This is a genomic window from Streptomyces thermoalcalitolerans (assembly GCF_039525155.1).
Taxonomy (GTDB): Bacteria; Actinomycetota; Actinomycetes; order Streptomycetales; family Streptomycetaceae; genus Streptomyces; species Streptomyces thermovulgaris.
On sequence record NZ_BAAAHG010000001.1, the window covers coordinates 1 to 57,671 of the forward strand.

The 57,671-nt window shown below is 71.5% G+C and carries 48 protein-coding genes and 1 pseudogene; 29 read left to right on the top strand and 20 right to left on the bottom strand.

The window, feature by feature from the left end; all coding sequences use genetic code 11:
* Positions 1–318: DUF6597 domain-containing transcriptional factor (locus ABD224_RS00005; protein ID WP_344045246.1), on the bottom strand; the 318-nt coding region annotated here is incomplete at its 3' end.
* A gap of 117 nt (positions 319–435) precedes the next feature.
* The gene (locus tag ABD224_RS00010; protein ID WP_344045248.1) at positions 436–1,605 is read right to left on the bottom strand and encodes a YihY/virulence factor BrkB family protein; all 1,170 of its coding nucleotides are present in this window, start codon (positions 1,603–1,605) and stop codon (positions 436–438) included.
* 145 nt (positions 1,606–1,750) lie between these two features.
* Between ABD224_RS00010 and ABD224_RS00015 the strand changes: the two genes are divergently transcribed.
* From ABD224_RS00015 to ABD224_RS00080, 14 genes are all read left to right on the top strand, one after another.
* A complete protein-coding gene (locus tag ABD224_RS00015; RefSeq protein ID WP_344045251.1) occupies positions 1,751–3,385 on the top strand; it encodes an acyl-CoA dehydrogenase family protein in 1,635 nt (544 codons plus the stop codon).
* A 273-nt stretch (positions 3,386–3,658) separates the two neighbouring features.
* The gene (locus tag ABD224_RS00020; protein WP_425580896.1) at positions 3,659–4,927 is read left to right on the top strand and encodes a helix-turn-helix domain-containing protein; all 1,269 of its coding nucleotides are present in this window, start codon (positions 3,659–3,661) and stop codon (positions 4,925–4,927) included.
* 358 nt (positions 4,928–5,285) lie between these two features.
* The gene (locus ABD224_RS00025) at positions 5,286–6,635 is read left to right on the top strand and encodes a hypothetical protein (RefSeq protein WP_344045255.1); all 1,350 of its coding nucleotides are present in this window, start codon (positions 5,286–5,288) and stop codon (positions 6,633–6,635) included.
* Positions 6,636–6,774: 139 nt separating this feature from the next.
* On the top strand, positions 6,775–7,347 hold the full coding sequence (locus ABD224_RS00030; protein ID WP_344045257.1) for a GNAT family N-acetyltransferase: 573 nt from the start codon (positions 6,775–6,777) through the stop codon (positions 7,345–7,347).
* A gap of 390 nt (positions 7,348–7,737) precedes the next feature.
* Positions 7,738–9,429, top strand: a complete 1,692-nt coding sequence (locus tag ABD224_RS00035) for a nitrite/sulfite reductase (protein ID WP_344045259.1) — start codon at positions 7,738–7,740, stop codon at positions 9,427–9,429.
* Positions 9,426–9,608 (top strand): hypothetical protein, encoded by a 183-nt coding sequence (locus tag ABD224_RS00040; RefSeq protein ID WP_344045261.1) that lies wholly within the window; start codon positions 9,426–9,428, stop codon positions 9,606–9,608. Before ABD224_RS00035 ends, ABD224_RS00040 begins: the two co-directional genes overlap by 4 nt.
* Positions 9,605–10,315 carry a phosphoadenylyl-sulfate reductase gene (locus tag ABD224_RS00045; protein WP_344045263.1) on the top strand — a complete coding sequence of 237 codons (711 nt, stop codon included), beginning with the start codon at positions 9,605–9,607 and terminating at the stop codon, positions 10,313–10,315. The genes ABD224_RS00040 and ABD224_RS00045 overlap by 4 nt, the downstream gene beginning before the upstream one ends.
* A gap of 38 nt (positions 10,316–10,353) precedes the next feature.
* Positions 10,354–10,890, top strand: a complete 537-nt coding sequence (cysC, locus tag ABD224_RS00050) for an adenylyl-sulfate kinase (protein ID WP_425580893.1) — start codon at positions 10,354–10,356, stop codon at positions 10,888–10,890.
* Positions 10,887–11,831, top strand: coding sequence for a sulfate adenylyltransferase subunit CysD (gene cysD, locus ABD224_RS00055; protein ID WP_344045267.1), 945 nt, complete (start codon positions 10,887–10,889; stop codon positions 11,829–11,831). The genes cysC and cysD overlap by 4 nt, the downstream gene beginning before the upstream one ends.
* Positions 11,832–11,833: 2 nt before the next feature.
* Positions 11,834–13,168 carry a sulfate adenylyltransferase subunit 1 gene (locus ABD224_RS00060; RefSeq protein WP_344045269.1) on the top strand — a complete coding sequence of 445 codons (1,335 nt, stop codon included), beginning with the start codon at positions 11,834–11,836 and terminating at the stop codon, positions 13,166–13,168.
* A 235-nt stretch (positions 13,169–13,403) separates the two neighbouring features.
* A complete protein-coding gene (locus ABD224_RS00065) occupies positions 13,404–14,519 on the top strand; it encodes an aliphatic sulfonate ABC transporter substrate-binding protein (protein WP_344045271.1) in 1,116 nt (371 codons plus the stop codon).
* A 27-nt stretch (positions 14,520–14,546) separates the two neighbouring features.
* Positions 14,547–15,335 carry an ABC transporter ATP-binding protein gene (locus tag ABD224_RS00070; protein ID WP_344045273.1) on the top strand — a complete coding sequence of 263 codons (789 nt, stop codon included), beginning with the start codon at positions 14,547–14,549 and terminating at the stop codon, positions 15,333–15,335.
* Complete coding sequence (locus ABD224_RS00075) at positions 15,322–16,212, top strand: ABC transporter permease (RefSeq protein WP_344045275.1); 891 nt, start codon at positions 15,322–15,324, stop codon at positions 16,210–16,212. The genes ABD224_RS00070 and ABD224_RS00075 overlap by 14 nt, the downstream gene beginning before the upstream one ends.
* Before the next feature lie 3 nt (positions 16,213–16,215).
* Complete coding sequence (locus tag ABD224_RS00080) at positions 16,216–16,980, top strand: sirohydrochlorin chelatase (RefSeq protein WP_344045277.1); 765 nt, start codon at positions 16,216–16,218, stop codon at positions 16,978–16,980.
* A 535-nt stretch (positions 16,981–17,515) separates the two neighbouring features.
* Here ABD224_RS00080 and ABD224_RS00085 read toward each other — a convergent pair.
* The 3 genes from ABD224_RS00085 to ABD224_RS00095 all read right to left on the bottom strand — a co-directional run bounded on the left by ABD224_RS00085 (position 17,516) and on the right by ABD224_RS00095 (position 19,100).
* A complete protein-coding gene (locus ABD224_RS00085) occupies positions 17,516–17,737 on the bottom strand; it encodes a helix-turn-helix domain-containing protein (protein WP_344045279.1) in 222 nt (73 codons plus the stop codon).
* Entirely contained in the window at positions 17,737–18,222 is a 486-nt protein-coding gene (locus ABD224_RS00090; protein WP_344045281.1) for a DUF2975 domain-containing protein, read from the bottom strand. Before ABD224_RS00090 ends, ABD224_RS00085 begins: the two co-directional genes overlap by 1 nt.
* 326 nt (positions 18,223–18,548) lie before the next feature.
* A complete protein-coding gene (locus ABD224_RS00095) occupies positions 18,549–19,100 on the bottom strand; it encodes a DUF1697 domain-containing protein (protein WP_344045283.1) in 552 nt (183 codons plus the stop codon).
* A gap of 425 nt (positions 19,101–19,525) precedes the next feature.
* Between ABD224_RS00095 and ABD224_RS00100 the strand changes: the two genes are divergently transcribed.
* Complete coding sequence (locus tag ABD224_RS00100; RefSeq protein WP_344045285.1) at positions 19,526–21,769, top strand: MMPL family transporter; 2,244 nt, start codon at positions 19,526–19,528, stop codon at positions 21,767–21,769.
* 97 nt (positions 21,770–21,866) lie between these two features.
* Here the strand turns inward: ABD224_RS00100 and mgt are convergent.
* Positions 21,867–23,106 (bottom strand): annotated as a pseudogene (gene mgt, locus ABD224_RS00105) (macrolide-inactivating glycosyltransferase).
* Positions 23,107–23,265: 159 nt separating this feature from the next.
* On the opposite strand from mgt, the gene ABD224_RS00110 reads away from it, so the two are divergent.
* The gene (locus ABD224_RS00110) at positions 23,266–24,129 is read left to right on the top strand and encodes a phosphotransferase enzyme family protein (RefSeq protein WP_344045287.1); all 864 of its coding nucleotides are present in this window, start codon (positions 23,266–23,268) and stop codon (positions 24,127–24,129) included.
* Between the two features lie 98 nt (positions 24,130–24,227).
* On the opposite strand, the gene ABD224_RS00115 is transcribed toward ABD224_RS00110, so the two are convergent.
* The gene (locus ABD224_RS00115) at positions 24,228–25,598 is read right to left on the bottom strand and encodes a helix-turn-helix transcriptional regulator (protein ID WP_344045289.1); all 1,371 of its coding nucleotides are present in this window, start codon (positions 25,596–25,598) and stop codon (positions 24,228–24,230) included.
* 1,035 nt (positions 25,599–26,633) lie between these two features.
* Between ABD224_RS00115 and ABD224_RS00120 the strand changes: the two genes are divergently transcribed.
* Positions 26,634–27,215, top strand: a complete 582-nt coding sequence (locus ABD224_RS00120; RefSeq protein ID WP_344045291.1) for a S1 RNA-binding domain-containing protein — start codon at positions 26,634–26,636, stop codon at positions 27,213–27,215.
* Between the two features lie 10 nt (positions 27,216–27,225).
* Here ABD224_RS00120 and ABD224_RS00125 read toward each other — a convergent pair whose 3' ends face one another.
* Both ABD224_RS00125 and ABD224_RS00130 read right to left on the bottom strand, forming a co-directional pair.
* The gene (locus tag ABD224_RS00125; RefSeq protein WP_344045293.1) at positions 27,226–27,939 is read right to left on the bottom strand and encodes a 3'-5' exonuclease; all 714 of its coding nucleotides are present in this window, start codon (positions 27,937–27,939) and stop codon (positions 27,226–27,228) included.
* Between the two features lie 106 nt (positions 27,940–28,045).
* Positions 28,046–29,284: an SAV2148 family HEPN domain-containing protein gene (locus ABD224_RS00130; protein ID WP_344045295.1), complete on the bottom strand. Its 1,239-nt coding sequence runs from the start codon at positions 29,282–29,284 to the stop codon at positions 28,046–28,048.
* 346 nt (positions 29,285–29,630) lie between these two features.
* Here ABD224_RS00130 and glgX point away from each other — a divergent pair, with 346 nt between their 5' ends.
* From glgX to ABD224_RS00145, 3 genes are all read left to right on the top strand, one after another.
* Positions 29,631–31,748, top strand: a complete 2,118-nt coding sequence (glgX, locus tag ABD224_RS00135; RefSeq protein ID WP_344045297.1) for a glycogen debranching protein GlgX — start codon at positions 29,631–29,633, stop codon at positions 31,746–31,748.
* A 293-nt stretch (positions 31,749–32,041) separates the two neighbouring features.
* A complete protein-coding gene (gene treY, locus ABD224_RS00140; RefSeq protein ID WP_344045299.1) occupies positions 32,042–34,504 on the top strand; it encodes a malto-oligosyltrehalose synthase in 2,463 nt (820 codons plus the stop codon).
* Between the two features lie 86 nt (positions 34,505–34,590).
* Positions 34,591–35,832: a M14 family zinc carboxypeptidase gene (locus tag ABD224_RS00145; protein WP_344045301.1), complete on the top strand. Its 1,242-nt coding sequence runs from the start codon at positions 34,591–34,593 to the stop codon at positions 35,830–35,832.
* 290 nt (positions 35,833–36,122) lie between these two features.
* Here ABD224_RS00145 and ABD224_RS00150 read toward each other — a convergent pair whose 3' ends face one another.
* Complete coding sequence (locus ABD224_RS00150) at positions 36,123–36,716, bottom strand: DUF1707 and FHA domain-containing protein (protein ID WP_344045303.1); 594 nt, start codon at positions 36,714–36,716, stop codon at positions 36,123–36,125.
* Positions 36,717–36,903: 187 nt separating this feature from the next.
* Between ABD224_RS00150 and treZ the strand changes: the two genes are divergently transcribed.
* On the top strand, positions 36,904–38,658 hold the full coding sequence (treZ, locus tag ABD224_RS00155; protein WP_344045305.1) for a malto-oligosyltrehalose trehalohydrolase: 1,755 nt from the start codon (positions 36,904–36,906) through the stop codon (positions 38,656–38,658).
* A gap of 119 nt (positions 38,659–38,777) precedes the next feature.
* On the opposite strand, the gene ABD224_RS00160 is transcribed toward treZ, so the two are convergent.
* The 6 genes from ABD224_RS00160 to ABD224_RS00185 all read right to left on the bottom strand — a co-directional run bounded on the left by ABD224_RS00160 (position 38,778) and on the right by ABD224_RS00185 (position 46,304).
* Positions 38,778–39,728 carry an aminoglycoside phosphotransferase family protein gene (locus ABD224_RS00160; protein ID WP_344045307.1) on the bottom strand — a complete coding sequence of 317 codons (951 nt, stop codon included), beginning with the start codon at positions 39,726–39,728 and terminating at the stop codon, positions 38,778–38,780.
* Positions 39,729–39,776: 48 nt separating this feature from the next.
* Positions 39,777–40,904: an aminopeptidase P family protein gene (locus tag ABD224_RS00165; protein WP_344045309.1), complete on the bottom strand. Its 1,128-nt coding sequence runs from the start codon at positions 40,902–40,904 to the stop codon at positions 39,777–39,779.
* A gap of 196 nt (positions 40,905–41,100) precedes the next feature.
* Entirely contained in the window at positions 41,101–43,314 is a 2,214-nt protein-coding gene (gene cyc2, locus ABD224_RS00170) for a germacradienol/geosmin synthase Cyc2 (RefSeq protein ID WP_344045311.1), read from the bottom strand.
* 102 nt (positions 43,315–43,416) lie between these two features.
* Positions 43,417–44,604, bottom strand: coding sequence for a damage-control phosphatase ARMT1 family protein (locus ABD224_RS00175; protein WP_344045313.1), 1,188 nt, complete (start codon positions 44,602–44,604; stop codon positions 43,417–43,419).
* A gap of 30 nt (positions 44,605–44,634) precedes the next feature.
* Positions 44,635–45,282: a ScbR family autoregulator-binding transcription factor gene (locus ABD224_RS00180; protein WP_344045315.1), complete on the bottom strand. Its 648-nt coding sequence runs from the start codon at positions 45,280–45,282 to the stop codon at positions 44,635–44,637.
* A 368-nt stretch (positions 45,283–45,650) separates the two neighbouring features.
* Positions 45,651–46,304, bottom strand: a complete 654-nt coding sequence (locus ABD224_RS00185) for a Tat pathway signal sequence domain protein (RefSeq protein ID WP_344045317.1) — start codon at positions 46,302–46,304, stop codon at positions 45,651–45,653.
* Positions 46,305–46,803: 499 nt separating this feature from the next.
* Between ABD224_RS00185 and ABD224_RS00190 the strand changes: the two genes are divergently transcribed.
* The 8 genes from ABD224_RS00190 to ABD224_RS00225 all read left to right on the top strand — a co-directional run bounded on the left by ABD224_RS00190 (position 46,804) and on the right by ABD224_RS00225 (position 53,915).
* Positions 46,804–47,472: a DUF6230 family protein gene (locus ABD224_RS00190; protein ID WP_344045319.1), complete on the top strand. Its 669-nt coding sequence runs from the start codon at positions 46,804–46,806 to the stop codon at positions 47,470–47,472.
* A 4-nt stretch (positions 47,473–47,476) separates the two neighbouring features.
* Positions 47,477–47,929, top strand: a complete 453-nt coding sequence (locus tag ABD224_RS00195) for a DUF6114 domain-containing protein (protein WP_344045321.1) — start codon at positions 47,477–47,479, stop codon at positions 47,927–47,929.
* Positions 47,930–48,218: 289 nt separating this feature from the next.
* Positions 48,219–48,674 (top strand): tellurite resistance TerB family protein, encoded by a 456-nt coding sequence (locus tag ABD224_RS00200; protein ID WP_344045323.1) that lies wholly within the window; start codon positions 48,219–48,221, stop codon positions 48,672–48,674.
* Positions 48,675–49,035: 361 nt separating this feature from the next.
* The gene (locus ABD224_RS00205) at positions 49,036–50,031 is read left to right on the top strand and encodes a sugar ABC transporter substrate-binding protein (RefSeq protein WP_344045325.1); all 996 of its coding nucleotides are present in this window, start codon (positions 49,036–49,038) and stop codon (positions 50,029–50,031) included.
* A gap of 96 nt (positions 50,032–50,127) precedes the next feature.
* Positions 50,128–52,530 (top strand): sensor histidine kinase, encoded by a 2,403-nt coding sequence (locus ABD224_RS00210; RefSeq protein ID WP_344045327.1) that lies wholly within the window; start codon positions 50,128–50,130, stop codon positions 52,528–52,530.
* Between the two features lie 15 nt (positions 52,531–52,545).
* The gene (locus ABD224_RS00215; protein WP_344045329.1) at positions 52,546–52,974 is read left to right on the top strand and encodes a roadblock/LC7 domain-containing protein; all 429 of its coding nucleotides are present in this window, start codon (positions 52,546–52,548) and stop codon (positions 52,972–52,974) included.
* Between the two features lies 1 nt (position 52,975).
* Positions 52,976–53,332: a DUF742 domain-containing protein gene (locus ABD224_RS00220; RefSeq protein WP_344045331.1), complete on the top strand. Its 357-nt coding sequence runs from the start codon at positions 52,976–52,978 to the stop codon at positions 53,330–53,332.
* Positions 53,319–53,915, top strand: coding sequence for a GTP-binding protein (locus ABD224_RS00225; RefSeq protein ID WP_344045333.1), 597 nt, complete (start codon positions 53,319–53,321; stop codon positions 53,913–53,915). The genes ABD224_RS00220 and ABD224_RS00225 overlap by 14 nt, the downstream gene beginning before the upstream one ends.
* A 67-nt stretch (positions 53,916–53,982) precedes the next feature.
* Here ABD224_RS00225 and ABD224_RS00230 read toward each other — a convergent pair whose 3' ends face one another.
* The 4 genes from ABD224_RS00230 to ABD224_RS00245 all read right to left on the bottom strand — a co-directional run bounded on the left by ABD224_RS00230 (position 53,983) and on the right by ABD224_RS00245 (position 57,626).
* Positions 53,983–54,936, bottom strand: a complete 954-nt coding sequence (locus ABD224_RS00230; RefSeq protein ID WP_344045335.1) for an ABC transporter substrate-binding protein — start codon at positions 54,934–54,936, stop codon at positions 53,983–53,985.
* A gap of 169 nt (positions 54,937–55,105) precedes the next feature.
* The gene (locus ABD224_RS00235) at positions 55,106–55,774 is read right to left on the bottom strand and encodes an ABC transporter permease (RefSeq protein ID WP_344045337.1); all 669 of its coding nucleotides are present in this window, start codon (positions 55,772–55,774) and stop codon (positions 55,106–55,108) included.
* Positions 55,771–56,487 (bottom strand): ABC transporter permease, encoded by a 717-nt coding sequence (locus tag ABD224_RS00240; RefSeq protein ID WP_344045339.1) that lies wholly within the window; start codon positions 56,485–56,487, stop codon positions 55,771–55,773. Before ABD224_RS00240 ends, ABD224_RS00235 begins: the two co-directional genes overlap by 4 nt.
* Positions 56,484–57,626 carry an ABC transporter ATP-binding protein gene (locus ABD224_RS00245; protein ID WP_344045341.1) on the bottom strand — a complete coding sequence of 381 codons (1,143 nt, stop codon included), beginning with the start codon at positions 57,624–57,626 and terminating at the stop codon, positions 56,484–56,486. Before ABD224_RS00245 ends, ABD224_RS00240 begins: the two co-directional genes overlap by 4 nt.
* Between the last annotated feature and the right edge of the window lie 45 nt (positions 57,627–57,671).

A 57,671-nucleotide genomic window follows, 5' to 3' on the forward strand; every position in this document is an offset into this window, starting at 1 on the left:
CTCGAGCCGGCCGCGCAGCCGCCCGACCACCGCGGCCGGCCACAGGCCGGCGAGGTCGACACGCCGGTCGCGCAGCTCGTGCGCGGGCACGCCCAGATAGGTGGGCGCCGTACCGGGAAGGAAACGCACCCCGGCCCAGAGCGCGGGCGGCCCGAGAGGGGCGTATGCGCGTGTGTCCGCACCGGCGACGAGCAGTCGCCCCTCGCTCCACAGCAGGTCCATGCAGCCGTCGGGCAGCACGGGGCGTGCCCCGGAGGGGGCCGGGATGCTGCGCCACACGACCGCGCCGGGCAGGCGGGAGGGGCGTTCCTGGTACACGCGGACAGGCTACCCGCGCCCTGCCGGGCCCCCGTCCCGTCGCTTTCCCGTCACCTTCCGCGTCACTTCCGCGTCACTTCTGCATCGCTTCCGCGTCACTTCTGCATCGCTTCCGCGTCACTTCTGCGTCGACGAACCGTTCCGGTCGTTCTTGTGCGGACTGCGCACACGCGCGCTCTTCACATGGGCCCGCAGCCGTGCCGTCACGTCCTCCGGGGGCAGGAAACGCGACCAGCGCTCGGGGAACTCCGACGGCATGTCCGAGTCGTCCGGGTCGTCGGGGGAACCCTTGCGGAGCGCGGCGGCGCGGGCCACGTACTCGGCGATCTGTGCCTGGCGCACCCGCTCGTTGGCGGCGCGGGCCGCGGCGGTGGCGGCGGTCGGCCAGACATGGTCGATGGCGGCGTTGACCGCGGCCCCGACGAGCACGGCGAACGCGGACACCCCGATCCACAGCAGCACGGCGACCGGCGCGGCCAGGGAGCCGTAGATGGTCGGGCCCTCGACGGTGTTGGTGAGGTAGATCCGCAGCAGGAAGCTGCCCACCACCCACATGGCCAGGGCCACCAGGGCACCGGGCACGTCCTCGATCCACGGGGAGCGCACCGGCACGGACACGTGGTACAGCGTGGTCAGGAAGACGACGGACAGCACGATGACGACGGGCCAGTACAGGATCTGGACGAGCGTCGTCGACCAGGGCAGGATCCGCACCACCGCGTCCGGTCCCGCCACCATCAGCGGCAGCGCGACCGAGCCGATCAGCAGGGCCACGATGAACAGCCCGAAGGCCAGCAGCCGGGTCTTGACGATGCCGCGTACGCCGTCGAGGCCGTACATGACGGTGATGGTGTCGATGAAGACGTTCACCGCGCGCGAGCCGGACCACACGGCGAGCACGAAGCCGAGGGAGATCACATCGGGTCTGCCGCCCTTGGTCACGTCCCGCAGGATCGGCTCCGCGATGTCCCTCACGCCCTGGTCGGACAGGACCGTGCGGGAGGCGTCGAGGATGTTGCGCTGCACGCCGGCGATGGTGTCGGCGCCGGTCCAGGCGTCGACGTAGCCGAGCAGCCCGATCAGGCTGAGCAGCAGCGGCGGCACCGACAGCAGGGAGAAGAACGCCGCCTCGGCCGCGAGGCCCAGGATCCGGTACTCCATGCACGAATTGACGGTGTCCTTGAGCAGCAGCCAGGCCATCCTCCGTTTGGATACGTTCCGGTAGAGGGCTCGGGCCCGGTGGAGGCGGCCGGACGGCCTGTCGGGGGACTCACTGGCGGACTGCACGTCCTAAAGGTATATCCCTGCCGGGGGCCGTCCCACTCGTCGACCGGGGCGTTCACCAGGCAGGACACCGCCGCCGGTACCCGGTCGGCCGGGTCCGGCACGGCCGTGTGGTGGCCGACGGCACACCACGGGTAGGTTGCGTGCCATGGCAGCCAGCACCCATACCGTGACCAACCAGGTGCCCCCGCTGACCGGCTACGACGTCTTCGCCACCGACCGCGCCCTGGTCGAGGCGGTCGAGCGGTATGTCGAGGCCGGGCTGCTCGAGGAGGTGCGCGAGGAGCTGTCGTCGCTCGGACGGTCCGCCGGCTCGGCCCAGGTGCAGGAGTGGGCCGCGCAGGCCAACAGCCATCCGCCGCGGCTGCGCACGCACGACCGCTACGGGCACCGCATCGACGAGGTCGAGTTCCACCCGGCCTGGCACCGGCTGCTCGGCAAGGGCGTCTCGGCCGGGCTGACCGCGGCCTGGAACCGTCCGGCGGGTCATGTGCGGCGCGCGGCCGGGTTCCTGGTGTGGACGCAGGCCGAGGCCGGCAACGGCTGTCCGCTGTCGATGACCCACGCGGCCGTGCCCGCGCTGCGCGCCGACCCGGATCTGGCGGCCGAGTGGGAGCCGCGGCTGACGTCCACGGTCTACGACCGCGAGCTGCGGCCCGCCCGGCTGAAGGCCGGGGTCCTGTTCGGGATGGGCATGACCGAGAAACAGGGCGGCAGCGACGTCCGGGCGAACACCACCTCGGCACGGCCCCTCGCCGAGGACGGCGCCTACGAGCTGACCGGGCACAAGTGGTTCTGCTCGGCGCCGATGTCGGACGGGTTCCTGGTGCTGGCGCAGGCGCCGGGAGGGCTCACCTGCTTCCTGGTGCCGCGGGTGCTGCCGGACGGCACCTGGAACGTGTTCCTGATCCAGCGGCTGAAGGACAAGCTGGGCAACCGGTCGAACGCCTCCGCCGAGGTGGAGTTCGACGGGACCTGGGCGCGCCGGGTCGGCGAGGAGGGGCGCGGGGTGCGCACCATCATCGGGATGGTGGCGGCGACCCGGCTGGACTGCGTGCTCGGTTCGGCGGGGCTGATGCGGCAGGCGGTGGCGCAGGCGGTGCACCACTGCACCCACCGTTCGGCCTTCGGCGGGCCGCTCGTCGACAAGCCGCTGATGCGCAATGTGCTGGCCGACCTCGCGCTGGAGTCGGAGGCGGCGACGGCGCTCGCGCTGCGGCTCGCGGCCGCCTGTGACGACGGCGGCGAACAGGAGCGGGCCTTTCTGCGTCTGGCGGTGCCGGCCGCCAAGTACTGGGTGACCAAGCGGTGCGCGCCGGTCGCGGTGGAGGCCGCCGAGTGCCTGGGGGGCAACGGGTACGTGGAGGAGTCCGGGCTGCCCCGCCTGGTGCGGGAGTCGCCGCTCAACTCCATCTGGGAGGGCGCGGGGAACATCCAGGCGCTGGACGTGCTGCGTGCGCTGCGGCGGGAGCAGGGGGCGCTCGACGCGTATCTGCGGGAGGTGGGCCGGGCGCGCGGCGCCGATCACCGGCTGGACGCGGCGATCAAGGACCTGCTGACCGAGCTGGCCGACCTGGAGGGGGTGGAGGCCCGGGCCCGGCGGCTGGCCGAACGGATGGCGCTGGTGCTCCAGGGGGCACTGCTGGTGCGGCACGCGCCGCCGGAGGTCGCCGACGCGTTCTGCGCCTCGCGGCTGGGCGGCGAGTGGGGTGCGGCCTTCGGCACGCTGCCGCACACCCTGAACCTGGCGGCGGTGGTGGACCGGGCGCGCCCGGCGCACTGAGGGGCGCACCGGCGGCGGGCGCGGCGCGGGGGTGGTGCTGCGCCGACACGGCACCACCCCCGCTGTCACCGGCCTCGCGCGGGCCGGGGGCGTCGCACGGGGCGACGTGTCACGAGTCTCGACCGGCGCACGCTCGTCCACCAGGGTTGCAAGGGGTTGCATCCTGCCGGCCCTCGTGCCCGGACTGCGCCCTTCCGCGTTCTCCGGACGGCACCATGAATCAGGCGTGCCCCCCTTTCCGGAAGGACACCAGTGGCGAAGACGCCGAAGAACATGACGCAGCTCACCGCCGTCGACACGGCGCAGGCGGCGCGGACGCTGAGCGAGACGCGCTCCGCGACGCTCGCCGGACGGCGTGCGCGGGTGGCACCGCGCCCGGTGATCGGGCAGTCCTGGGAGCGGTTGCTGCGCCGCGGCCTCGACCCCGACCAGGGAGCCTGGGTCCGTCCGCTGTCCCCCGAGGAGGTGGCACGGCGGCGGGAGACGTCCCCGCTGCGGCATGTGCTGCCGGTGCTGCGCGAGGGACTGCTGCCGGCCTCAAACGCCGTCCGCCACATCATGGTGGTCGCCGACGAGGACGGCCGGGTGCTGTGGCGCGAGGGCAGCCCGTCGGTGCTGCGCAAGGCCGACCGGCTCGGTTTCGCGCCCGGCGCCGACTGGCGGGAGGAGACCGTCGGCACCAACGGGGTGGGCACCGCCGCGGTGGTGCGCCGGCCCGTCCAGGTCTTCGCCTCGGAGCACTTCGTGCGCTCGCACGCCTCGTGGACCTGCGCGGGCGCCCCCGTCACCGACCCCCGCAACGGCCGACTCCTCGGTGTGGTGGACGTCAGCGGGCCGCTGGAGACCATGCACCCGGCCACGGCGGCCTGGGTCGGCTCGGTGGCCAAACTGGCCGAGGCGCGGTTACGGGAGCTGCACCAGGCCTCGCTGGAGCGGCTGCGGGCGGTGGGTGCGCCGGTGCTGGCCCGGCTGGGCGGCCGGGCGGCGGTGGTGGACGGGGACGGCTGGACGGCGGCGGTGACCCGGATGCCGTACACCGAGCGGATCGCGCTGCCCAAGTCCCCCACGCCGGGCCGCCGGTGGCTGCCGTCGATCGGTCTGTGCTCCCTGGAGCCGCTGGGGGACGGCTGGTTGGTGCGGGCGGGCGAGGAACCGGTCCCGCAGGACGGCGTCCGGATCGTACTGGACCTGACCCGGCCGCACCGCTGGTCGGTGACGGTCCTCGGCGGCGTGGGCTCCTGGAGCCAGGAACTGAGCCCCCGGCACGCCGAACTGCTCTATCTGCTCGCCGAGCACCGCTCCGGGCGCAGCGCGGCGGAACTGGCCGAGGACCTCTACGGCGACCCGGCCCGCACCGTGACCGTGCGGGCGGAGATGTCCCGGGTGCGGCGGTATCTGGGCGCGTTCCTGGAGCACCGCCCCTACCGCTTCCGTGAGGACATCGAGGTCGAGGTGCTGCTTCCGGACGACCCGACCGCCCTGCTGCCGCACTCGGCGGCACCGGCGGTACGGCTCGGACGGGCGTCCTCGCACGGCTCCTGAGACGCGGGCACGGCTCCTGAGAGGCGTACACGACTCCCGAGAGGCGGGCACGGCTCCCGAGAGGCGTACACGACTCCTGGGACACGCAAGAGCGACCCGAACGTTTCCGCCAACGGCCCGGGCGATCCGCGGGGCGCCCCGAGCGGCCCCGAAGGCGGCTCGGGTGGTCCCGGGGTGGCATCTTCCGTGCATTTGCCGGGTCTTCGTCCTCCAGCGGCCCGGACTGCCGTAGCATCGCCTGTGGTCGCCCCGTCTGCTTCTCGGCCAATGCTCGAACCGGCCGGAGCAGTTGGGCCCGCCGCGGAGAGGACCCAGGGGGCGCCCGGAGGCGGACCGAGCCCTGAAAAGGGAGCTCTGTATGAGGCAGCGCGGCAGACATCGCAGGCGCAGACGGGGCAGGGTGCTGCGTGCGGCCCTGGCCGGGACCGGCCTTGCGCTGACCGCGGCGGCCACCCTGATCAGCACCTCGCAGGCCACGATCGCCGTCGATCCCGGCGCCCTGAAACCGCTCACCTCCTCCACCGAACTCGACCGGCTGCGGCTGACCGAACAGCCCGTGCCGCAGCGCTCCCTGGACCGGCTCGCCGCGGCGATGGGCCAACCGGTCGGCGTCACCGAGGTACTGGACAGCGCCGACCGCCGACTGCGCACCGAGGACCAGTGCAGCGCCGAGGAGAAGAAGGCCCTGCCGATCGAACCGGCGGCCACCCGCGCGTACTGCTGGGACACCGCCGACGCCACCACCCGCCACTGGCAGCCGAAGTCGGTGACCACCTCCGGGGACGCCGACACCGACGGCCGGTGGGGCGCCCACCGGGTGATCCTCTCCGGCTGGTCGTACGACGCCGGCGACGGCCGAGGCCTGGCCCGGGTGGCGTTCGTCAACGCCGACGACCCGGACAACCTCACCTACACCTGGGCGCTGCTCGTCGTCCCGGTCGACGGCGGGCGGGACTACCGGGGGCTGGTCTCCCGGGTGTCGGGCATGGTCTGGTACCGGAACAAGCTGCTGGTCACCACCTCCGGCGCCGAGCGCGACGCGCTGTACGTCTACGACCTGCACCGCATCCAGCGCGCCACGGTCGACAGCAAGGCGGTGGGCCGTGTGCCCGGCGGCTGGTCCGCGCACGGCTACCGGTGGGTGCTGCCCGCGGTCGCCTCCTACCGCCCGGCCGACGGCGACTGCGTCGAGCCGTCCGGGCGGGGCGGGGCGGAGCGCTCCGCCCCGCCCTGCCCGGACGGCCTCTCCCTGGACCGCAGTTCCGCACCGGAGACCCTGGTCGCCAGCCGGGCGGCGCCCGCGGCGGACGGCAACGGCCGCACGCTTCTGTGGCGCTACTCCCTCAGCCGGGACCCCGCCCGCCCCGGTCTGCTGGCCACCGACTCCTCCGGGACGGCGGCCGCGCACGAGGCGTACGAGTCGAGGGCGAGCGGCGTCCGGGGTGTGCTCTCCCACCGGACGCATCCCCTCTCGCCCCCCGACTGGTACCTGGGCCGCCCCGCGGACGAGGGCACCCGCGGCATCCTGCTGCGGCAGGACCGCCGGGGCGCGAAGACGATCGCGTGCGGCCCCGAGGGCACCCACCACTGCTGGGGCGACGGCACCGGTTCCCTGTCCTACTGGCAGGAGACCGGCGAGATCTGGTCCCTGTCGGGCCGCATGCTGTTCGCGCTGCCACTGTCCTCGGTCGACCGGGAGATGCGGTAGGACACCGTCCCTGGCGACGCCTGCGGAGACGCGGTGGAGCGCCGTTCCCCGGGTGGAGCGCCGCTTGCCAGGACACCTGCGGGTGAGACGGGACACCCTCGATCGACAACGGCCCGCGGCGGATGATTCCCTGACCGGCATGACGAGCATTGCCGTGACCACCTGGTCCCTGGAACAGACCTCCCCCAGCGACCTCCTGCCGGCCGCCGCACCCGAGGGAGAGGTGCGGATCGTCCGGTCCGAGGTGCCCTCCCCCGAGTTCAGCCGGTTTCTGTACGCCTCGGTCGGCGCCGACATCCGGTGGACGGACCGGCTGGGGTGGACGTACGCCCAGTGGCAGGAGTACCTGGAGCGTCCGGGTGTCGAGACATGGGTGGCGTACGAGCGTGGCACACCGGCGGGTTACGTCGAACTGGAGGCCCAGGACGAGGGCGTCGTGGAGATCGTCTACTTCGGTCTGATCCGGTCCTTCCGCGGCCGCGGCATCGGCGGGCACCTGCTGTCGTACGGCACCGCCCGCGCCTGGGACCTGGCCGACCGCTGGCCGGGACGGCCGCCGACGAAGCGGGTGTGGCTGCACACCTGCAGCAAGGACGGCGAGTACGCGATGGACAACTACCTGCGCCGCGGCTTCAAGCTCTTCGACACCAAGGTCGAGATGGAGCCGGACATTCCGACCCCGGGCCCCTGGCCGGGGGCCTACCGCACCTGAGCCGCGGGGACACCGGCACACGCGGCCACTGTGACCTGCACCATTCTCCTCTCGCACCCTGAGACATGGATGTCCGTATTACGGACGATGCTGGACGCTGTCCAGATCTCCGTGCCACGCTTCCGCCATGTCTGGAACCGGGATCGCCTTGGTGAGCCGACGGCACGTCGACCACGGCCACATGTCCAGCGCCATCTGTTCGGCCTGTTGACCTCGCCCGTAGTGGCCTGACACCACGGGCCCGGCACCACCGGTTCCTCCCCCGTTCTCCCGCTCTTCCGCCTGCGCAATGAGGCGCGGGTGTGTCCGTCTGCCCGCTCACCTGCGCAGATCCGCCGATCCGCAGGTCCACACGCCGCATCCCCCGCTGTCCCGAAGGACGTATCGACCATGGCTGCCTCCTCGCAGAAGTCTGTCGCGCCCCGCCGCAAGGTGACCCGTCACCGTGGCGAGGGGCAGTGGGCCGTGGGGCATCTGACCCCGCTCAACAGCAACGAGCAGTTCAAGAAGGACGACGACGGTCTCAATGTGCGGACACGCATTGAGACGATCTACTCCAAGCGCGGCTTCGACTCCATCGACCCCACCGACCTGCGGGGGCGCATGCGCTGGTGGGGCCTGTACACCCAGCGCAGGCCCGGTATCGACGGCGGCAGGACCGGGGTCCTGGAGCCGGAGGAGCTGGACGACCGCTACTTCATGATGCGCGTGCGCATCGACGGCGGCCGGCTGACCACCCGGCAGCTGCGTGTCATCGGTGAGATCTCCCAGGAGTTCGCGCGCGGCACCGCCGACATCACCGACCGGCAGAACATCCAGTACCACTGGGTCCAAATCGAGGACGTGCCCGAGATCTGGAACCGGCTGGAGGCGGTCGGCCTGTCCACGGTCACCGCCTGCGGCGACACCCCGCGCGTGATGATCGGCTCGCCGGTCGCCGGCATCGCCGCCGACGAGATCATCGACGCCACTCCGGCCCTGGAGGAGATGAAGCGCCGCGTCCTGGGCAACAAGGCCTATTCGAACCTCCCCCGGAAGTTCAAGACGGCCATCTCCGGCTCCCCCCTGCTGGACGTGGTGCACGAGATCAACGACGTCGCGTTCGTCGGCGTGCGCCACCCCGAGCACGGGCCGGGCTTCGACCTGTGGGTGGGAGGCGGTCTGTCCACCAACCCCAAGCTGGGGGTGCGGCTGGGCGCCTGGGTGCCGCTGGAGGAGGTCCCGGACGTCTACGAGGGCGTTCTGTCGATCTTCCGCGACTACGGCTACCGCCGGCTGCGCAACCGCGCCCGGCTGAAGTTCCTCGTCGCCGACTGGGGTCCGGAGAAGTTCCGTCAGGTGCTGGAGGACGAGTACCTCAAGCGCAAGCTCGTCGACGGGCCCGCCCCCGAGCAGCCCGTCCAGCAGTGGCGCGACCACATCGGTGTGCACCGGCAGAAGGACGGCCGTTTCTACGTCGGCTTCGCCCCGCGTGTCGGCCGGGTCGACGGCGCCACGCTGACCAAGATCGCCGATCTGGCCGAGGCCCACGGCTCCGAGCGGATCCGCACCACCGTCGAACAGAAGATGATCATCCTCGATGTCGAGGAGGACCGGGTCGACTCGCTGCTCGAGGGCCTGGAGGCGCTGGACCTGACCGCCCGGCCGTCCTCGTTCCGGCGCGGCACCATGGCCTGCACCGGCATCGAGTTCTGCAAGCTCGCCATCGTCGAGACCAAGGAGCGCGGCGCCCGGCTGATCGACGAACTCGAGCGCCGGCTGCCGGAGTTCGACGAGCCGATCACCATCAACCTCAACGGCTGCCCGAACGCCTGCGCCCGCATCCAGGTCGCGGACATCGGTCTGAAGGGCCAGCTGGTCCTGAACGACAAGGGCGAGCAGGTCGAGGGCTACCAGGTGCACCTGGGCGGCGCACTCGGCCTGGAGCCCGGCTTCGGCCGCAAGGTGCGCGGTCTGAAGGTCACGGCGGACGAACTGCCCGACTACATCGAGCGGGTGCTCAGGCGCTACCTGAAGGAGCGCGAGGACGGCGAACGCTTCGCCGCCTGGGCCGCCCGTGCCTCCGAGGAGGCACTGTCGTGAGCGAGCGGGCGGCACCGTTCTACTGCCCGTACTGCGGCGACGAGGACCTGCGTCCCGGCGAGCAGGGCCATGGCACCTGGGAATGCGCGGCGTGCAACCGGGGGTTCCGGCTGACGTTCCTCGGGCTGCTGGCCCGGGGCGTCAAGCGGGCCGACCACAGAGGGGACCAGGGGATATGACGACGACTCAGGAAGAGCTCGACGCCGAGGAGTTGAAGGAGCTGGCCGAGCGGGCCGGCCGTGACCTGGAGGACGCCTCCGCGCTGGAGATCCTCCAGTGGGCGGCCGACACCTTCGGCAAGCGGTTCTGCGTGACCTCCTCGATGGAGGACGCGGTGGTCGCCCACCTCGCCTCCCGCGTCCTGCCCGGCGTGGACGTGGTGTTCCTCGACACCGGTTACCACTTCCCGGAGACCATCGGCACCCGCGACGCGGTCGAGGCCGTGATGGACGTCAACGTCGTCACCCTCACCCCCCGGCAGACGGTCGCCGAACAGGACGCCGAGTACGGCCCGAGGCTGTACGAGCGCGACCCCGATCTGTGCTGCCGGCTGCGCAAGGTGCAGCCGCTGGCGGAGGGCCTCAAGGGCTATCTGGCGTGGGCGACCGGGCTGCGCCGCGACGAGTCCCCGACCCGGGCGAACACCCCGGTGGTCGGCTGGGACGCCAGGCGGCAGAAGGTCAAGATCTCCCCGATCGCCCGCTGGACCCAGGACGACGTGGACGCCTACATCGCCGAACACGGCGTGCTCACCAATCCGCTGCTGATGGACGGCTACGGCTCCATCGGCTGCGCGCCCTGCACCCGGCGGCTGCGGGAGGGCGAGGACGCGCGGGCCGGCCGCTGGGCGGGCACCGCCAAGACCGAGTGCGGACTGCACACATGACGGCACACATGACGACTTCTCGGACTCAGGAGAATCACGTGACGACCGGAGCCACCGTCTGGCTCACGGGTCTGCCGAGCGCCGGCAAGACCACCATCGCGCGGGAGCTGGCCGGGCGGCTGCGCGCGGAGGGCCGCCGCGTCGAGGTGCTCGACGGCGACGAGATCCGTGAGTTCCTCTCCGCGGGCCTCGGCTTCAGCCGCGAGGACCGGCACACCAATGTGCAGCGCATCGGCTTCGTCGCCGAACTGCTCGCCCGCAACGGCGTGCTGGCCCTGGTCCCGGTGATCGCGCCGTACGCGGACAGCCGGGACGCGGTGCGCAAGCGGCACGAGAAGAACGGGACCACGTACCTCGAGGTGCACGTGGCCGCTCCGGTCGAGGTGTGCTCCGCCCGCGATGTCAAGGGCCTGTACGCCAAGCAGGCCGCCGGCGAGCTGACCGGCCTGACCGGTGTCGACGACCCGTACGAGGAGCCCGTCGCGCCGGATCTGCGCATCGAGTCGCAGCACCAGACCGTCCAGGAGTCCGCGGCGTCCGTGTACGCCCTGCTCAGCGAAAGGGGACTGGTATGACGACCGTCGCCGAGGTCACGGGGGGCGGCAGGGGCACGGACAGCCCGTACTCCCTCTCCCACCTGGACGCCCTCGAGTCCGAGGCGGTGCACATCTTCCGCGAGGTGGCGGGCGAGTTCGAGAACCCGGTGCTGCTGTTCTCCGGCGGCAAGGACTCGATCGTGATGCTGCACCTGGCGCTGAAGGCGTTCGCCCCGGCCGCCGTCCCCTTCCCGCTGCTGCACGTGGACACCGGGCACAACTTCCCCGAGGTCCTCGCCTACCGGGACCGCACGGTGGCCCGGCACAACCTGCGTCTGCACATCGCCTCCGTGCAGGACTACATCGACCGCGGCGTCCTCAAGGAGCGCCCCGACGGCACCCGCAACCCGCTGCAGACCCTGCCGCTGACCGAGAAGATCCGCAGCGAGCGGTTCGACGCGGTCTTCGGCGGCGGACGCCGCGACGAGGAGAAGGCCCGCGCCAAGGAGCGGGTGTTCTCGCTGCGGGACGAGTTCTCCCAGTGGGACCCGCGCCGCCAGCGGCCCGAGCTGTGGAACCTCTACAACGGCCGGCACGCGCCCGGCGAGCACGTACGGGTGTTCCCGCTGTCCAACTGGACCGAGCTGGACGTCTGGCAGTACATCGCCCGCGAGGGCATCGAGCTGCCCGAGATCTACTTCGCCCATGAGCGCGAGGTGTTCCTGCGCAACGGCATGTGGCTGACCGCCGGTGACTGGGGCGGCCCCAAGGAGGGCGAGCGGGTCGAGAAGCGGCTGGTGCGCTACCGCACGGTCGGCGACATGTCCTGCACCGGAGCCGTCGACTCGGACGCCGACACCGTCGAGAAGGTGATCGCCGAGATCGCCGCGTCGCGTCTGACGGAGCGCGGCGCCACCCGGGCCGACGACAAGCTGTCCGAGGCCGCGATGGAGGACCGCAAGCGCGAGGGGTACTTCTAGAGATGAGCACGACCACCACCGAGGAGCTCTCGGCCACCACCCTGCTGCGGTTCGCCACCGCGGGCTCCGTCGACGACGGCAAGTCCACTCTCGTCGGCCGGCTGCTGCACGACTCCAAGTCGGTCCTGGCCGACCAGCTGGAGGCCGTGCGGCGCGCCTCGGCCGGCCGCGGCCAGGACTCCCCGGACCTCGCGCTGCTGACGGACGGCCTGCGGGCCGAGCGCGAGCAGGGCATCACCATCGACGTGGCCTACCGCTACTTCGCCACCCCGCGCCGCCGGTTCATCCTCGCGGACACGCCGGGCCATGTGCAGTACACGCGGAACATGGTCACCGGTGCCTCCACCGCCGAGCTGACCGTGATCCTGGTCGACGCCCGCAACGGCGTGGTGGAGCAGACCCGCCGGCACGCCGCGATCGCGGCCCTGCTCCGGGTTCCGCACGTGGTGCTCGCGGTCAACAAGATGGACCTGGTGGACCACCAGGAGTCCGTGTTCGCCGCGATCGCCGAGGAGTTCACGGCGTACGCGACCGAGCTGGGCATCCCCGAGGTCACCGCCGTCCCGATCTCGGCGCTCCACGGCGACAACGTGGTCGAGCCGTCCGCGACCATGGACTGGTACGGCGGCCCGACCGTCCTGGAGCACCTGGAGACGGTCCCGGTCAGTCACGACCTGGCGCACTGCCACGCCCGGCTGCCCGTGCAGTACGTGATCCGGCCGCAGACCGCCGAGCATCCCGACTACCGCGGCTACGCGGGGCAGATCGCCGCCGGCGCCTTCCGGGTCGGCGACGAGGTCACGGTGCTGCCGTCGGGCCGTACGACCCGGATCTCGGGCATCGACCTGCTGGGCAAGCCGGTCGACGTGGCCTGGACGCCCCAGTCGGTGACCGTTCTGCTGGAGGACGATCTCGACGTCTCGCGCGGCGACCTGATCGTGCCGAGCAAGGACGCGCCCGCGACCACCCAGGACGTGGAGGCGACCGTCTGCCATCTCGCCGACCAGCCGCTGACCGTGGGCCACCGGGTACTGCTCAAGCACGGCACCCGCACGGTCAAGGCGATCGTCAAGGACATCCCGTCCCGGCTGACCCTCGACGACCTGTCCCTGCACCCGCACCCGGGCCGGCTCGTCGCCAACGACATCGGCCGGGTGAAGATCCGCACCGCCGAGCCGCTGCCGGTCGACTCCTACGCCGACTCGCGCCGCACCGGCTCCTTCATCCTGATCGACCCGTCCGACGGCGCCACGCTCACCGCGGGCATGGTCGGCGAGTCGTTCGCCTCGCCGGAGCCGGTCAAGGACACGGCCGACGACGACGGGTGGGACTTCTGAGCATGAGCCTCTCCGACTTCTACTCCGACTTCTACTCCACGTTCGCCAAGGAGGGCGGCCGGATCGGCAGCGGCGCCCTCGGCAGCGGACAGGGGGGAGTGCCGCGATGTGCGCGCTGACGTACGCGCCCTGCCCGCGCGCCCGCACCCCCCACCGCTTACCGAGACAACCTGCCGCTTCCCGGCCACGGTCCAAGGGACCGTGACCGCCGGGCCGACGAGAGGACGGACCCTTCGTGTCTGCCACCCACCGCCTCCCCATACTCCGGCGCGCCCTGGCCGCCGCCGTCGCCCTTCCGCTGCTCACGCTCACCGCCTGCGGCTACGGCTCCCAGGCCCAGGACGACGGCTCCCAGCAGAAGGTCGCCGCCGGGGCCGAGAAAATCGACGGCCTGGACTCCGTCCGGATCGGCTACTTCGGCAATGTGACGCACGCGACCGCGCTGGTCGGCGTGGAGAAGGGCTTCTTCCAGAAGGCCCTGGGCGGCACGGCCGTCAAAACCTCCGTCTTCAACGCCGGCCCCTCCGAGATCGAGGCGCTCAACTCCGGCTCCATCGACATCGGCTGGATCGGCCCCTCCCCGGCGATCAACGGCTACACCAAGTCCGGCGGCAAGAACCTGCGCATCATCGGCGGTTCGGCCTCCGGCGGGGTCAAGCTCGTGGTGAACCCGAAGAAGATCAAGTCCCTCGAGGACGTCAAGGGCAAGAGGATCGCCACCCCGCAGCTCGGCAACACCCAGGACGTGGCGTTCCTCAACTGGATCGCGGAACGGGGCTGGAAGGTCGACGCGCTCAGCGGCAAGGGCGACGTCTCGGTGCTCCGCACCGACAACAAGGTCACCCCGGACGCCTACAAGGCCGGCTCCATCGACGGCGCCTGGGTGCCGGAGCCGACCGCGTCCAAGCTGGTCGCCGAGGGCGCCAAGGTGCTGCTGGACGAGTCGACGCTGTGGCCGGACAAGAAGTTCGTGATCACGAACATCATCGTGTCGCAGAAGTTCCTCCGGGAGCACCCGAAGGCCGTGGAGGCCGTGCTGAAGGCCTCCGTCGAGACCAACAAGTGGATCAACGCCCACCCGGACGAGGCGAAGACCGCGGCGAACAAGCAGCTGCGGGCCGTCACCGGCAAGGCGCTGCCCGAGAACATCCTGGACATGGCCTGGGAGTCCATCCGGATCACCGACGACCCGCTGGCGTCCACCCTGGACGCCCAGGCACAGCACGCGGTCAAGGCGGGTCTGCTGGAGAAGCCGAAGCTGGACGGCATCTACGACCTCACCCTGCTGAACAAGGTCCTCAAGGCCGAGGGCGAGCCCGCCGTCGACGACGCCGGACTCGGCGTCCAGTAGAGCCGTAGCCGAAGAGTTCCCCGGGAGATGACGAGCATGGCCACGACCCTCGCCACGGCCGCCGAGCCCGTAGTGCACGCGGCGCGCCTCGAGAACGTCTCGAAGTCCTACACGACGCCGGGCGGGCAGCAGCTCGTCCTGGACGGCATCAGCCTCGATGTCGCCCCGGGCGAGTTCGTCACCCTCCTGGGGGCCTCGGGCTGCGGCAAGTCCACCTTGCTGAACCTGGTGGCGGGCCTCGACCGGCCCACCTCCGGCTCCCTCACGACGGACGGCCGCCCCGCCCTGATGTTCCAGGAGCACGCCCTGTTCCCGTGGCTGACCGCGGGCAAGAACATCGAACTCGCCCTGAAGCTCCGAGGGGTGCCGAAGCCGCAGCGGCGCGCCAGGGCCGAGGAGCTGCTCGAACTGGTCCGGCTGAAGGGTGCGTACGGCAAGCGGGTGCACGAGCTGTCCGGCGGTATGCGCCAGCGCGTGGCCCTGGCCCGCGCGCTCGCCCAGGAGAGCAAGCTGCTGCTGATGGACGAGCCGTTCGCGGCCCTGGACGCCATCACCCGGGACGTGCTGCACGACGAGCTGACCCGGATCTGGCAGGAGACCGGGGTGTCGGTCCTGTTCGTGACGCACAACGTGCGCGAGGCGGTGCGGCTCGCCCAGCGCGTGGTCCTGCTGTCCTCCCGTCCGGGCCGGGTGGCCCGCGAGTGGACGGTGGACATCCCGCAGCCGCGCCGTATCGAGGACGCGCCCGTCGCGGAGCTGTCCCGGGAGATCACCGAAGTACTGCGTGGGGAGATCCGCCGCCATGGCCAGCACTGACACCAAGACGGACCGCAGCGCCGAACTGGCCGACGTGGAGGCCGGGCTCGACGCGCTGGAGACTACCGAGACCGGGCGCACGCCCGTCCGGCAGATCGTCGTCGACAAGATCCTGCCGCCGATCGTGGCGATCACGGTGGTCCTGGCGGTCTGGCAGGCGCTGATCTCCTTCGAGGTGGTCGACGACCCGACCAAGCTGCCCTCGCCGGCCGATGTGGCCCGCGAGTTCCAGGACGCCTGGCTGCAGGGCACGCTGCTCGGCTTCATCTGGACGTCCGTCTCGCGCGGTCTGCTGGGCTTCCTGCTCGCGCTGGCGATCGGCACCCCGCTGGGGGTGCTGGTGGCCCGGGTGAAGTTCGTGCGCGCGGCCATCGGCCCGGTCCTGTCGGGTCTGCAGTCACTGCCGTCGGTGGCGTGGGTGCCGCCGGCGGTGATCTGGCTGGGCCTGAACAACTCGATGATGTACGCGGTGATCCTGCTCGGCGCGGTCCCGTCCATCGCCAACGGCCTGGTGTCCGGCATCGACCAGGTGCCGCCGCTGTTCCTGCGGGCGGGCCGCACGATGGGGGCGACGGGGCTCCGGGGCGCCTGGCACATCGTCCTGCCGGCCGCGCTGCCGGGCTATCTGGCCGGTCTGAAACAGGGCTGGGCGTTCTCCTGGCGCTCACTGATGGCGGCGGAGATCATCGCCTCCTCGCCGGATCTGGGCATCGGCCTGGGCGCCCTGCTGGAGAACGGCCGGAACGCGAGCTCCATGCCGATGGTGTTCCAGGCCATCATCCTGATCCTGTTCGTCGGCGTCGCCATCGACCTGCTGATCTTCAGTCCGCTGGAGCGGTGGGTGCTGCGCAGCCGTGGTCTCCTGGTGAAGAGCTGACCCATGTCCCGGCCCCCCGTCCAGCCCGTGCAGCCCGTTCTCCTGGTCGTAGCCCACGGCAGCCGCGACCCGCGGCACGCCGCCACCGTGCACGCCCTGGTGCGGCGGGTGCGCTCCCTGCGCCGCGGGCTGCGGGTGGAGACCGGCTTCCTCGACTTCGACCTGCCCTCACTGCAGGGCGTGCTGGAGTCGCTGGCGGCCCAGGGGGTGCGGGACGTGGTGGCTCTGCCGCTTCTGCTGACGCGCGCCTTCCACGCGAAGACGGACATCCCGTCGGTGCTGCGTCAGGCGCCGTCGCGGCTGCGCATCCGGCAGGCCGACGTCCTCGGCCCGTCACCGCTGCTGACCCAGGCCCTGGAGCGCCGGCTGCACGAGGCGGGGCTGTCCCCCGCCGACAAGTCCTCGACCGGGGTGGTTCTGGCCTCGGCGGGGTCCTCCGACCCGGAGGCGATCGCAGTGATCGCGGATATCGCGCGGGAGTGGCGGCGCAGGGGTTGGTGCGCCGTGCGACCTGCGTTCGCCTCCGCCTCTCCTCCGCGCACCGAGGACGCGGTGCGCGCACTGCGGGCGCTGGGCTGCGCGAAGGTCGCGGTCGCGCCGTACGTGCTGGCCCCGGGCCTTCTGCCGGACCGTATCGCGCGGGGCGCCGCCGAGGCACGGGCCGACGTCCTGGCCGATGTCCTCGGCCCGGCGCCGGAGGTGGCGCGGGTGCTGCTGGAGCGGTACGACGCGGCCCGGCTGCCGCTGCGGGCGCTCCCGGGCGCCTGACGGACGGCCGGCGGCGCGTCCGCGGTCCGGCACTCCCCCGTGGTGCCGGGCCGCGGACGGACCGGCCGTCGCCCACCGGACGACCCGGTGTGCGACGGTCACCGTTCCCTACAGCGTCGAGTGCCGCCCAAGTGTCACTGCGGCACCGCGAGAAGGACCGGACAGGGATCGGATCTCGCCAACCGTGCACACCGGACACCGCCGGGACCACCGGGCCTCCAGAAGCTTCTGAAGCCCAGGTGAAAGGGCCGGCGAGCAGGGGCTGGTCGATGAAGCAGGCGGGATCCACGAATCCGGCGCCAAGCGCCTACGGCGAAGCCCCCGCCCTTCCGCGCTGGAAGGACGGGGTGGCGGTGAAGAGGTCACGTTCGCGGGCCGCGGCAATCGCCCAGGACGGTGCGGTACGGGTCGGCCGAAATCCGCCCCACGGGGTCAGGACGGTGCCGCGGGTGATCGGCGTTCCGCGTCCATGCGGTCCACGCGCCGGTGCACGGGCCGACGGTGCCGGGCGTTGCCACGCCCGCCCTGGGGCACCTCATCCACCCGCGGCATCCTCGGCTTCCCAGCGCAGCAGGTCACCCGGCTGGCACTCGAGCACCTCACAGAGTGCGGCGAGTGTCGTGAAGCGCACCGCCTTGGCGCGGCCGTTCTTGAGGACCGCCAGATTGGCGGGCGTGATCCCCACACGGTCCACGAGTTCACCCACGGACATCTTCCGCCTGGCCAGCATCACGTCGATGTCGACGACGATCGCCATCAGATCACCTCGTCCAGCTCGGCCCGCATCCGCGCGGCCTCGACGTCACGCGCGACGGCCTGGGCGAGCAGCGTCCGCAGCACGCTCACGATGAGCGCGACCCCGAGAATGGCCACGCCGATCCCGCCCATGATGACGATGACGCCCGGGTCCTCCTCCTGGCCCGGCGCACTGAAGGCCGTGGCCGCGAACCACACCAGGGCAGCCGCCACGATCGCGCCGATCACGCCGTCCACGTACCGGAAGGCGGCGTGGGAGAACACGGTTCCGTGTTGCACCATCGTCACCAGCCGCCCTATGCAGACCAGCGCGACCTGGACCGACACCATGCCCAGGATCACGATCACGCGCAGCGGGGTCAGCGGGAGCGCCCCCTCCTCCGGATCGGTGGCCATTGCCCACACCATCGACACCTGCACGAACACGGTACCGACGAGCACCACCGCGAGCACAGCACGCAGCGCACGCACTGTCAGCTTTCCCATGCCCCTTCCTTCCATCGATCCACGATAGAAATCTATCGATTCTCGATAGGTGCAGCAAGAGTGGGAACGGAGGGAGGGCGGCGGTTCCGCACTGCGGCGGGGCGCCGCTCCCTCTTCTGTGGCATGACGCCGGATCGGTGGCCGTCGGTCCGGAGCTCCAGGGCGGTGGGGCCTGGGGCAGTACCCACGGGCACCGAGGTGAGGGGCCGGACGGCATGACCGCGTGTCAGCTCTGTTGTGGCACCGGGCGCAAGGCGCGTTCGGCGAGCTCGAAGACCGTGGGTCGGGTGCCCGCCGACCATCCTCGGACGACGGCGCCCGCCCCGTCAGGTGTCCCGGGCGGTGAGTTCGACGAGTTTGAGCACCGTGTTCCAGTTGCGGCTGGTCGCGATCACCCCCTTGTTCAGCCGAGGCCTGGACAGATGCTCGGCGAGCTTGGAGCGGCCCACTCCGTTCGGCGCGTACAGGTACAGGACACGGTCGCCGAGGCGGAACTCCTCGGGCAGGTGGGCGGTCCGGTCGATCTCCGCGAAGCGCGCCGCGTCGACGGGGGCGGAGTAGTAGATGACGTGCAGTTGCCTGCCCTCCAGCTCGGCGGCCGGGAACGGACAGGCCTCGGCAACCGCCCGCAGATAGGCGTGATCACGCACGATCACGTCCACCGGGAACCCGAACCGCCGCGCGACGGCCTCCGCGAGCTCCGCGGCCAGCGACTCCTCGTCGCCGCGCCCGGAGGTGAAGACGACCTGCCCGCTTTGCAGATACGTACGGACACCGGTGTGGCCGAGATCCTCCATCAGGGTGCGCAGCTCGGCCATCGGGAGCTTTCTGCTGCCCCCCACATTGACTCCGCGCAACAGCGCCGCATACGTCGTCATCCGTCCACTCTAGGGCGGTCATCCGTCCACTCTAGGGCGGCTGCCGTGCCCCGTGGGGGCGGGCGCGGCAGCCGCTCCGGAGTGGACGGACCCGTTCGACACGATGGCCGATCGCAGCGCACGGTTCAACTTCTGCACGCAGCTGTGACTGGTTCAACATGCCGCGGCCACAGGGCCGAACCCCTCCCGCGGAACGTACACCCTGATTCCCGCCCCGGAAAAACCCGGACTGTTGTAAGGGCCCGTCGTCCTCCTCAGTGCGGAGGACACGGTCTCCAGGAGGAGGAGCCGCGACGGCGGCACTTCACCGATCAGCACGACGAGACGGACTTGTCCGGCTCCTACCTTCGACACAGAAGGTGGCGGCAGGGGGCCGCCTCCGCGCGTACAAGGGCCCGCAGGGCCCGCAGAGGGGGCAATCCCGTATGGGGAACGGAGGAGATGCAGGTCTGCGGGGCTTCGCCGCGCGGGCCGGCGGCTGGAGCGCCCGGCATCCCTGGGCCGCTGTCGGCATCTGGGTGCTGTTCGTCGTCCTGGCGATGGGACTCGGTTCGGCGACGGGCCGACAGGACGTCCAGCAGGGCGACCAGCTCAAGGGCGAGACACACACCGCCGCGAAGATCATCGAGGATGCGGGGATCAAGGAACCGGCGGGTGAGACCGTCCTGATCCAGGCGAAGGACGGCACCGCCAAGGCCACGGACGCCGGCTTCCGGGCGGCCGTCGCCGATGTGATCAAGGCTGTCGAGGCGACCGGCCAGGTCACCCGTGTGACCTCGCCGTACGACGCGAACACCATCTCCCAGGACGGCCGCAGCGCGCTGGTGCAGTTCGCGATACGCGGTGACGCGGACACCGCGAGCGAGCGGGTGGAGCCGGTGCTGAAGGCCGTCGAGGGCGTCCAGAAGGACCACACCTCGCTGCGGATCGAGGAGGTCGGCAGCGCCAGTATCCAGAAGCAGTACGCCGACGCCTTCGGGGAGGACTTCAAGAAGGCCGAGTACTCCGCCGTTCCGGTGGCCCTCGGCATTCTGCTGATCGCCTTCGGCGCGCTGGTGGCCGCGCTGCTGCCGGTGGCGCTGGCGCTCACCGCGGTCATGGCGACGATGGGCCTGATGGCCGTCGTCAGCCATCTGCAGCCGATGAGCGACACCGCCAACTCCGTGATGCTGCTGGTCGGCATGGCGGTCGGTGTCGACTACTGCCTGTTCTATCTGCGCCGCGAGCGCGAGGAACGGGCGGCCGGGCGCGACGCGGGCGCCGCGCTGCGCATCGCCGCCGCGACCAGCGGCCGTGCCGTCGTCGTCTCCGGTGTGACGGTGTGTGTGGCGATGGCGGGCATGCTGTTCACCGGCATCGCCGAGTTCGAGGCGATGGGCCTTGCCTCGCTGATGGTGGTGGCGGTCGCGATGATCGGGTCGGTGACCGTGCTGCCGGCGCTGCTGTCACTGCTGGGCGAGCGGGTCGAGAAGGGGCGGATCCCGTTCCTGAGGCGGCGCGACGGCCGTGCCGAGAGCCGGTTCTGGAGGGCCGTCCTGCGGCGGGTGCTGGCCCGGCCCGTGGTGTCGGTCGTGGTGGCGGCCGGTGCGCTGCTCGCCGTCGCGGCTCCGGCGCTCGGCATGAAGACCTCGGAGCTCACCCTGGACCAGGAGTTCAGCGACTCGCTGCCCATCGTGCAGACGTACAACCGGGTCAACGAGGCCTTCCCGGGCGGCTCCGGTCCGGCCCGGGTGGTGGTCGAGGCCGAGGACATCACGGCCCCTCAGGTGCGCCGGGCGCTGGAGGAGTTCAAGGAGCAGGCGATCGCCTCGGGTGCCTCGCGCGGCCCGGTCGACGTCCGGCTGTACGAGGCGCAGAACGTGGCCGTCGTCTCCGTCCCGCTGGTCGGCGGCTCCGACCTGGACAAGGCCGGCCAGAGCCTGCGGAAACTGCGGGACGAGGTGCGGCCCGCCACGCTGGGCCGGGTCGACGGGGTGCGGGCGCCGATCACCGGCCAGGTCGCCGGCTCGCACGACTTCAACGACCAGCTCGCCGGCTCCGTCGTCCCCGTCTTCGCCTTCGTCGTGGTCTTCGCCTTCCTGCTGATGCTGCTCTCGTTCCGCTCGCTGAGCATCGCGATCACCTCGATCCTGCTCAACCTGCTGTCGGTGGGCGCGGCCTACGGCATCCTCGTCACCGTCTTCCAGCACGGCTGGGGCGCCTCTCTGGTGGGCGCCGACGGGGTCGGGGCGATCGTCACCTGGCTGCCGCTGTTCCTGTTCGTGATCCTGTTCGGCCTGTCGATGGACTACCACGTCTTCGTGGTCTCCCGGATCCGCGAGGCAAGGCTGCGCGGCCTCGCCACGAAGGAGGCGATCCAGCACGGCGTGGTCACGACGGCGGGCGTCGTCACCAGTGCCGCCGTCATCATGGTCGCCGTCTTCGCGATCTTCGGCACGCTGTCCATGCAGTCCATGAAGCAGATGGGTGTGGGCCTGGCGGCCGCGGTCCTCATCGACGCGACCGTCATCCGCGGTGTGCTGCTGCCCGCGGTGATGTCCCTGCTGGGCGAACGCAACTGGTACCTGCCCGCATGGCTGCACCGCCTCCCCGACCTCTCCCATGACACGCCCCCGCGGCAGGCGGCCGTCCCGCCCGCGCCGAGGACGGGCGAACGCCTGGAGGTCTGAACCGCCCCTCGCACAGGGCCCGTCGGCCGCGGGGGAGCCGACGGGCCCTTCGCGGACACCGGCACCTCGTCACTGGTACTCCCCTGCCGGGGTTCTGTCACCGGCGGCCGGCGGGCAGTTCGGCCTCGATGAGATCGGCCGCCCGCCGCGTCCCGCCCTCCTGGGCCATCTCGGCCTGGACGGCCTTCAGCCGCCGTGCGACCCCGGGGTCGTCGACCAGGGCGAGGGCGGCGGCACGCAGAGCCTTTGCGGTCGCCTGTTCCTTGGGGATGTGCCGGGCGACGCCGAGGTCCTGGAGCATGTCCGCGTTGCCGAACTGGTCGACGGCCTGCGGCACGGCGATCATCGGCGTGGCGGTGGCCAGGCCCTCCTGGCTGCCGCCGGCACCGGCGTGCGTGACGAACAGGTCGGCCTGGCGCAGGACCGCCATCTGCGGCACCCAGGACCGTACGTCGACGTCGGCGGGTACGTCGCCGAGTTCGGCGGGGTCCACATGCCGGCCGATCTGGAGCACCAGGTGCCAGCCCGGCAGTCCGGCGAAGGCCCGGATGCACTCCCGGTAGAAGGCGGGCTGCCTGGTGAAGGCCGAGCCGAGCGAGACGAGCACCACCTTCTCGGCCCCGGCCGGCCGCTGCCAGTCCCCCTCGGCCGAGCGGTCGCCCTGGCAGGCGCCGACGAAGGTGTACACCTTCTCGTCGACCCGGTCGGCGTGCGGCTGCAGTACCCGTGGGATCAGGACGAGCGAGCGGGCGGGGCGGCCGACGAAGGGGTCCGGGTGCTGGGTGATCCCGTTCTCCCTCAGCCAGGCCTCGAAGCGGGCGTAGTAGGCCCGGCCCCGTTCCGTCCGCCGGGGTTCCGCCCACATCGGTTCGGCGGCCTCCTCCTCATAGCCCTCCCAGGCGACGAGGCTCGGTGAGAGGGAGATCGCTGGCACACCCCAGCGGTGGGCGAGGACCCGGGCCGGGTAGGCGGCGATGTCGTACAGGACCAGGTCGGGCTCGTCGCCCTCGTAGGCCTTGCTCAGCTGGGGCAGGGCCTGGATCGCGTCGTCCAGGAACGGCTCGACGTGGTCGAGCAGCGTGGTCCCCCAGGCGGACGGGTCGTCGTCGGGCGAGGGCAGCGTGGAGTGCCAGAGTTTCACCTCGGCTCCGGTCCCGGCGACCTTGTCCGCGAACACCGGCGGGATGGCGTAGGTGACCCGGTGCCCGCGTGCGACGAGTTCCCGGATCACCTCCAGGCTGGGGTTCACGTGTCCATGGGCGGCGATGGAGAACATGGCGATATGGGCACCGGTCGTCATGCCGCTCACCATGAGCGAGACGGGATGCCGTGTTCAAACGTTTTACGGCGCCGGACTCCGGACCGCCTAGCCCGCGGTACCGGGCGCCGTCCGTGACCTGTGCGAATGCGACACTGACCGGCGAACGGCAGGTTTTCCGGGACGGACGCCCCGCCCCGGCTGCCGCGCACGGACACGGACAACGGAGGCACAAAGGATGGACGAGGCACGGGCACGGGAGGTGCTGGCCACGGCGGGGGTCGTGTCCGGTTCGGGGCGGGACGCCCGGCTGCTCGCCCTGGGCGAGAATGCGGTGTTCGCCGTCGGGGACCTCGTCGTGAAGGTGGGCCGTGACGCCGAGCTGCTGGAGCGGGCGCGGCGGGAGCTGCGCATCGCGGTGTGGCTGGCCGAGGCCGGGGTGCCCGCCGTGCGGGCCGCCGAACCCGAGGCCGTTCTCGTCGAGGGGCATCCGGTGACCTTGTGGCATCGGCTGCCCGAGCCGGTGCGTCCCGCCGAGCCACGGGACCTGGCCGAGCTGCTGCGCCTCGTCCACGCTCTGCCCGCTCCCGGCTTCGAGCTGCCATCGCGTGAGCTGCTGGGCGGCGTGGAGCGCTGGCTGCGGCTCGCGGGCGACGCCATCGACCCGGCCGACGCGGCGTTTCTGCGTGAACGCCGCGACGGCTTCGCGGCGGCGGCCGCCGCGCTCACCCCCCATCTGCCGCCGGGCCCGATCCACGGCGACGCGCTGCCGCGCAATGTGCACGTCGGCCCGGACGGCCCCGTCCTGGTCGACCTGGAGACCTTCTCGGCCGACCTGCGTGAGCACGACCTGGTGGTCATGGCCCTGTCCCGGGACCGCTACGGCCTGCCCGCCGAGGCGTACGACTCCTTCACCGATACCTACGGCTGGGACGTACGGGAGTGGGAGGGCTGCTCGGTGCTGCGCGGGGCCCGGGAGACGGCCAGCTGCGCCTGGGTCGCCCAGCACGCGCCGAGCAACCCCAAGGCACTGGCCGAGTTCAAGCGCCGGGTGGCGTCCCTGCGGGACGAGGATCCCACGGTGCGCTGGTACCCCTTCTGACGGGGCGGGCCTTCCCCGTGATTCCCCGTGACGGCCTCCCGATGACGGCTCAAACGCCCCGCCCGCAAGCTCCCCTCAGCGGCCATCGTGCATGACAGCTATGCAAGGGCGCCGACGCGGTGGGCGAACGCCTGTACGCCGGGGAGGGTACGGTCGTGGCGCATGAGCCCGGCGACCATGGTTCGGACCGCGTCGCGGCGGACCTCCTGGGGCGCCGCGTGCTCGGCGGCAAGCAGGGCTCGATAGCAGCGATCGGGTTTGCCCCATTGGCCGAAGGCGCGGGCAACGTCGATCCAGTATCGGGCCCGGCGCTCGGCGGTGGGCAGGGCAGCGGCATCGACGCGGCGGGCGTGCTCGACGGCTTGGCCGGCGTCGCCGAGCAGGTGACTGATCGAGACCTGGTGCAGGAGGACCTGGCTGGGGCCGAAGACGGTACCGCGCAGCAGCGCGTCATGGCCGAGTTGTCCGGCGGTGGCCCGGGCCTCGGCGATGAGGGCGTGTGCGGTGTGCCGGTCGCCCTGTTTCGCTGCGGTGTAGGCGGCGGTGGCGTACAGGTTCCCCTGGACGGAGAGCCGCTCGGTTGCGTCGGTGGTACGGTCACCGGCCAGGTTCTGGGCAGCGGTGACGGCAATGTCGGTGGCGCGGGCGTAGTGTCCCTGGCGGCGCCAGGCGGACGAGACCATGCGGTGGGCCTCGGCGACGGTGAGGGCGTCCGCACCGCTGAGAGCCGCGGTGAGGGCTCGGTCGGCGGTGACGGCGGCCAAACCGTCCTCACCGAGCTTGATGCACAGACGGGTCGCGGCGCTGTAGAGCTCGGCGACTGCGGTTGCCGCCTGCTCCGGGTGACCGTCGGCGCCAAGGGCATGAGCAAGGGCGATCCGGGCCGGGAGTGCGCGAGCGAGGGCGTCGTAGCGGCAGGCGCTGAAGTCCTGCCGGGATGCTTCCACCGCTGCGGTGACGGCTGACGGGGTGGGATCCAGGGCGAGGGCTTGGCCTTGCTGTCGATGGAGCAGCAGATCCTCCAGGCCGGACAGGCTCGGCTTCGCCGGAACGTGGGCAGCGGCCGGAGGTCCGAGGACCGCGCCGGTGGCGGCCCCGGCCAGGGTTGCCAGGAGTTCGCGGCGTTGCACCGGGTCGCCCCCCTCTTCGCCGAACAGGGCCTGTGTGCCCACCCTAACGGCACCGGGCCGGTTCGGTGTTGCTCGCTGGTGCGGTGGCGCGAGACCGAGCAGGTGCGGCGGGATGTCCAGACAGGCGGCAAGGCGCTGAAGCAGCAGCACGTCACGCATGGGTTGTTTGCCGCGCTCCATCCGTGACAGGGAAGCGGCCGTATAGCCGACCTGCTTGCCGAGCTCGGCGAGCGTGATGTCGGCCGCGCGGCGGGCCAATCGGACGATCGCGCCGGCATCACGGCGGACGAGGGCGTCACGCATGGCCGCTGAGCGCCAGATCGGGTGGATGCTGTCCACTGCTCACCTCCTGCCGGGCTCATTGTTCCGTCAAGCCGCCCGCCGGCACGGGAAGTTGCAAGCCGTTTACGCCGCGTGCAAACCGTGTGCGCGCCAGGAGGCCGCACCTGCCCTTGGCGGGCGGGCTGCGGTGTTCTCGTGAACACGGGCGGCGCGCACCGGAGCGAGCCGCGGCACTCCCCCAAGAGGTGAACCACATGCAGGAGAACCCAGCTGCCCAGAGCGTGTGGACGTCGGTCACCCACGCGACGCCACTGAAGCGGGACGCGATGTACGACCATCGCGCCCAGCAGGCCGCCTTGGGCATCGAGATCCACCACACCGACGGTCGGACCACCGAGTCGGTGCTGATCCTGACCCCGGACCAGGTGGAGCTGTACGCCATTCAGTTCGAACAGCTCATCGCCAAACGCGAACAGGCCCGCCGGACGGGCTGTGACAGCGCACACCTCATCACGGCACGGAGGCACTGTGCACGACACCCTGTCAAAGGGCTCGCCGACCGGACTGCGCTGGTCACCAGTGGAACCGGGCTGATCAGCAGGCCGTCGCGGCACTGGCCGGCATCCTCGCCACGGCCGAATGGCCTCCGCCTCCCCGCACAGTGCACCGCCGTTCGCGGCGGCGCACTCGGAGACGGTCGCACCCCCGTCACGGAAACCCCGGCGATCCCGCAGGACGAGCGCTGGGAGACAGCCGAACGGAGCCTGGCCGGAGTAGGCCGGCAACGCCTCCCGCCGACGCCGTGTCACGGAGAGCACCCTCGACGCGGTACGCGCCACACTCACGCCACGCGCCAAGCTGACGGTCCGGCCGGGCCTGTGCACCGGCATCGACGCAGTCCTCGGCACGCTTCCCGACGATGGTCCCGCAGAACTCGTCCAGGAGGACGGGAACGGAGCCATCACCAGCGTGATCACCGGAAAAACCGAGTACTGGGCACTGGCCGCCCAGGCAGCGGGCGCTCGGACCACTGCTCCCCGCCCCTGGACATCGACTCACGTCACCCGCTGTTCACCGCTGCACTGCCCGCCGATGACAGCGTTCTACGGGCCCGGTGGAGGACCGAGCAGACTCCCAGGCGACCGGAACCGGGCCTTCCTGAGGACTCTCCGCCGCGGGCAGATCGTCACTGGCGTGGTCACGGAGATCGCCGACTTCGGCGTCACCTTCGTGGACATCGGCGGCTTCACCGCAATGATCGACATTCCGGAGCTGTCCTGGAGGCCTATCGATCACCCGTCCGACGTCGTCACCGTCGGACAGGAGATCTCGGCCGAGATCCTCGGCATCGACATGACGAGAGAGTGTGTGACGCTGTCCTTGAAGGCGTTGCAGGACGACCCGATGCCGCAGCTCATCCAGCAAGTCGGTCACGTCGTCACCGGTGTCGTGACGAAACTCGTACCGTTCGGCGTCTTCGTCCGTATAGAGGACCGGAAGAACGGCTTCGAAGGGCTCGTACCCACCACTGAGCTGTCCGAGGAACCCGTTGCCGATCCCGAGGACGTCATTCAGGTCGGCGCCTCTCTCGCCGTGAAGATTCTCGACGTCGACCCCACCCGGCGGCGCATCACTCTCTCCCACCTGCAGGCTCTCGCGCACGGAAAGGCGTGACCGGCCCGGGTCATCGGCTGGGCGGGACGACCGGCCAAGCCGACTCGACGACTGCCGTCGGGTTCGTGGTCCGCCTCAGGTACGCCTGCAAAGAGGCCGACTGCTCAGCCGCCGCTCGTACCTGGAGGTCGTACAGGTCCGCCAAGGACATCATTCCGATGGGCCGGTACTTCTCCCCCATGCGTCGCGCCACACGGGCCGCGGCCACCGCGTCCGCCTTCGCATTGTGTGCGTCGTCGAGCGGCACGCCGTAGTACGCGCACAACGCGTGGAGGGCACGCTTGCCCTTCCGGTACTTGTCGACGTGCTTGTCGATCACCAGGGGATCGACGACCGGCGAGGGGCCGGCGCCCAGCCGCTCACCGAGCGGCTCCAGCCCGTACCTCCGGCACTCACGGTCCAGCAGTGACAGGTCGTAGCGCGCGTTCATCACGACCAGAGGTGTCCCCGCGTGCAGGGTCTCGGCGACGACCTGTGTGATCTCCTCGATGGCGCACGGGGCCGGGACCCCCTGCTCGCGGGCGTGCTCCGTCGAGATGCCGTGGATCGCCGCAGCCTCCTCGGGTATCGCCACCCCCGGATCGAGCAGCCAGGTCCGCTCCGTCGAGACGGCCCCGTCCGGCTCCAGGCCCACGACCGCTGCGGTGACGATGCGGTCGGTCTCGATGTCCGTGCCCGTGGTCTCCAGGTCGAAGCCGATCAGCAGCTCCCGGTGCCAGCCCATGGCGGCCCCCTCCTCGTGGTGCTTCCCCCAGTGGCCTCCACGATCGCACGGGCCACTGACAGGCCGAGGGCCGCGCTCCGCTTTCCACCCGGAAAGCGGAGGCGTTTCAGGACACCGGGCGCGAGTCCTCCCACATCAGCTCGAATTCCTCGCGGTAGGAGGAGAAGAGCCCGCCCTCGTCGGCCTCGCCCGACTTGACCACCCTGGTGCCGTTGCGCAGGACGAACACCGGGGTCTCCATGCCCCGGCTGCGCCGCAGATAGGACTGCACGACCGCGATGCCGTCCGGGCCGTCGCCGTCCACCAGGTAGGCGGTGGCACGGGGGGTCTCGTCGTAGACCTGGATCTCGAAGGCCCCCGGGTCGCGCAGCCGGGAGCGCACCCGCCGCATGTGCAGGATGTTCATCTCCACCGAGCGGCTCAGCTCGCCGCGCTTGAGCCCGAGCTCGCGCTCGCGCCGCTTCACCGCACTGGAGGCCGGGTTGATGAACAGCAGCCGCACCCGGCAGCCGGACTCGGCGAGCCGGACCAGGCGGCGGCCGGAGAAGTTCTGCACGAGCAGGTTCAGCCCGATGCCCATGGCGTCCAGCCGGCGGGCGCCGCCGAAGATGTCCTCGGCCGGGAACTGGCGCAGCAGCCGGACCCGGTCCGGATGCACCGCGACCACGTCGGCGTACCGGTCGCCGACCAGGTCCTCCACCGCGTCCACCGGCAGCCGCCGCGCGGAGGGCACGTCACTGCTCGTGCCGAGGATGTCCAGCAGCCGTGCGGAGGCACGCTCGGCCTGGGCCAGCACGGCCTCGGACAGGGCCCGGTTGCGGGAGACGACGTTGCGGGTCACCTCCAGCTCGTCCAGGGCGAGCTCGAGGTCCCGGCGCTCGTCGATGTACGGCTCGAAGCACGGCCAGTGCTGCACCATCAGCTCACGCAGCTGCGGCAGGGTGAGGAAGCTGATCACGTTGTCGTCGGCCGGGTCGAGCAAGTACCCCTTGCGGCGGCTGACTTCGCGCACCGCGACCGCCCGCTGCACCCACTCCTGGCCGGCCGGTCCGGCTGCGGCCACCACCCAGTCGTCGCCGTGAACGGGCTCGTAGACGGGCCGCAGGACGGCGGTCACGACGGCGCGCAGCCGCTGCTCGACGAGATTCAGCCATATGTAGGCCCGGCCGGCCCGCTGAGCTCGTGTGCGCACCTCGTGCCAGGCGTCGGCGTCCCAGTCCAGCTCCGGTCCGATGGCACCCGCGCTCATCGGCCGGGCCAGTGACACCGTGCCGGGCGGGACCCCTGTGGAGCCCCCCTCATGACCTCCGTCACCAGGGGGCAGCTCCAGCCCTCCCGAGCCCACCCGCACACCGCCTTCCACTCCCCCGGGCCCTCCCCGTCTCAACGATCAAGGAAGGGTACTCCGGGAGTGGCGCGTGATGCAGCCTGATGCACGGCTCGTTTCCCAACTTCCTTACGTTGAGCGCCTGTTCTGCTAGGGCTGGGCCAGTGGAGTGAGCGGATTCATAGCCGCGACCTTGACAGAAGCGACCTTCTGTGCATAGATCTCCCCCCTTTTCCCATCGGTCACAGGAGCACCCGAATGCCCCCGTGGGAAGGGGCCGGATTCACCGGTGGGCGTCTCCCTTTCGGGGAGACTCGAGGCGGAGGGACACCAACGGCGCCGTACACCTGAAAGAGTCGTATCCATGCAGGTCTGGCCTGGAGAGGCGTATCCACTCGGTGCCACGTACGACGGTGCCGGCACCAATTTCGCGGTCTTCACGGAGGCCGCGGACCGGGTAGAGCTGTGTCTGCTGCACGACGACGGCTCGGAGACGGCGGTGGAGCTGCGGGAGAGCGACGCGTTCGTCCGGCACGCGTACGTGCCCGGCGTCATGCCGGGCCAGCGGTACGGGTTCCGGGTGCACGGCCCGTACGACCCCGGGCGCGGGCTGCTCTGCAACCCCGCGAAGCTGCTGCTCGACCCGTACGCACGTGCGATCAGCGGCTCGGTCCAGTGGGGGGAGGAGGTGTACGGCTACCACGCCGACGACCCCGAACGGCGCAACGACCTGGACTCGGCGCCGTACACCATGACCTCCGTCGTGGTGAACCCGTACTTCGACTGGGGCGACGACCGGCCGCCCCGGCGCGGCTACCACGAGACGGTGATCTACGAGGCCCATGTCAAGGGTCTCACCATGCTGCACCCGGAGCTGCCCGAGGAGCTGCGCGGCACCTATGCGGCGCTCGCCCACCCGGCGATCATCGAGCATCTGACCGAGCTGGGCGTCACCGCGCTGGAGCTGATGCCCGTCCACCAGTTCGTGAACGACCACCGTCTGGTGGACATGGGCCTGAGCAACTACTGGGGCTACAACACGATCGGCTTCTTCGCCCCGCACAACGCCTACGCCTCCTGGGGCGACCGCGGCCAGCAGGTGCTGGAGTTCAAGTCGGCGGTCAAGGCGCTGCACGAGGCGGGGATCGAGGTCATCCTCGACGTGGTCTACAACCACACCGCCGAGGGCAACCACCTGGGTCCGACGCTGTCCTTCAAGGGCATCGACAACCCCCGCTACTACCGGCTCACCGACGACCCGCGCTACTACATGGACACCACGGGCACCGGGAACTCCCTGCTCATGCGGTCCCCGCACGTGCTCCAGCTGATCATGGACTCGCTGCGGTACTGGGTCACCGAGATGCACGTCGACGGCTTCCGCTTCGACCTGGCGGCGACCCTGGCGCGGCAGTTCCACGAGGTGGACCGGCTGTCGTCGTTCTTCGACCTGGTCCAGCAGGACCCGGTGGTCTCCCGGGTGAAGCTGATCGCCGAGCCCTGGGACCTGGGCGAGGGCGGCTACCAGGTGGGGAACTTCCCGCCGCTGTGGACCGAGTGGAACGGCAAGTACCGCGACACCGTCCGGGACCTGTGGCGGGGCACCCCGCGGACGCTCGCGGAGTTCGCCTCCCGGCTGACCGGCTCCTCGGACCTCTACCAGAACGACGGCCGCCGCCCGCTGGCCTCGATCAACTTCATCACCTGCCACGACGGCTTCACCCTGCACGACCTGGTGTCGTACAACGACAAGCACAACGAGGCCAACGGCGAGGACAACCGGGACGGCGAGAACTACAACCGGTCCTGGAACTGCGGGGTGGAGGGCGAGACCGACGACCCCGGGGTGCTTAAGCTGCGGGCCCGGCAGATGCGCAACTTCATCGCGACGCTGATGCTGTCCCAGGGCGTGCCCATGCTCAGCCACGGCGACGAGTTCGCCCGCACCCAGCGGGGCAACAACAACGCCTACTGCCAGGACAACGAGCTCACCTGGGTGCGCTGGCCGGAGCCCGGCGAGCACGGCGGCGACCTGCTGGACTTCGTACGGGCGATGGCGGCGCTGCGCCGGGACCACCCGGTGTTCCGCCGGCGCCGCTTCTTCCACGGGCGGCCGGTGGAGGGCACCCACGACGAGCTGTCCGACATCGCCTGGTTCACCCCCGAGGGCCGGGAGATGACCCAGCAGGACTGGGACTCGGCACAGGCCTCCGCGCTGACCGTGTTCCTCAACGGCGACGCGATCTCGGAACCCGGCCCGCGCGGGGAGCGGATCACCGACCACTCCTTCCTGCTGCTGTTCAACGCCTCGCCGAAACCGCTCGAGTTCGTCGTGCCGCTCGCTCACGGGCGGCAGTGGCAGGTGGTGGTCGACACCGCCCGCACGGACCCGGTCCCGCCCGGCACCGGGCCGAAGGTGCGGGCCGGGGACCGGCTGACGCTGATGGACCGCAGCCTGACCGTGCTCCAGCTGTCGGCGTAGGAGCCGAGCCCCGGCGGCCGGCACAGGAGCTGATGCCCGGCAGTCGGCACAGGAGCTGATGCCTTGTCATAGGGCTTGATGCCCTGTTCGGGCAGTGTTCCCCGCTCCGGCGGCGCTCTCATCGGGTGATGCCCTCGTTCGGGCGATGCCCCGTTCGGGCAAGGACGCGCCCCAGAACCGGTGCCTATCCGGGCAGGGCCGGAGCACGTGGCGGACGGGTGGGGTCCCGGGAGCACACGGCGGACCGGGGCACTCGGGGGCACAAAAGGACGCCGGGCGGGTACGTAGCTCGCATGACCTCCGAGCACCCCGCCCCCGCCCGTCGTGTGCCCACGGCCACCTACCGGCTCCAGCTCCAGCCCGGGTTCCCGTTCGCGGCCGCCGCGCGGACCGTGCCCTATCTGGCGTCGCTCGGCGTCTCCCATCTGCACCTGTCCCCCGTCCTCCAGGCCGTGCCGGGCTCCCCGCACGGCTACGACGTCGTGGACCACACGCGCGTGCGCGACGAGCTCGGCGGCGAGGAGGGCCTGCGGGCACTGTCGCGCACCGCGCGGGAGCACGGGCTCGGCCTGATCGTGGACATCGTCCCCAACCACATGGCCATGGCGCCGCGGCACAACCACGCCCTGTGGGAGGTGCTGCGGGAGGGACCGGCGTCACCGTACGCACGCTGGTTCGACATCGACTGGGAGGCCCAGGACGGCAAGGTGCTGCTGCCGGTGCTCGGCGGGCCGCTCGGCAGGGAGATCGGCGCGCTGAAGGCGGACGGCGGCGTCCTGCGCTACCACGAGCATGCCTTCCCGCTGCGCGAGGGCACCGAGCGGCTGCCGCTGCCGGAGCTGCTGGACGCGCAGTGGTACCGCCCGGTGTGGTGGCGGCTGGCCCGTACGGAGCTGAACTACCGGCGCTTCTTCAGCATCTCCGAGCTGATCGGGGTACGGGTGGAGGACCCGGAGGTGTTCGAGGCGACCCACGCCAAGATCCTCCAGCTGCTGCACGAGGGCGTGATCGACGGGCTGCGCGTCGATCACCCCGACGGACTCGCCGACCCGGACGGCTACCTCGAACGGCTGCGCGAGGCGACGGGCGGGTGCTGGACGGTCGTGGAGAAGATCCTCTCCGACGGCGAGCACCTCCCGGCGGCCTGGCCGGTCGCCGGCACCACCGGCTACGACGCCCTGCGACACGTCGACGGCCTGTTCATCGACCCGACGGGAGCCGCCGACCTGATCGCCCGGTACCGGCGGTTCGCCGCCCCGCCGACCGACCGCGGCGGTGACTGGGAGGCGACGGTGCGGCAGGCGGCCCACGAAGTGATCACCCATGAGCTGGCCGCCGAGACGGAACGGCTGACCCGGGTGGCGAGCCGGGTGTGCACCGCCTCACCGGACCCGGCCCTGCGCGACCGTGCCCCCTGGGCGCTGCGCACCGCGCTGCGGGAGCTGCTGGTCCGCCTCGAGGTCTACCGGCCGTACACCTCCGTGGACCCCGCCTCGGTGGTCACCGAGGAGGCCGCCGAGGAGGCCCGGCTCGCGTTCACGGTGCCGGAGGAGGGCGAGGCCGTCGACGTCGTACGGGACCTGGTGACGGGGCGGGCCGGGGAGGGGCCCGACGCCGTGGAGCTGCGGGCCCGGTTCGCACAGACCGCCTCCGCCCTGCGCGCGAAGTCCGTGGAGGACACCGCGTACTACCGGTACGTGCCGCTGCTGTCGGCCAACGAGGTCGGCGGCGAGCCGGGGCGCCCGGCGGTGTCCCTGGAGGACTTCCACGCGTACTGCGCGCGTGTTCAGCGCGACTGGCCGGTCACGGGGACGGTGGTCTCCACGCACGACACCAAGCGCAGCGCCGACGTCCGGGCGGCGCTGGCGGTGCTGACCGAGTGCCCGGAGCGCTGGGCTCAGGCGCTCGCCGAGGTGTCCGGCGGCGGAGAGGACGCACCGGACGCCCACCTGGCGTGGGCGGCCTGGCAGACGGTGTTCGGCCTCGGCCCGGCGGACAAGGGGGCGGACGGGGGACGAGGCGGGCGGCAGGGCGCGGAACAGCAAGGGGAACAGGCTGGGGAGCAGGCCGGGGAACAAGCCGGGAAGCAGGACCGGGAGCAGTACGACGAGCGGGTGCGGCAGGCTCTGCTGAAGCATGTGCGTGAGGCGGGCCTCCGCACCAGCTGGACGGAGCAGAATCCGTCCTACGAGGAGGCCGTGGAGCGCTTCGTCGCCGAGGGCCCGTGCGGGGCACCGGCCGCGCGGATGGCCGCTCTGCGCAGCGCACTGGAGCCGCACATCCGGGCGAACATCCTGGGCACGGCCCTGGTGCACCTGACGATGCCGGGCGTACCGGACGTCTACCAGGGCACCGAGGGCGAGTACCGGGCGCTGGTGGACCCGGACAACCGGCGGCCGGTACGGATCCCTCCCGCCGCCCCGGACGAGAAGGCCGCGGTGACGGCCGCGGCACTGCGGCTGCGCGCACGGCGGCCGGAGGCCTTCGGGGAGACGGCGGCCTACGCGCCGCTGCTCGCCGAGGGACCGGCGGCACACCACTGCGCGGCCTTCGTCCGCTCGGGGCAGGTGGTGACGGCGGTGACCCGGCTGTCGCTGCGACTGGCGGAGGCAGGCGGCTGGCGCGACACTCGGCTGCCCCTGCCGCCGGGCCGGTGGGCGGACGTGATGACGCCGGGGCGGGAATTCGAGGGGCACGTACACCTGGAACAGCTCTTCGAGCGGCTTCCGGTGGCCCTGCTGGAGCACATCGCCTGACCGTCGGCGAATCGCTTGACAGTTCACACAGTTCCGTGGGGTACTGCGGAAACGAAGCAAGGCGGACGGATCGGGGGTGAGTCTCCTTGCCGGCACCACGCTATCCGAGCGTTCCCGAACTGGTCGCCTTCGCACGTGCGCTGGCCGCTCACCGGCCCGATCTGTGCGTCCTTAAGGAGGTCGGCCTCTCCCGCGCGGGCAGACCGCTGCACCTGCTGTCCATCGGACACGCACGGCGTGCCGTGCTGGTGGTCGCCGGTGCCCACGCCAACGAACCCACCGGAGGCTCCACCCTCCTCGCCCTCGCCCACCGCGTGCTGCGCGAACCGCCGTTGCGGGCGGACATCTCCTGGCACTTCCTGCTCTGCGCGGACCCGGACGGGGCGAGCCTGCACACCACCCCGGCCCCGCGCAGCCTGCTCGACTACCACCTCGGCTTCTTCCGGCCGGCCGGACCCGAGCAGCCGGAGTGGTCGCCCGCCGTCCTGCCGCCCGACCGGCTGCCGCCCGAGACACGCGCGCTGACCGGCGTCATCGACGCGGTGCGGCCCTACCTCCAGGTGACCCTGCACGGCACCGACCTGGGCGGAAGCTGGGTGCAGTTGACCAAGGACATGCCCGGACTGGCGGAGCCGTTCGTCAAGTCGGCGGCCCGGTTCCGCATACCGGTGGAGACCGGCGCCTCCGACGCGGCGGGCTGGCCCGCCTCCGGCCCCGGAGTGCGGGTGATGCCGGCCCCCGGCACGGAACTGGCGTACCCGAGCCTGCCGGACGACGCCCGGCACAGCACCTGGTACCACGCACACCGCTACGGCGGCATGACCGCGGTCGTGGAGGTGCCGATGTGGGCGAGCGACCTGGTGGACGACCCGGCCCCGCACCCCGACCCGGCCACGGCGATACGACGGCTCGCGCACCGGCTGCTGCGGGACGCGCGCGAGGTGGAACTCGTCCTCGCCGACGCACTGCCCCGCCTGCACGGCGCCGACGGGCCACTGCTGCGGGCCGCGAAGTGGGGACTGAGCCTGGTGCCCGGACTGGCCGCCGACTGGATCCGCACCCCGCCGGCCGACACGACGATGGCCTACGTCGGCAGCGTGGACGCGTTCGGCCGCCGCCTGCCGCTGCGGTCCGCGGCCATGCTGCTCCGGGTACTGCGCGAGGCCGACGACCGTGCCGCACCGGGGCTGGAACGGCTGGTGACGATGTGGAGCGAGGCGTTCGCGGAACGGTTCCAGGCACGCTGGGTGCCGTTGGAGCACCAGGTCGAGCACCAGAGCCGGACGGTGGTGGCAGCGGCACTCGAGGCGCGAGAAATGTCAAGGTGAGCGGGCTGCTTGGATGGCTCGGGCTGCTTGGATGGCTCGGTCGCCTACGGGCGCCAGAAGCCGGTGTCGAGAGCCCGAACGTGCTCAGCGCTTCGCGCCTCCGCGCGTTCGGGCTCTCGACACCGGCGCGCCCTTCGGCTCCCTCGCGGCCGACGCGTGGGGACAGGGGGCGTGGGTGGGCCCGTACCCCGGATGGGGCTTCAGGGGCGCCGTCACCCTGGCCGGAGCTTTGAAGTGGTCCCCAGAACGTTGAAGTGGCTTGTGAAGTGGTCCGTCACTTTGGCAAGGCTTTATGCAGGCCCTCGTCCTCGCCCGAGGCCGGGGCCGGGAGGCAAGGGAGCCGAGAGCCGGAATGCCATCTGGCCGAACGACACCTGGTCGCCCTCGCGTACGACGGCCGCGCCGATCACGCGCCGCCCGTTGACGGTCGTGCCGTTGGTCGAGCTCAGGTCTCTCAGCACCCACATCCCGCCCTGGTGGCACAGCTCGGCGTGGACCCGGGAGACCGTCTCGTGGGTCAGCCGCAGGCCGCAGCCCGGATCACGCCCTATGCGCAGCGCATGGCCGCTGCCGGGGTACGGCAGCAGCAGCTTGGGCAGCCGCTCGGCCTGCCAGGCCCTGCGCAGCCGTACGGTGAAGCCGGACACCGCCTCGACCGTGCCGAACACCAGCCGGGACAGCCGGCCCTCGGCGGGCAGGTCGGCGGTGAGCGCGGCGAGTTCCTCCGAGGTGCGGGCGGTCAGGGCCAGTTCCATGCGGCGCATGAACGTGTCGTGCGACAGCCGGCCCATCGCGACGCCGTCACGCAGGATCTTCAGCGCCTTGTCACGCTCCGCGTCGGACAACCGTGCGGGAGGCGTATGAAATTCGAAGGACGACGTCACGGGGGTGATTGTCGGTCAGCGGGCCGCATGTGTCCAGCAGAGTCCGGTCCGCAGCGGCGCCCCGTGGGGCGGACCCGGCGGCGCCTGAAACAACCTGAAACAAAAGGGAGTTTTCACCAGCGGATTGATCTCGTATGGAGGACGATGGGCGGAGCCATCACGGTGAGCGAACGAAGGGAAACCGTCCGTGCAGTTCGAGGTGTGGGCACCGCAGGCCGACCGGGTGACGCTCCAGTGCGACGGCGTCACGCGCGCGTTGGAGCGCGATCCGGAGCGGGCGGGATGGTGGACCGGCGAGGCGGAGGCGGGCGACGGCTCGCGCTACGGGTTCGCGCTGGACGACGGTCCGGTGCTGCCGGATCCGCGTTCACGGCGGCAGCCGGACGGCCCCGACGGGCTGAGCGCCGTCGTCGAGCACGGACGGTACACCTGGCGCTCCGGTGCATGGGCCGGGCGTCCGCTGCCCGGGGCGGTGCTCTACGAGCTGCACATCGGCACGTTCACCCGGGAGGGCACCTTCGACGCGGCCGCCGAGCGGCTGGAGCATCTGGTGGAACTGGGCGTCACTCATGTGGAGTTGATGCCCGTATGCCCGTTTCCCGGGCGGCATGGGTGGGGGTACGACGGTGTCTCGCTGTGGGCGGTGCACGAGCCGTACGGCGGTCCGGAGGGGCTGAAGCGCTTCGTCGACCGGGCACATGAACTGGGGTTGGGCGTGGTCCTGGACGTGGTGCACAACCATCTGGGCCCCTCCGGCAACCATCTGCCGCGTTTCGGGCCGTACTTCACCGACACCCACCACACCCCGTGGGGCGCCGCCGTCAATCTGGACGCGCCCGGCTCGGACGAGGTGCGGGCCTGTCTGATCGGCAGCGCGCTGGCGTGGCTGCGCGACTACCGGATCGACGGGCTGCGTCTGGACGCGGTGCACGCGCTGGTGGACACACGCGCGCGTCACTTCCTGGAGGAGCTGTCCGCGGCCGTGGACGCGCTCTCGGCGGACCTGGGCCGTCCGCTGTTCCTGATCGCCGAGTCGGACCTGAACGATCCGCGGGTCATCACCCCGCGCGCGCAGAACGGCCTCGGTCTGCACGCCCAGTGGAACGACGACTTCCACCACGCGCTGCACGCGGCGCTGACCGGCGAGTCCCAGGGCTACTACGCCGACTTCGCGCGGGCCCCGCTCGCGGCGGTCGCCAAGACGCTCACGAACGGCTACTTCCACGACGGGACGTACTCCAGCTTCCGCGGCCGTCGTCACGGCCGTCCGCTGGACCGCACACGGGTGGCCGGGCACCGGCTGATCGGCTACAGCCAGACCCACGACCAGGTCGGCAACCGGGCCCGGGGCGACCGTCTGTCCACGCTGCTCACGCACTCCCCCGGGCTGCTGGCCTGCGCGGCCACGCTGACGCTGACCGCGCCGTTCACGCCGATGCTGTTCATGGGCGAGGAGTGGGCGGCCGCCACGCCGTGGCAGTACTTCACCGACCACACCGACCCAAAGCTCGCCGAGGCCGTGCGCCGGGGCCGGCGCCGGGAGTTCGCCGAGCACGGCTGGGCGGCCGAGGACGTGCCCGATCCGCAGGATCCGGCGACCCGGGACCGGTCCTGCCTGGACTGGTCCGAGCCGGAGCGGGAGCCGCACAGGCGTGTGCTGGCCTGGTACCGGCGGCTGATCGCGCTGCGCCGCGAGCAGCCGGACCTCACCGATCCGGATCTCGCGGACACCAAGGTGGCCTTCGACGAGAACGCCCGCTGGCTCGCCTTCCGGCGCGGGGATGTGCTCGTGGCGGTCAATCTCGGCGAGAAACCGGCGGCCATCCCCCTGGGGGCCCGCCCGGCCGAGGTGCTGGCGGCCTGGGAGCCGGTGACGGCGCCCGGTCCGGACGGGCTGCTGCACGTGCCCGGCCAGTCGTGCGTGGTGCTGGTGCAGCCCTGAGCGCCGGGGGGGGAGGGCGGGCGCGCCGGGCCGGTGGCCAGGGGGTGTCGTGCGGATCGGGCCGGCTGCGCCGGGCGGTGCCTGGTGGGCGACCTGCGGCACGATCCACACGACACCCCCTACGGCTCCTCGCCCGTGGTGGCCCTGAATTCCGTGACCCGCTCCAGCAGGATCGCCTCCCAGGCGTGGCGCAGCTGGTCCCTGAGGAGCGGCAGCGGACTGCCGTCGCGGCCCTCGAGGCGGTCGGCGAGGCGGATCAGGGTGTCGCAGCGGGCCAGCCACAGGCCGCGCAGGCAGGACCGGGCGCCGTAGCCGGCCAGGGTGGCGGCGCGCACGGCGGCCGGGGCGCCGACGGCGACGGCGAGGCCGGCGATGTCCTCGGCGGGATCGCCGATCACCGCGCCGGTCCAGTCCAGGACGCCGCGCACCCGGCCGTCGGCGCTCACCACCAGGTGCTCGCTTCTGAGATGGTGGTGGAGGAGCACGTCGGTGCCGCGCTGGGCGACGAGCTGGGCCGCGGCGGCCGCGGTGAACTGGGTCATCCGTGCGGGGTCGAACTCGTCGGCGGCCCCGAGGCGCTCGGCGCAGTGCACGGCCATGCGGCGCAGCGCCCCCAGGGAGCGCGGTGCGACGCGTGGCACGCCGAGTGCCTGGGCCTGCCGGACGGGCACCTCGCGCAGCCCGGTGAACAGTCCGGCCAGGTCGTCCTCGCCGAGGGCGGACACGTCGTGCTCGCCGGCCGTGCCGCCGGTGATCCTGGTGTCCAGCGTGTACGTCAGCCCCGGCGCCCACTCCCCGTGCGCGACGCTGGCCGGGACGGTGATCCGCAGGTGGGGGCGGATCAGGTCGCGCAGGCGCAGCTCGCGGCGCTGGCGCAGCGAGGCCTCGCGGTCGGGGGCCAGACGCAGCACATGGCGGGTGCCCACCCACCATGTGAAGTGCCCGCCCTCGACGACGGGCCGGACCTCGGGTCCGGCGGCGGTGTCGGCCTGGTCCTGGAGGCCGTCCTTGAGCAGGGTGCGGACCAGCCGGCGGGCGGTGTCCGCGGTGGGTGTCGGTGCCTGGGTCATCGTCGCGCTGTGTCGTTCCGGTCGGTAGGGACGGGTGCTGCCCGTCGGTCAGTCCACTGTCACCATCTCGCGGGTCGTGTTGTTGAGGCGGCGGCCTCCGTCCTCCGTCACGGTGACGATGTCCTCGATGCGCACTCCGAAGCGGCCGGGCAGGTAGATGCCGGGTTCCACGGAGAAGCACATGCCGGGGACGAGGGGCTGCTCCTCGCCCTCGACCAGGTACGGCGGCTCGTGCGTGGTGACGCCGATGCCGTGGCCGGTGCGGTGGATGAAGTATGCGCCGTACCCGGCCTCCTCGATGACCGCGCGGGCGGCCCGGTCGACCTCCTGGCAGGCGACGCCGGGGCGCACCGCCCGGAAGCCGGCCTCCTGGGCCTCGCGGACGATGTCGTGCACCCGCCGTTCCTCGTCGGTGGGCTCGCCGACGTGCACGGTGCGGGTGGTGTCGGAGCCGTAGCCGTCCTTCAGACCGCCGAAGTCGAGGACGACCATGTCACCGTGCTCGATGACGCGGTCGCCCATCTCGTGGTGCGGGTTGGCGCCGTTGGGGCCGGAGCCGACGATGGTGAAGTCGACCCGGGAGTGTCCGAAGCGGCGCAGCAGGTCGGCGAGGTCGGCGCCGACCTCGCACTCGCGGCGGCCGGCGAACGGCATGGTCCGGATCTCCTCGAACGCGGCGTCGGCGGCTGCTCCCGCCGCCGCGAGCAGGTCCACCTCGGCCGCGTCCTTCACCGCGCGCAGCATCGGCAGGGCCTCGGTGAGGGAGGCGTAGGAGGTGTCGGGCAGCGCCTTCTGCAGGCCGAGCAGGTGCATGGCCCAGGTGTTGTCGCTGATGCCGAACCGGCCGTCGCCGTCGAGCAGATCGGCCGTGATCGCGTAGGGGTCCGTGCCGTCGGTCCAGTCGCGCAGGGTCAGGGCGGACGCGCCGGCGGCCTTGACGGCGTCCGGGGCCTCCAGGGTGGGGACGACGAGGACCGGGTCCCGTCCGGGGGTGAGAACGAGCAGGGTGAGCCGTTCGGTGTCGGCGGGGGGCGCGTAGCCGGTCAGCCACACCAGGTCCGGGCCCGGTGCCACCAGCAGGCCGGCCAGTCCGGCGTCGTCGGCCGCCTGGACGGCGCGTTCCATGCGGGCCCTGTAGTCGTCGGCGGTGAAGGGCGCGGGCGCGATGCCGGTCATCCGGGCCTCCGTGTACAGCGGGAACGGCGGTGAGGGCTACGGACAGCATCCTGCCCGGTCACGTGGTGCGACGCGAACCGGCCGGGGTTCTGGCGGCGGGCGCGGGCCGTTCGGTCGTCGTCGACGACGACCGGACGGCCCGGGTCCCGTGCCGTCGTCGTGTCCGGGGTGCCGGGCGACCGCCTTCGGCGGGGTGTCAGCCCACGAGGAGGGAGCCGGCGGGGCGGACGGGGGCCGGGGGGCGGTCCGGGAGGAAGGCATGGGTCCGGGTCCGCAGCCACTCGTCCTTGTAACGGTCGGCCTGCCGGTGCCAGTTGAGGATGCCGGCCATCCAGTTCTGCAGGTCGGTGACATAGCCCCGCAGGGTCGTGCGGGCCTCCTCGGAGAGAGCGAAGTCCTCGCAGAGGACGGGGAGTTCGTGCGCCACCACATGCTCGAACTGGCGCATGCGCTGGGTCATCAGGTCGCGGACGACGTCGAGTGCGGCCGGGTAGTCGATGCCGAAGAAGTGCTGGACGACGAGGATCGCGTTGTGGATCTCGCCCTCGTACTCGATCTCCTTCTGGTACGAGAAGACGTCGTTGAGGAGGCAGGCGTAGTCGGCGGCCGCGTTCTCCAGGGAGCGGACCGGGCCGCTGCGGTGGACCTCGGGCGGGATGGCCGGGCCGTGGCCCATCCGGCACAGGCTCAGGGTGAGGTCGGAGCCGAAGGTGGCGCGTCGCATCTCCAGGTAGTCGACCGGGTCGGGGATGCGGTTCTGGATCTGGTTGGACAGCTCCCACACCCAGCTCTCGGTCATCGTGTCGATCGCCTTTTTGAAGGTGCGCCGCTGGTCGGGGGTCATCTCGGCGGTGGTGCGCGCCCACAGGTCGGTCAGGGCGCGCTCCATGGCGTTCACGGGGACGGGCGGTGTCTCCCCCTCGACGGGCATGCAGGCCGACAGCCGGGCCGTGGTCGTCTTCGCGGCGGCCAGGTCGCGGCGGTGGCCGTAGACCAGGGGGTAGTAGTCGTCGCCGTAGGTGCCGAAGGCGAGCCACTGCGCGCTCAGGTCGAGGGCTTCGGGGGTGGCGTCGGGGTCGAGGCCCGCCGAGCACAGCGCGAGGTCACAGGCGGCGAGCCTGTCCTCGTCCCACACGCCCTCCGCGAGGATGCCCATGCGCCGGCACCACTCGGCCAGGGTGCGGCGGGCCCTGTCCAGGTGCGGGCTGAGCTGGAGGGGGTAGGGCATGTACAGGTCGGGGATGCGGGAGGGGCCGACCTTCTGGAAGGGCACGTGCGTGTAGGCGCGCAGCCTTCTGTGCTCCTGCCGGAGCGGTACGGCGGACGTCCCGGTGGCGCCGGCCGCCGCGAGCAGCGTGCTCACGTCGGCCGCGGAGGTGCCGGAGCCGGTGAGGCGCTGCCAGGGGGCGGTGGGACGGGCGCGCTCGTTCATGTACCGGCTGGAGCGCATGTGCCACTCGTGGCCGCCGGACTGCCAGTCCTGCAGCCCCTTGATGTAGGCCGCCACCGCCGCGACCTCGTCCGGGGTGAGGCCCTTCTCCACGGCCAGCGCGGGGACTTCGGTGAGCGCGGTGTGCTCGAACTGGTGCAGCCGGGAGGTGAGGACGTCGTTGACGAGCTCGGCGGCCTCCTGGGTGGTGCAGCCGAAGAAGGTCTCCAGGACCAGGACGCCGTTGCTGAGCTCTCCCTCGTCCTCGACCTCCCGCTGGTAGGAGAACAGGTCGTTGCGCAGGTGCACGGCGTCGGAGAAGGTCTCCATCAGCACCCTGAGCGGCCGGGACCCGGCGACGGAGGCGGGCACTTCGGCGGTCGCGTACTCCACGAGCCCCGCCGACCAGGGCGCGCCGCCGACCTTGCGGCGCATCTCGATGTACTCGACGGGGTTGGCGATCCGCCCCTCGTTGATGTTGGACAGCTCCCACAGGGACTCGTTCAGCAGGTGCTCGGTCGCCACCGCGAACCGCCGGCGCCAGTCGGCCGACATCGACGGCACCGTACGGGCCCACAGGTCGGCGAGCCCGGCCTCGACCGGGTTCTGCGGCTCGGGCACGGGCGTGGCGAGGTCCAGCGGCATGAACAGGGGAAGCCGGTCCAGGTGCTCCTTGCCGCCGGTGCGGTCCTGGCCGCGTTTGAAGGTCTCCAGGAAGTGGTCGTCGAAGAAGAAGACCCACACGTACCAGTCGGTGATGAGGGACAGGGCGGGGCCGTCGCAGTCGGGGTGGGTGTAGGCGCAGAGCAGTCCGTAGTCGTGCGCGTCGAGGTCGGCCTGCTCCCAGATCCCGGAGCCCTCCAGCATGCCCATCTCGCGCGCCCACTGCGTCGAGTGGGCGCGGGCCTCGTCGACGTGCGGGTTGAGCCGCGCGGGATACGGCATGTAGAAGTGCGGGAGTTCGAAGGGCTGCTGCGTCATGGCCGGGCCCTACCCGTGACACCCCGGCACCATCCACGGGCCCGGTCCCGATCACACCTTCGCGTGAACCGGCCGTGAACCGCCGTGCAGCAGGGGCTGTTCTCAGGTTCTGACCTGGATCAGCGCATGGGTGCCGCTGACGCGCCAGCGTCCGTCCCCGGTGGCGTCCAGCGCGGCCTGCGTGGACGCCTCCAGACCGGTGATCACGTCGGACTTCAGGGTGCGCAGGGCGGCGACGGGGCCGGGGAAGTGGGCGGTGACGTCCGCGAACGGCGTGGTCGGGGGCCACAGCCGGTCACCGACCAGACGCCGGTAGTTCAGGTCGCCCTTGAGCACGGTCAGTGCGGCCGCGGCGAACTCCTCGCGCAGGTCGCCGGGCATCGCGGCGTACGGCAGCGGGGCGCAGAAGAAGGGGTGGGTCCGGACCGTGAGCCGGCCGTCGGTCATCGCCGCCCACAGGCGGCGCCCGTATCCGGCGGCCGCTCCGGGGGCGCCGGCCAGCCGGCGCACGGCGTCGACGACATCGGCGGTGGTGGCGTCGGAGACGTAGTACGGGTACGGCTTGACGTGCAGGACCGCCCGTTCGATACGGCCGTGGGCGAGGAGGTGGGCGACGAGGAGGAGGTCGGGGACGAGCTCGCGGCCCGCGTTGTCGGCGACCAGGCAGAGCGTGCCGGCCTGGGAGGGCGGCAGCAGCGACCAGAGCGTCGCGCTGTCGTCGGCGACCAGGCCGGGGGCCGGCTGCGCGGTCCCCGGCGCCGAGGCGCTCTCCGCCGAGAGCCGGAAGCCCAGATCGGCGCGGTTGCCCCAGAGCGAGCCGTGCAGCAGGGCCGCGGCACGCTCCGGTGCCGGCTCCCTCTCCAGCGCGTCCAGGGCCGCCAGTTCCTCGTCCGTCTCCGGGGAGTCGAGTTCGGCGAGCTTGAACGGACGGAAGGGGTCGATGCCCTGCCAGGGGCCGGGCGCGAAGTAGCCGACGGCCTCCAGGAGGCGGCGGTAGAAGTAGCTCTCGGACCACAGCCACGGCACCTCGAACCAGGACCGGCCCGTGTACTGATCGAGTCCCCAGGACCGCCAGCGGTCCCGGTCGGGTGCGTCGGCGGGAAGGTCCTCGATCACGCCTTTCGTGCAGCTGTCCAGCAGCGCGTCGAGGGCGCGGTGCTGCTCGGGGCCGTAGGGGAAGGCCTCCCGCACCTGCCGGATGATGGCCGGGTGCCGCTCGGCCAGCACGCTGTGCGGGAAGGAACCGGGCTCGTCGGCGCGGAGCACGGGCGCGGAGGGGGTTGCGGGCATGCGCCTCACCGTACCGCGCGGGTCAGCGGGTCACACGACGGCGATCTCCCGCTCCAGCCGTGTGGCGAGGCTCAGATAGCGGGGGCGCCGGTGCACCGGCACCAGGCCGCGGATCAGAAGGTGCCACATCTCGGTCGTCCTGCGGGGCAGCCGTGCCAGGGGTTCCAGGGACCGGCCGGCGACCCGGGTGCCGACGAAGAAGCAGACCATGGAGTGCGCGACGGCGTGGACGTCGACGTCCGGCTGTATGTCGTACTCCCGTGCGGCGCCGAGGAGTTTGCGGGTGATGATCTCCAGCCACTCGGTGAAGGGGTGCCGCAGCGGCGGGCGTACCTCCACGCCTCCGGTGGCGAGCCGCAGACCGGCCCGGATGATCGGGCCCTCCACGGCGAGCCGGGTGAGCGCGTAGGTGATGCGGATCAGGGCCTCCAGCGAGGAGCAGCCGCGCTCGTCCACGTCACTGGTCACCTGGTGGGCGGCCTGGGACTGCAGCTCCATGATGGCCTGGGCCAGGTCCTCCTTGGCCGCGAAGTGGAAGTACAGGGCGCCCTTGGTGACCTTCGCGTGCGCGACGATGTCGCTGAGGCTGGTGCGCTCATAACCCTTCTGGTCGAACAGCTCGGCGGCGGCTTTGATGATCGTCGCGCGAGTCTGCTCGGCGCGTAACTGCCTCGGCATCGACAGGACACTCCCGGGGCCGTGACGAACGGGGCATGCCGTTTGTTCTCACTCGCGTACACGATAACCCACGGCCCTGCGGCGTCCATCCGCCTCCTGGGGACCACTTGGATCTTCAACAGCACTTTGTCACAAGCGTCTTGATCTCGCATGGCGGTCCCGGCGCCCCGTCCGCCTTCCGGTCCGTCGCTCCCGCGCCGGCCGTAAGGACACCTTTCCGGTCCTGCCGGACGGCCGCGGCCCGTCCGGCAGGACCGAGGGCACCGCGCGGCCCCGCCGCCGGGCGGCGCCGCGCGGTGCCGGTGTCCCTCAGGGGGCGCCGTCCGGTCCCGTGTCCGTGCCGGTGCCGGACCTCGCCGGCGAGCAGGTCAGTTGACGTAGACGGGGGATCCGGAGGCGGTGACCGGGGCGTACTTGGCGGTGAAGTACCCGTTGTTGAAGCACAGCGACGAGCCGGACACCTTGGTGAACTGCTGGTTGGTGAAGGTGATGCTGTTGTCGGTGTTGTCGGCCTTTCCGGTCAGGGAGTTCGCCCGGTAGACGCAGGTGACGGTGCCCAGCAGGGTGCGCAGACTGACCGTGGTCTGGATGGACGAGCCGGCGGCGGGAGTCACGGTGAGGGTGCCGGCGGAGTTCACGGTGGCGGTGTACGGCAGGTTGTTGATCGTGATGGCGTTGATGCCGAGCACTCCGACGACGTTGCTGCTGCAACTGCTGCTGTCGAAAGTGTGCGCGGTCACCGACTCCGTCGCCGTGCCGGGGGCGGCCGGGTTGTCGGTGACGGTGGCGGTGAAGGTCGACGCGGTGCAGGAGACGCCGCTGGTTCCGGTCGCGCTGGAGTAGAACGTGGCGGCGGTGCCGCTCGCCAGCTGGGCGGTCAGGACGTCGCCGACCGCGACCGGGGTGCCGCCGACGCCGCCGGTGGTGAGCACCGCGCCGTCGGCCGCGGAGGCGGGGGCGATCGCCGGGAGCGTCAGGGCGGCGACAGCGGTGGCGAGGGTGAGGAAAGAGCGCTTGCGCATGCGGGAACCTCGTTTCTGCAGTGGGGGCCGAATGAGGTGATGACGCCGCGAACGAAGAAAGCGAAAGCACAGGGAAGAGCGGGAAAGAACAAGCAAGGAGCGAGGAAGCACCGGGGAAGAGCAAGGGAACGAGCGGGAAACCCGGTGCGCCCCGGGAAGAAGCGCGACGGTGCCGCGCGGCGGATCCGGCGCCACGGATCCGGGGAAGTCAGCCAGAGTTGTAGAACCGACGATCCGTCAACGTCAATGCTTTTCACGTAAGTTGGGCCGGAAGCCGGGATTCGGGACCAGGGCGGCACACCATGACCGCCTTTCTTTCACACCTGTCTTGACCCCCGGGTGTAACCATCGGTAACTTCATCGTTCGTTACTGCCGCGTAACGAGAAAGCCCTTGCGTCCGCCGGGAAACGTCCCGGCGGACGTGGCTGCCGCTGTCCGCGCCAGGACAACGGGCCGCTGCACTCCGCACCAGCATGGACTATGCCCCCAGGAGCAGACATGGCCTCGTCCTCGAACCTCCCCCCGTCCGACGACCCCCTCTCCGAGCACGCGGAAGGCGATTCCGCCGGCGCGGACAGACGCGGCCGGGTCCGGCTGCGCCGCGCCGCGGTCATGGCGGTGCCGGCGACCCTGGCCCTCGCCGGGATGGCGGTCCTCACCGCGCAGGGTGCGCTCGGCGTGCAGTTCGCCATCTCCGGAATGCCGTTCACGGTCACCGCGACCGAGCTGAACGGCACCGGCTTCGCGCAGTTCGGCGCCCTGGACAACATGATCGAGGGCAGCCCCAACGAGGGGGACACCGGCGGACAGGTGCTGGTGGTCACCTCCGCGATCAAGAGCGCGACCCTGACCAAGCTCTGCCAGAGCGTCGACCTCGGCGGCACCAATCTGCTGATCACCGCGGGCAGCGGTGCGGACAAGGTGACCGCGACCGACCTGACGACCGACTCCACCGAGCTGTCGGGCAACGCCGAGTTCAAGAACATCGAGATCGGCAACGACGCGAGCACCCTGACCAAGGCGGGCGTACAGGGCCCGAAGGGCGTGTTCAGCCAGCAGTCGGACACGGTGCGGATCACCAACCTGCGGCAGACCAACTACGCCACGACAGCGGGCGTGTTCAAGCTGCCGGGCCTCAAGCTCCGCTTCAGCGAGTCGGGCTGCTGAACCGATGGCGCACGACACGCCCACAGCGGTGAAGACGGCTCCGGCCGCGCCGCGGCCGGGGCCGCGGGCCGCCTTCCGCCGGTGGCGGTACAGCCGGCCGTTCTGGGGCGGGCTGCTGCTCACCCTGGGCGGAGCGGAGATCCTGCTGACCCAGAAGGCGTCGCTGAAGGTCGTCCTGCACCTCGGGATGCAGGGGCTGGCCGGCTATCTGCTGCCCTCGCTGATGGTGCTGTGCGGGCTGCTGACCCTCTTCAACCCGGCCCAGCGCCTCTTCTACTCCTGCACCGGCATTCTGCTCTCCCTGGGCACCTGGCTCACCTCCAACCTCGGCGGCTTCTTCCTCGGCCTCCTCCTCGGAGCGACCGGCAGCTGCCTGATCTTCGGCTGGCTCCCGGACCAGGAGCCCCGGCGCGCCCGCAGACAACGGCGTGGACGAGCGGCTCGCCGAAGCCGCTGACGGGGCCCCCCGCCGGGCGGGGAGGGCCGCCCCCCCGAGGCCCCGGACGCCCCCCACCGCACGGTGGCGGCCTTTTCTGCTTCTCCCGGTTCCCCGCAACGGTCCCCTGTGTCGCGTCGGCCCGGGCAGCCGGCACCGGCCCGGACAGCCGGCACCGGCCCGGGCAGCCGCATGCGGCCGAAACCCGCCGGAACTTATCCGAGGCCCCGTCAGTTTCTACATTGTTGTAGATCCTGGGCCGGCCCCGGCCCCGGATCGTGTCCGCACCGACCTCACACCTGGAGAACACATGGCCCTGTGGGACCGCATCAAGGACTCCGCGGCACAGATGCAGAACCAGCTCATGGCGAAGAAGAACGAGCTGAAGAGCGGCGCCTTCCGGGATGCGAGCATGGCGATGTGCGCGCTGGTGGCCGCCGCCGACGGCACCGTCGACCCCGCGGAGCGGCAGCGCGTCGCCCAGCTGATCGCCACCAACGAGGTGCTGCAGAACTTCCCGGCGGACGATCTGCGCCGGCGCTTCGAGGAGAACCTCTCCAAGCTGATCGCCGACTTCGACTTCGGCAAGGTGAGCGTGCTGCAGGAGGTCGCCAAGGCGAAGAAGAAGCCCGCCGAGGCCCGCGCCGTGATCCAGATCGGCATCGTCATCGGCGGCGCCGACGGCCACTTCGACATGACCGAGCAGGCCGTGGTCCGCGAGGCCTGCTTCGCCCTGGGCCTGCCGCCGCACGAGTTCGACCTCTGAGCCGGCGGGCCTCCGATCCGGCAGCGCCGGGGTCTTTCGTCCGGCTCCATCCGGTCCGGGCGAAAGACCCCGACGGCGCCTCGATGTGTCGAGCGGTTTCGCGAGTGATTTTCGTCACATGACGACGTCGGTGGCATGCCCCGCGGGCGCCGGTGCAATACCGCGCAACTGCCCTGGACGGCAAGAAAGATCACGATGCGGCACCGAGAACCGGCCACAGGATCCAATCACTTGACTACCTGCCGTCACACAGGGTTGGCTCCGGCTCAGCGAGAGTCACCCGGAGGGCCTGCGTCCGCCGGGGCCCACCCTTGCTCGCGTGGATCCCAAGCTCGGCTGTACAGCGAGGTGTCACATCCTCATGAACACTCCTCCCCCGCCTGACGCCTCCCCCAGAACCGTGCGCGGCGCGGCCGTAGCGATCGTCGCCGTCCTCTGCCTGCTCCTCACCGGCTGCTCCGGCTCCGACGAGGGCGGCTCCGGCAAGGACGGCGCACGCATGAAGGTCGCCCTGATCACCCATGGGGCACCGGGCGACATCTACTGGGACCTGGTGCAGAAGGGAGCCCGGGCCGCGGCGGCCAAGGACGGCATCGACCTGACGTACGCGAGCGACCCCGATCCCGCGAAGCAGGCGAAACTGGTGCGGGAGGCCATCGGTGACAAGGCCGACGGGATCGCCGTGACACTGGCCAAGCCGGATGCGATGAAGGGTCCGATCGCCGCGGCCAAGGCCGTCGGCATACCGGTGGTCGGCCTCAACTCCGGTATCGACGCCTGGCGGGCGGCAGGAGTGCTGGAGTACTTCGGCCAGGACGACGGCCTCGCCGGCCGCGCCGTCGGCGAGAAGCTGAACGACCTCAAGGCCAAGCACACGCTGTGCGTCATCCACGAGCGGGGCAACGTCGGCCTGGAGGCGCGCTGCGCCGGCCTGAAGAAGACGTTCACCGGCCGGACCGAGATGCTGTACGCGGACGGCACCGACATGGACGCCGTGACCGACTCCATCGCCGCGCACCTCCGCCAGGATCCGAGCATCGACCAGGTCGTCACGCTGGGCGCGCAGTACGCGCTCGCGGCGGTGAAGGCGGTGAAGCAGACACACGGCAAGGTCCGTGTCGCCACCTTCGACCTCAACAAGGACCTCGTCGCCGCGATACGCCAGGGGAAGGTCCAGTTCGCCGTGGACCAGCAGCCCTATCTGCAGGGGTATCTGGCCGTGGACGCGCTGTGGCTGTACCGCACCAACGGCAACATCAGCGGCGGCGGCGTGGCCCCGGTGCTCACCGGACCGGCCTTCGTGACCAGGAAGAACGTGGCCGCGGTGGCGAAGTACGCGGCCAACGGCACCCGTTGACGCGGACACCGCGCGTCCACCGGCTTCCCCCCTTCGCCGCCTCCGCCTCCGCCTCCGCCCCCGCTTCCCGCTTTCCGCCGAACGCCTAGGACGACGATGCCTCCACGGACAGGTATACGACGCCGTATCGGCTCCATACGTCTTTCCCTGATCCTGCTCGCGCTGGTCCCCAGCGTCACCCTCGCCGCCATGTGGGGTGTGACGACGACGCAGATGTTCTCCGAGGGCCTCAGCCTCCGGTCGCAGACACAGCTGAGCAGGGCCACCGGTGCCATGGGCACCGAGGCGACGCTGGCGTTGCAGCGCGAGCGCAGGCTGTCGGCCCTGTGGCTGGCCACGGGGCACGGCCGGGCCGAACTGGACGCGGCCCGCAAGCGGACGGACGCGGCGGTCGCCGAGATGGTCGGCCAGACGGAGACGATCCGCAAGGCGCCGTCCCGGGTCAGGGACCGGATGTACTCGGTCGTCGCGTCGGCGGGCAGCCTGGAGTACTACCGGGACCAGGTCGACAACCCCACCGACATCACCCCCGAGCAGGCGCTGGACCAGTACACCTCGATCATCGACGTCCAGATCCACACCTTCCGGGAGCTCTCCGAGGTCGACGACGGCGATCTGACCTCGCAGGCCGGACCGCTCGTCGCGATCGAGCACGCGGCGGAGCTGGTCTCCCAGCAGGACGCCCGGCTCACCCTGGCCTGGCCGGCCGGCCGCCTCGACCACGAGACCTGGACACAGATCGCCCAGCTGGTCCACACACGCCGCTGGCTGGTCCGGGACCAGATCGTCCCGTCCCTGCGCGGCAGCGCCAAGACCCAGGCCGAGCAGATCCTGCAGAGCAGCGACTGGCAGACCCTCGAACGCATCGAGGACCAGATCCTGGCCGCCCGGCCCACCGGTCCCGACGACGCCCGGACGGTCCGGCTGCCGGACGCGCAGCAGCGCTGGCGCACCGCGCTGGCCAAGGTCACCGTCCAGTACGAGCAGTTGATCAAGGAGCAGACGGGTGCCCTGCTGGACCGCAGCGCCGGCCAGGCACGCCGGCTGCTGATCACGTCCGCCGCGCTGAGCGCCGCGGGCCTGGCCGCCGTGCTGCTGTGCGTCGTGATGTCCTGGCGGATCACCCGCTCGCTGTCCCTGCGGCTGCACGGCCTGCGGAGGGCCACCCTGAGCCTGGCCCAGGAGCGGCTGCCCGACGTGGTCGCCCGGCTCGAGCGGGGCGAGAAGGTCGACGTGGACCTCGCGGCCCCGTCGTTGGACTACGGCCACGACGAACTCGGCCAGGTGGCCAGGGCGTTCAACACCGCGCAGCGCACGGCCGTGAACACCGCGGTCGAACTCGCCGACGCCAAGCGCGGCTTCCAGAAGGTCATCCTGGGCATCGCCCGGCAGAGCCAGAACCTGGTCAACCTCCAGCTGAGCAAGCTGGACGCCCTGGAGCGCGAGCACACCAACCCCGCCGTCCTCCAGGGGCTGTACGAACTGGACTCCATCGCCAGCCAGTTGCGCCGTTACGAGGAGAACCTCGTCATCATCAGCGGCGAGCAGCCCCGGCGCAGCTGGGCCGAACCGGTCGCGCTGATCGACATTCTGCGCAGCGCCATCGGCGAGGTCGCCCAGTACCAGCGGGTGGAGGTGCACGCCGACGAGGAGGTGAGCATCGCGCCGCCGGCGGTGGCCGACGTGATCCATCTGCTGGCGGAGCTCATCGACAACGCGACCGCCTACTCCCCCGCACCCGCCCCCGTCGTGGTGCGGACGGCGATGGTGGCCAAGGGCCTGGCCATCGAGATCGAGGACCGCGGCCTCGGCATGTCCGAGGAGGAGTACGCCACGCTCAACGACCACTTGGCGGTGGTCCCGAAGTTCGACGTGGTGGCGCTGGCGGACGACCTGCGGCTCGGCATGTTCGTGGTCGCCCGGCTGGCCAACCGGCACGGCATCACCGTCACGCTGCGCTCCTCGCCGTACGGCGGCACCACGGCCATCGTGCTGCTCCCGCACGACATCGTGGTGCGGGAGGAGCCATCCGGCTCCGCGGCCCCGGGGGCCGAGACCGCCGGCACAGCCGGCGCCGACGACTCCCCGGCCGCCGCCGAGCCGGCCGCCGCCAAGGCCGCTTCGTCCCCGCGGACCGGCCCGCACACCGCCTTGGCGCGGACCTCCCCGAAGCGGACCTCCCCGGCGCGGACCGCCGTCGCCGAAATCCCCCGGAGCGACGGGCTCGCGCCGCTGCCGCGCCGGATACCGCAGACCAGCCTGGCCGCCGAACTCCGCGAGGAGCCGCCCCGGGACATGCACTCCCCGGCCGACGGCGAGGACTTCACCGCGGAACGCGCCGCGTCCTCCCTGGCCGGCTTCCAGCGCGGCACACGCAGGGCCCGCGATGAGGACGAACCGGTGCCGAACGGCCGGCAGGACGTGCCGCCGGAGGCCGAGGAGCCCTCCTCCCGCCGCGCGCACACCCCCGACCGTGATATGACCACCACCGAACGCTGATTGAAGGACACCGAGATGACACACGCCGCCCCCGCCACGCACACCCAGCTCGATCAGCTGCTGACCGGACTCGTCGACCGGGTCGCCGAGGTGAGCCACGCCGTCGTGCTCTCCGAGGACGGGCTGGTGGTCAGCAAGTCCACCGGATTCCCGCGCGACGACGCCGAACGTCTCGCGGCGACCGCGTCCGGTCTGATGAGTCTCAGCAAGGGCGTCAGCATGGACTTCCGCGGCGGCCCGGTGCGTCAGGCGCTCATCGAGATGGCCAACAGCTACCTGATCCTCACCTCGGCCGGTCCCGGAGCCCACCTGGTCGTCCTGACGGGCCCCAACGCGGACGTCGGTGTGGTGGCCTACCAGATGAACATGCTGGTGAAGAAGATCGGCGAGCACCTCAAGCAGGCGCCGCGCACCGGTGCCGCCTCAGCGGGCAGCGGCGAGTGAGGTGAGCGGCGGCGACCCGACGGGCCGTCTGGTACGGCCCTTCACCCTGACCGGGGGACGGACCCGGCCGAGCCGCGCCGACTTCACCCTCATCACCCTGGTGACCGCGGTGGATCCGCCTCCCTCCGGGGCCGCGCGGCCGCAGCCGGAGCATCTGCGGATCCTGCGGCACTGCGCCCGGCCGGTCGCGGTCGCGGAACTCGCCGCTCATCTGGATCTTCCGGTGAGCGTGATCGTCATCATGCTCTGCGACCTGCTGGAGGCGGGCCGGATCACCGTGCATCCGCCGCGTGAGGTCTCCGGTGCGCCGGACATGGAACTGCTGCAGAAAGTGAGGGACGGTCTTGCCCGACTCTGACACCGCCGTGCGGGCACCCGCGCCCCCCGACACGGTCAAGATTCTGATCGCCGGCGGATTCGGCGTGGGCAAGACCACGATGGTCGGATCCGTCAGCGAGATCGAGCCGCTGTGCACGGAGGAGCATCTGACCGCGGCCGGTCTGGACGTCGACGACCTCGACGGCATCGAGGAGAAGCAGACCACCACGGTCGCCCTGGACTTCGGCCGTATCACGATCGGCGACGACCTCGTGCTGTACCTGTTCGGCACGCCGGGGCAGCAGCGGTTCTGGTTCATGTGGAACGACCTGGCCCTGGGCGCCCTGGGCGCCGTGGTCCTCGTCGATGTGCGCAGGCCGAAGGTGAGCTTCGCCGCGATCGACTTCTTCGAGCGCCGGCACATCCCCTTCGTGGTCGCCGTCAACGGCTTCCACGGGAAGCACCCCTACCCGGTGGAGGACATCCGGGAGGCCCTGGCGCTCGCGGAGGACGTCCCGGTGGTGCTGTGCGACGCGCGCAAGCGCGAGTCCTGCCGGGACGTTCTGATCGTCCTCCTCGACCATCTGATCACCTCCGCCGCGCGGGAGGACGCCCGCGGCTGAGCGGACGGGTACGGCGCCGACGGCACCCTTCGCGGTACCGTCCGCGCCGGTGTCCCACCGCGGTGCGTCAGCCGAGACCCGCCGACCTCAGCCAGGCCCTGGCGACGTCCAGCGGGTCCTTCCTCTCCACCTGCACCTGGGTGTCCAGGCGCCGCAGAGTGGCCGTGTCCAGCCTGGCGGAGACGGCGTTGAGCACGTCCACGCCCTTGCGGGGCAGGTCGGCCCTGCGCACCAGCGGCTGGACGTTCTGGAACCCGAAGAGGTTCTCCGGGTCCTTCAGGACGACGAACTTCTCCTCGGCGACGGTCGGGTCCGTGGTGAAGATGTCCGCGGCCTGCACGATGTTCTTCTTCAGCGCCGCCCGGGTCAGCGGACCGCCCGCGTCCAGTGACTTGAAGGACTTGAACTGAAGTCCGTACACCGACTTCAGGCCCTTCAGGCCCTGCCGGCGGGTCTGGAACTCCGGCGAGCCGCCGATGACCAGGTCCCCGGCGATGTCCTTGAGGTCCGCGAGGGAGGACTCCTCGGTGAGACGGTACTTCCTCGCCGTCTGCTGGTTGACGGTGACGGAGTCCTTGTTCTGCGCGGGCGCCGGCTCCAGCAGGGCCAGCCCGGGGTCCAGTGCGGCGTTGATCGCGGCCGTCGTCGCGGCGACCGTTCCCGGGGCGGCCTCGGGGTCGAGGTAGGCCAGCAGTGCGCCGTTGTACTCGGGCAGCAGGGTGACCGAGCCGTTCTTGAGCAGACCGTAGGTGGTCTCGCGACTGCCGATGTTGGGCTTGTAGGAGACCTTGATGCCCTTGGCCTTCAGGGCCTCGCCGTAGAGGTAGGCGAGCAGGGTGCTCTCGGCGAAGTTGTGGGAGCCGACGACGACCGTGCCGCCGTCCGGCCCGTCCCCCGAGAGCGGGTCCTTGCCGGAGGGCGACGCACACCCCGCGAGGAGCGCCGCGACGGCGGCGAGTGCGGCGACGACCGCGACGAGGTGCCGTGTGCCGGCCCGGGTGCTCTGCGCACGAGAAGTCATCCGCCGATCCAATCCGGCGGCCTCCGCGTCGGTCAAGGGGCACCGCTCTTCAATGCGCCCTGGCGTGTGGCCGGTTGTCACCCCTTCGGCCGTGGACGGCCGGTCTCGTGCGCCCGGAACCGCAGCGGTGCGGCGCCGGGTCCGCGCCCCGCCGTCGGCTGCCGTCCCGTCAGTCACCGCGCCGCACCCCCGGTGACACCACGGCCCGGCCCACCGCCCAGAACACCGCGAGCGTCACCAGCGCCAGCCCGGCGACCAGGGCGGCCCCGCCCACGACCTTCTCGTAGTCGCGCTGGTAGAGGCCGTCGACGATGTACCGCCCCAGACCGCCGAGGCTGACGTACGCGGCGATGGTGGCCGTGGAGACGATCTGGACGGCCGCCGAGCGCAGACCGCCGAGGATCAGCGGGAGAGCGACGGGCAGTTCCACCTGGAGGAGGATGCGGCACTCCCCCATGCCCATGCCGCGGGCCGCGTCCACCAGGGGCGGGTCGACGGAGCGCATCGCCTCGTACGTCGTCACCAGGACCGGCGGGACGGCGAGGAGGACCAGCGGGGTCATCACGGGGACCATGCCGAAGCCGAGCAGAAGGAACATCAGCACCAGCAGGCCGAAGCTGGGCAGTGCCCGCCCGGCGGTGGCGATCAGGGCGAGGGCGGTGCCGCCGCGTCCGTAGTGCCCGGTGAGCAGGCCGGCCGGCAGTCCGACGGCGGCGGCGAGGGCGAGCGCCAGCAGTGAGTACCGGATGTGCTCGGCCAGGCGCGTGGGGATGCCGTCGTAGCCGTGCCAGTGGGCGCCGTCGCCGAGGAAGGAGGCGATGAAGTGGAGCACGTTCACCGGTCGGCCTCCTCCAGGGCGGGTGCGGCCGCATCGGGCCGGCTCCGGGCGGTTCCCGGTTTCCGGCGCCGGGTGCCGCGCGGCATCCAGGGGGTCAGCAGCAGGCGCAGAAGGACCAGCGCGCCGTCGGCGAGAACGGCCAGGGCCGCCGTGGTGACCACGGAGTTCACCGCGAGTTCGGGCCGCTGGTAGATGACGGCGGCGTGGAGCAGGTTGCCGAGGGCGCCCTGGTTGCCGATCAGCATGCCGACGCTGACGAGGGAGATGCTGGAGACGGTGGCCACCCGCAGCCCCGCGATGATCGCGGGCACCGCGATCGGCAACTGCACCTGCGCATACCGCCGTACGGGGCCGAGGCCCATCGCGGTGGCGGCGGCGAGCGTCTCCGGCGGCACCGAGCGGACGCCGTCGACGACGGCCGGGACAAGAATGACCAGGCTGTAGACGGCGAGCGGGATCATCACGGTCAGCTCGGTCTGGCCGGTGCAGTCGATGAGGACGACGAAGAACGCCAGCGACGGAATGGCGTACAGCACGGTCGTCAGGCTCAGCACGGGCGGGTACAGCCAGCGGAACCGCACGCACAGCTGGGCGAGGGGCAGGGCGGCGACGAGGCCGGCCAGGACCGGCAGCAGGGCCTCGCGCAGATGCAGACCGATCAGGCCGGACCAGCTGTGCTGGAGATCGCTCGGGATGTCGAAGAAGCCGTTCATCCGGCGACCCGGTCCCAGGTCTCGGCGGCGGTACGGCTCCCGGCGTGGGCGCTGCGGATGGCCTCGCCGATGGTCTGCTGCGAGACGACGCCGAGCACGCGTCCGGTGCCGTCCACGGCGACCGCCCAGCCGGTCGGCGAGAGCACGGCGCCGTCCAGGGCGGCCCGCAGGGAATCGCTGCCGTACACGAAGGGCCGCCCGCAGGGCAGAAGCCGGGCCGGGTCCAGGGGCCCGGCGAGGAGCGCGTCCGGCTCGCCCCAGCCGAGAGGCCTGCCGTCGGGGTCGGTGACGAGGAGGTAGGGCATACCGGGGGCGGCGCGGGCGGCGATCTGCTCGGCGGTGAAGTCCACGGCCACGATCGGGGACTTCTGCAGCGGAAGTCCCCCGGAGGGGAAGAAGGACAGCCGGCGGATGCCGCGGTCGGTGCCGAGGAAGTCCTCGACGAAGGCGTCGGCGGGGGCGGACAGCAGCTCGGCGGGCGGGGCGTACTGGGCGAGCCGGCCGCCGGCGCGCAGCACCGCGACCATGGTGCCGAGCTTGACGGCCTCGTCGATGTCATGGGTGACGAAGACGATCGTCTTGCCCAGCTCGTCCTGGATGCGGAGCAGTTCGTCCTGGAGTCCCTTGCGCACCACCGGGTCGACGGCGGAGAACGGCTCGTCCATCAGCAGCACCGGCGGGTCCGCGACGAGTGCCCGTGCCACCCCGACGCGCTGCTGCTGGCCGCCGGAGAGCTGGTACGGGTACCGCTTGCCGAGCGAGGCGTCGAGTCCGACACGCTCCATCAGCTCGGCCGCCCGCGCCCGGGCCCTGCGCCTGCTCCAGCCGAGCAGGCGGGGCACGGTCGCGATGTTGTCGACGACGGTGCGGTGGGGGAAGAGGCCCGCGTTCTGGATGACGTACCCCATCGACCGGCGCAGGGCGTTGACGGGCTGTCTGCGGATGTCGACGCCGTCCAGGAGGATGCGGCCCTCACTGGGCTCCACCATCCGGTTGATCATCCGCAGGGTGGTGGTCTTGCCGCAGCCCGACGGTCCGACGAGGACGGTGATCGAGCGGTCCGGGATCTCGAGCGAGAGCCGGTCGACCGCCACCGTGCCGTCCGGGTACCGCTTGGTGACTGATTCCATCCGTATCACAGCGCCGAACATCCTTCGGGTCTGGCAGCGGCAGCCGCCCTCGGT

Bases quoted from the DNA above. Each gene is read 5' to 3' on its own strand.
- cyc2 (WP_344045311.1), bottom strand. From the start codon at position 43,314: ATGACGCAGCAGCCCTTCGAACTCCCGCACTTCTACATGCCGTATCCC.
- ABD224_RS00240 (WP_344045339.1), bottom strand. From the start codon at position 56,487: ATGAACGGCTTCTTCGACATCCCGAGCGATCTCCAGCACAGCTGGTCC.
- ABD224_RS00095 (WP_344045283.1), bottom strand. From the start codon at position 19,100: ATGACGACGTATGCGGCGCTGTTGCGCGGAGTCAATGTGGGGGGCAGC.
- ABD224_RS00215 (WP_344045329.1), top strand. From the start codon at position 52,546: ATGACACACGCCGCCCCCGCCACGCACACCCAGCTCGATCAGCTGCTG.
- ABD224_RS00110 (WP_344045287.1), top strand. From the start codon at position 23,266: ATGGACGAGGCACGGGCACGGGAGGTGCTGGCCACGGCGGGGGTCGTG.
- ABD224_RS00030 (WP_344045257.1), top strand. From the start codon at position 6,775: ATGACGAGCATTGCCGTGACCACCTGGTCCCTGGAACAGACCTCCCCC.
- glgX (WP_344045297.1), top strand. From the start codon at position 29,631: ATGCAGGTCTGGCCTGGAGAGGCGTATCCACTCGGTGCCACGTACGAC.
- ABD224_RS00045 (WP_344045263.1), top strand. From the start codon at position 9,605: ATGACGACGACTCAGGAAGAGCTCGACGCCGAGGAGTTGAAGGAGCTG.
- ABD224_RS00070 (WP_344045273.1), top strand. From the start codon at position 14,547: ATGACGAGCATGGCCACGACCCTCGCCACGGCCGCCGAGCCCGTAGTG.
- ABD224_RS00160 (WP_344045307.1), bottom strand. From the start codon at position 39,728: ATGACCCAGGCACCGACACCCACCGCGGACACCGCCCGCCGGCTGGTC.
- ABD224_RS00195 (WP_344045321.1), top strand. From the start codon at position 47,477: ATGGCGCACGACACGCCCACAGCGGTGAAGACGGCTCCGGCCGCGCCG.
- ABD224_RS00060 (WP_344045269.1), top strand. From the start codon at position 11,834: ATGAGCACGACCACCACCGAGGAGCTCTCGGCCACCACCCTGCTGCGG.
- ABD224_RS00015 (WP_344045251.1), top strand. From the start codon at position 1,751: ATGGCAGCCAGCACCCATACCGTGACCAACCAGGTGCCCCCGCTGACC.
- ABD224_RS00230 (WP_344045335.1), bottom strand. From the start codon at position 54,936: ATGACTTCTCGTGCGCAGAGCACCCGGGCCGGCACACGGCACCTCGTC.
- ABD224_RS00075 (WP_344045275.1), top strand. From the start codon at position 15,322: ATGGCCAGCACTGACACCAAGACGGACCGCAGCGCCGAACTGGCCGAC.
- ABD224_RS00185 (WP_344045317.1), bottom strand. From the start codon at position 46,304: ATGCGCAAGCGCTCTTTCCTCACCCTCGCCACCGCTGTCGCCGCCCTG.
- ABD224_RS00165 (WP_344045309.1), bottom strand. From the start codon at position 40,904: ATGACCGGCATCGCGCCCGCGCCCTTCACCGCCGACGACTACAGGGCC.
- cysD (WP_344045267.1), top strand. From the start codon at position 10,887: ATGACGACCGTCGCCGAGGTCACGGGGGGCGGCAGGGGCACGGACAGC.
- ABD224_RS00125 (WP_344045293.1), bottom strand. From the start codon at position 27,939: ATGGGCTGGCACCGGGAGCTGCTGATCGGCTTCGACCTGGAGACCACG.
- ABD224_RS00080 (WP_344045277.1), top strand. From the start codon at position 16,216: ATGTCCCGGCCCCCCGTCCAGCCCGTGCAGCCCGTTCTCCTGGTCGTA.
- treY (WP_344045299.1), top strand. From the start codon at position 32,042: ATGACCTCCGAGCACCCCGCCCCCGCCCGTCGTGTGCCCACGGCCACC.
- ABD224_RS00180 (WP_344045315.1), bottom strand. From the start codon at position 45,282: ATGCCGAGGCAGTTACGCGCCGAGCAGACTCGCGCGACGATCATCAAA.
- ABD224_RS00120 (WP_344045291.1), top strand. From the start codon at position 26,634: ATGACAGCGTTCTACGGGCCCGGTGGAGGACCGAGCAGACTCCCAGGC.
- ABD224_RS00175 (WP_344045313.1), bottom strand. From the start codon at position 44,604: ATGCCCGCAACCCCCTCCGCGCCCGTGCTCCGCGCCGACGAGCCCGGT.
- ABD224_RS00190 (WP_344045319.1), top strand. From the start codon at position 46,804: ATGGCCTCGTCCTCGAACCTCCCCCCGTCCGACGACCCCCTCTCCGAG.
- ABD224_RS00090 (WP_344045281.1), bottom strand. From the start codon at position 18,222: ATGGGAAAGCTGACAGTGCGTGCGCTGCGTGCTGTGCTCGCGGTGGTG.
- ABD224_RS00085 (WP_344045279.1), bottom strand. From the start codon at position 17,737: ATGGCGATCGTCGTCGACATCGACGTGATGCTGGCCAGGCGGAAGATG.
- ABD224_RS00035 (WP_344045259.1), top strand. From the start codon at position 7,738: ATGGCTGCCTCCTCGCAGAAGTCTGTCGCGCCCCGCCGCAAGGTGACC.
- ABD224_RS00020 (WP_425580896.1), top strand. From the start codon at position 3,659: ATGACGCAGCTCACCGCCGTCGACACGGCGCAGGCGGCGCGGACGCTG.
- ABD224_RS00200 (WP_344045323.1), top strand. From the start codon at position 48,219: ATGGCCCTGTGGGACCGCATCAAGGACTCCGCGGCACAGATGCAGAAC.
- ABD224_RS00210 (WP_344045327.1), top strand. From the start codon at position 50,128: ATGCCTCCACGGACAGGTATACGACGCCGTATCGGCTCCATACGTCTT.
- ABD224_RS00025 (WP_344045255.1), top strand. From the start codon at position 5,286: ATGAGGCAGCGCGGCAGACATCGCAGGCGCAGACGGGGCAGGGTGCTG.
- ABD224_RS00205 (WP_344045325.1), top strand. From the start codon at position 49,036: ATGAACACTCCTCCCCCGCCTGACGCCTCCCCCAGAACCGTGCGCGGC.
- ABD224_RS00100 (WP_344045285.1), top strand. From the start codon at position 19,526: ATGGGGAACGGAGGAGATGCAGGTCTGCGGGGCTTCGCCGCGCGGGCC.